Origin of the sequence: Thermus brockianus (assembly GCF_001880325.1) — a bacterium.
In the GTDB taxonomy this organism is placed as follows: domain Bacteria; phylum Deinococcota; class Deinococci; order Deinococcales; family Thermaceae; genus Thermus; species Thermus brockianus.
In genome coordinates this window covers 1950830-2004928 of record NZ_CP016312.1, presented here as the reverse complement: position 1 = coordinate 2004928, position 54099 = coordinate 1950830, and the positions used below count along the sequence as shown (strand labels likewise).

Sequence of the window (54099 nt, the reverse complement as noted above, 5' to 3'; positions counted from 1 at the left end):
CTAAGGCTCTTTGGGGAGGGCCTCGAGGGCCTGGGGGAAGGGGTGATGGAAAGGCTTCCCCTTTACCGGGAAGAAACGGTGGAAGGGGCCCGCTACCTCCTGGAGGAGGTCTTCCTGCCCGAGGTCCTGGGCAAGGTCTTCCCGAACCCCGAATCCCTCGGGCAAGCCCTCTCCCCCTTCCGGGGAAACCCCATGGCCAAGGCGGTATTGGAGATGGCCTTTTACGACCTCTATGCCAAGGGCCTCTCCAAGCCCCTTTACCAGGTCCTGGGCGGGGTGCGGGAATGGGTGGAGGTGGGGGTTTCCCTGGGCATCCAACCCACGGTGGCGGACACGCTGAAGGCGGTGGAAAGGCACCTGGACCAGGGCTACCGCCGCATCAAGCTCAAGATCAAGCCGGGCTGGGACTACGAGGTCCTGAAGGCGGTGCGCCAGGCCTTCCCCGAGGCCACCCTCACCGCCGACGCCAACTCCGCCTACCGCCTCGCCGACTTCGCCCGCCTGAAGCGCCTGGACGAGCTGGCGCTGGACTACATTGAACAGCCCCTGGGCTACGACGACATCCTGGACCACGCCAAGCTCCAACGGGAGCTCGCCACCCCCATCTGCCTGGACGAAAGCCTCACCTCCAAGGAGAAGGCCAGGAAGGCCATTGAGCTTGGGGCGGGGCGGGTCTTCAACATCAAGCCCGCCCGGCTTGGGGGGCATACGGAAAGCCTCAAGGTCCACGCCCTGGCCGAGGCCGCCGGCATCCCCTTGTGGATGGGGGGGATGCTGGAGGCGGGGGTGGGGCGGGCCCACAACCTGCACCTGGCGAGCCTGCCCGGTTTCACCAAGCCGGGGGACGTGAGCTCGGCGAGCCGCTACTGGGAGGAGGACATCGTGGAGGAGGCCCTTGAGGCCCAAGGGGGCCTCATGCCCGTGCCCCAGGGGCCGGGGATTGGGGTGCACCTGAAGCTTCCCTTCGTGGAGCGGATCACCCTATGGAAACGGTACTTGTCCGCGAGCTAAAGGGCTGGGAGGAGCTGGAAGGGGTGGTGGCCCTCCAGGAGGCCATCTGGGGGCGGGACGCCCGGGACCTGGTGCCCCGGGGCCTCCTCATCGCCAGCCAGGACGAGGGGGGGCTGGTGGCTGGGGCCTTTGTGGAGGGGCGGATGGTGGGCTTCGTCTTCGGCTTCCCCACCGCCGACCCCACCCGGCACCACTCCCACATGCTAGGGGTCCTGGAGGCCTACCGGGGCACGGGGGCGGCCCTGCTCCTCAAGCGCTTCCAGCGGGACTGGTGCCTGGCCCGGGGCGTGCGCCAGGTGGTCTGGACCTTTGACCCCCTAAGGGGGGTGAACGCCAACTTCAACCTCAGGAAGCTCGGGGCCACCGCCAGGACCTACCTCCCGGATCACTACGGCCCCATGACCGGCATCAACGCCGGGGCCCCTTCGGACCGGCTTCTGGCCGAGTGGGACCTGCTTGCCCCAAGGGTCTACGCCCGCATCTACGCCCCGCCCTCCCCGCCCAAGGCGGAGCGCCTTCCCCAAGCGAACCGGGTGGAAGAGGAGGTACCCCTAGAAGCCCGCCTGGACCTGGAGGCCCCGCGGCTTCTCTTCCAGATCCCCGAGGACTGGGGGAGGATCCTTCGGGAAGACCCCGCCCTGGCCCTGAGGTGGCGGGAGCATAGCCGCCAGGTCCTCGGCCACTACTTCACCCGAGGCTACGTGGCGGTGGACTTCCTGCGCCACCCAAACCGCTATGTTCTGGCTAAAGACGGAGCTCTGGACCGCTGAGGTGGTCTACGCCGGCTTCGGCACCCCCATGCTCCGGGGAGCCTTGGCGGTGCAGGGGGGGCACGTGGTGGGGGTGGGAAGCCTCGAGGCGCTCCAGGCCCGCTTCCCCGGGGCGCCCGTGGTGGCGAAGGGGAAAGCCCTCCTTCCCCCGCCCGTGAACGCCCACACCCACCTGGACCTAAGCCTCCTGCCCCTTTACCAAGGGCCTTTTGCCGGCTTTCTCCCCCACGTGGTGGCCCACCGGGAGAAGCGGGGGCTTTTGGGGGCGAGGCGGGGGCTAGAGGAGCTTCTGACAAGCGGGGTAGGCGCCTTCGCCGACATCGTCTTTAAGGACGAGGTGATGGACTTCCTCCTCCTGGAAAGCCCGCTTCCGGGCGTGGCCTTCTACGAGGTCTTCGCCCCGGACCCCAAGGAGGCCGAGGAGGTCTTCGCCCGGGTGAAGGCCAAGGTGGAGGGGTGGCGGAGGCGGGAAGGAAGGGTAAAGGTGGGGCTTTCCCCCCACGCCCCCTACTCCGTAAGCCCATCCCTCCTTAAGCGGCTTGCCCAGTACGCCCAGGCCGAGGGCATCCCCCTGATGGTCCACGTGGCGGAAAGCCCGGAGGAGGTGGCCTTCCTCCGGGAGGGAAAGGGGCCCTTAGCGGAGGTATACCGCCGCTTTAGCCCAACCCCCTTCACGCCCCCGGGCCTCACCCCCGTGCGCCACCTCCACGCCCTGGGAGTCCTGGGCCCCCATACCCTCCTGGTGCACGGGGTGCAGGTGGACGAGGAGGAGGTGGCCCTCCTGGCCGAAACCGGGACCAAGGTGGTGCTTTGTCCCCGTTCCAACCAGAACCTGGAGGTAGGGGAAGCCCCCATCCCCCTCTACGCCCGGTACGGGGTGGAGCTCGCCCTGGGCACGGACTCCCGGGCCAGCAGCCCCGACCTGGACGTGCGCCAGGAGGCCCTTTTCCTCTGGGGCAAGGTGGACCCCCGCCTCCTGGTGCGGGCCCTCACCCGAGGGGGGTACAGGGCCTTGGGCCTCGCCACGCCCCGGATCACCCGGGGAACGCCCGTTTCTCTGGTACACTCCCTCTGATGCGCCCTTCGGGCCGCGGCCCCCACCTTTCCCTGCCCCCCTTCTGGGACGAGGAGGTGCGCCAGACGGGGCCCCTCATCCTCTACAGCGCCTTCACCGGGGCTCTGGCGGGGCTCTCGGTAGCCCTGCTGAACCTGGCCCTCCGGGCCCTGGCCGAAGGGGTGGGTGGCCTTTTCGGCTACCTGGCCCCTGAGCCCCCGGGGGAAGGGGGGCTTCTCCAGGCCTTCACGGGGCCGGGCCTCTGGCCCCTGGCCTTCCTCCTTCCGCCCCTTTACGCCCTCACGAGCTACCTGGGCACGGGGCAGGGGCTTGCCGCCCTCCTGCGCCGGGTGCGGGAAGGGACCCCAGCCCCCTGGCTCACCCACCCCCGGGCGGTGCTGGGCGGAACGTTGCAGATCGCCCTCTACTCCCCCATGGGCCGGGAGGGGCCTTTTGGGGTTTTAGGCCTTTGGCTTGGCCTCCTCCTGGACCGCCGCTTTCCCCGCCTGGGCGGGGGACTGGCCTTTGCGGGGCTGGCCGCTGGGCTTGGGACCGCTTTCCACGCCCCGGTGGCGGGGGCTCTCCTGGCCACGGAAATCCTTTACCGCTCGCTCCTCCTCGAGGCCCGCGCCCTCACCCCCGCCCTCATCGGGGCCCTTTCGGGCTTTGCCGTCTACGGGGCCTTCTTCGGCTACGAGCCCCTTCTCCCCTTTCCCGTGAGCCTGGACGTGGCAAGCCTCCCTGCGGGCCTTCTCCTCGGGGTTCTGGCCGCCGCCTTGGCCACCTTGTGGACCGAAGGGGGAAAGGCGGTTTCCGCCTGGCTCAAACCCCTCCCCTTCCCCCTCCGCCACGCCCTTTTGGGCCTTGCCCTCGCCCTCGCCCTCCTCTTCCTCCCAGAGGCCTTGGGAAACGGCCTCGGCTGGGTGGCGGTGGCCACCACGCCCCTTCTCGCCCCTTGGGCGCTCCTTTACCTCCTTCTCGCCAAACTCCTCCTCCTCATCCTCGCCGTGGGCGTGCGGGCCTATGGGGGGCCCTTCACCCCAGCCCTGGTCCTGGGAGGGCTTTTGGGGGCGCTCCTCTCCCGCCTGGCCGGCCCCTTTGACCTGCCGGCCGAGGCCCTGGCCCTGGCGGGCGGGGTGGCGGTCCTGGCAGGGGTAGCCCGGGCCCCCTTCGCCAGCCTGGCCCTGGCGGCGGAGTGGGGCGGGTACGCAAGCCTGCCGTTGGCGCTACCCGCCGTCTTCCTGGCCTACGCCCTTACCCCCGCCCACGACCCGGAGGAGGGCCTTAAGGAAGCGCCGGCCACGCCGGAGGGCTCTCCGTCTGAAACGCCTCCGCAAAGCGAACGCCCGCCTCGAGGCCCAGAAGCCGCCGCCGGGCCCGAAACTCCTCCAGGCTGAAGGGCCAACGGTAAAACTCCCGGTAGAAGGCAAAGACCGCCTCCGCCACCTCCTGCGTGGGGGTGGTGTCCACGTAGACCAAGGGGCGGGCCAGCTCCTTCCTGGGGTAATGGTAGAGCCTCACGGGCTTCCGGTGGGCTTCCCCCACCAGCTTGGGGATACGGCAGAGCTTTAGGGCGGAAAGCACCGCCTGGTGGGTGGCCCGGTGGTCGGGGTGCACGTCCAAGGGGTCCCAGGTGAGGACGGCGTCGGGGCGGAACTCCGCCATGATGCGGGCTAAGGCCAAAGCCTCCTCCCTCCCCCCGGTGAGGAGGGTGTCGCCAAAGGGCAAGAAGCGGTACACGGCGCCGATGAGCCCCGCCACATGGGCCCCGTGCCCCTCCCGCACCCGCGCCACCTCCTCAGGGGGGGCGTCGCCGAACTGGCTCGCAAGCTCCCCCCTGGTCATCCAGACCAGCATCACCTGGTCGCCCCTTCGGGCGTGGAGGGCCAGGGTCCCCGCCGCACCGATCTCGTCATCGGGATGGGCGAACACGGCGAGTAGGTTCATGGGCTAGAGTCTACCCGCCTTGCCCGGGAAGGGGGAACCCCTTAGGATGGGGCCTAATATGGTACGGGGTATACGGGGCGCCATCACCGTGGAGGAGGACACGCCCGAGGCCATTCACCAAGCCACGCGGGAACTCCTCCTGAGGATGCTGGAGGCCAACGGCATCCGAAGCCACGAGGAGCTCGCCGCCATCATCTTCACCGTGACGGAGGACCTCACCTCCGCCTTCCCAGCGGAGGCCGCCCGGCAGATCGGCATGCACCGGGTGCCCCTCCTCTCCGCCCGGGAGGTGCCGGTGCCGGGAAGCCTGCCCCGGGTCATCCGGGTCCTGGCCCTTTGGAACACCGACACCCCCCAGGACCGGGTACGCCACGTCTACCTGCGGGAAGCGGTGAGGCTCCGCCCCGACCTGGAAAGCGCCCAGTAACCTAGAATCCAAGCACCTGGGCCCATGGGGTGGGCTCCTTGGGGCTCACGTAGCCCGTGTCCATCTGGGCGAGCTGGAGCCGGCCCGAATACTCTTCGTTCACCGCATGCCAGTAGGTGTACTCCTCAATCACCCAGATGCCCGACTCCCGGGCCCCGTTGCCGCTCGCCTTCACCCCGCCAAAGGGGAGGTGGGCCTCGGCCCCCACGGTGGCGTTGTTGATGCTGGTCATGCCCGCCCGGATGCCCACCTTGAAGAGGTAGGCCCAGTGGCGGTGGTTGGTGTAGATGGCGCTAGAAAGGCCGTAGGGCGTGGCGTTGGCCACCCGGATGGCCTCCTCAATCCCGTCCACCTTTACCAGGTTGATGGTGGGGCCGAAGATCTCCTCCTGGAACTGGCGCATGCCGGGGGCTGCCTCCCAAACCGTGGGCCAGCCATAAAGCCCCGCCTCGGGGTCCCCTAGGAACCGGGGGTAGGGGTTGTCCCGGGTAATGCGCCCCCGGCCGAAAAGGAGCGTGGCCCCGTCTTCCCTACCCCTGGCGTAGTGCTCCTCCCAGCGGCGGAAAAGCCTTTCGTTGAGGAAGGGCCCGTAGGTGACCTCGGGGTGGAGGAGGGGGTTGCCCACCACCGTGGCCTCGGTGCGCTCTAGAAAACGCTTTTTAAAGGCTTCGTAAATGGGGGCGTCCACCAGGATGTTCCCGGCGCTGGTGCACCGTTGCCCTCCCGTGGCGAAGGCGCTCCACCAAGCCCCCTCCACCGCCAGGTCCAGGTCGGCGTCCCGCATGACCACCAGGGGGTTCTTGCCGCCAAGCTCCAGGGTGGGCCGGATGAGGTTCCGCCCCGCCACCTCCCCGATCCAGCGCCCCACCTGGGTGCTCCCCGTGAAAGCGAACTTGTTCAATAGCCCCTCGTCCATAAGCTCCACCAACCACTGCCCGGTGGAGCCCTTACCCCCGCCGAAGACCACGTTGATGACCCCAGGCGGCAGGCCCGCCTCCTCAAAGAGCTTGACGAAGACATAGGAGAGGGTGGGGGAGTCGTCCGAGGGCTTCCACACCACGGTGTTTCCCGTGAGGACCGCCGGGATGAGCTTCCAGCTGGGCACGGCGATGGGGAAGTTGCCGGCGGTAATCATGCCCACCACCCCCAGGGGCCTGCGGAAGGTGAAAAGCTCCTTGTCCCGCATCTCGCTGGGCACGGTCTGGCCGTACAGCCTACGCCCCTCGGAGGCGAAGAAGAGGGCGGTGTCTATGGCCTCCTGCACGTCCCCGCCCGCCTCCTTGAAGGTCTTCCCCACCTCCCGCACCATGAGGCGGGTTAGGGTGGGCTTTTCCCGCTCCAGGATCTTCGCCAGGTTGAAAAGCACCTGGCCCCGCACCGGGGCCGGGGTACGGCTCCAGACCTCAAAGGCCTCCCGGGCCTTAAGGGCCGCCTTGCGCAGGGTATCCTTGGTGCCCTCGGGGAAGCGGGCCACCAGGTCTTCCCGGTCCGAGGGGTTGGGGCGCTCCAAGGCTTCCCCTTCCCAAACCTCCTCGCCCCCGATGAGGTGGCCGAACTCCAGGGTGTTCCCGTACTTGGCGGAAAACGCCTTCATGCTGACCTCCAAGGGGATTTTAGCGGATACTGGGCGCATGCCGCCCCACCGCGACCCCTTGGTCTACCTGCCCCCCTTCCTTTGGGCGCTCAACGTGGTGGCCTCCCGCTTGGCCATGGGCGAGGTGGGCCCAGCATGGGGCTCCTTTTTGCGCTTTGCCCTCGCCCTGCCCTTCTTCCTCCTCACCCTGCGCCGCCTACCCTCCCTCCAGCCCCTAGGCCAGACCCTTTTCCTGGCCTTAAGCGGGGTGGCGGTGTTCAACCTGGTCTTTTTCTCCGGGGTGCGGCTCGCCCCGGCCTCGGATGCGGCGGCGGTGGCCGCCCTTTATCCCCTCTCCACCGCCTTCGCCTATAACCTTTACTTCCCCCCCCTTTCGGATATTCAATGCATACCCCCTTGACAAGCCAAAGGAAAAGGGGGCGCTTGGTGAGCTGTGGAAGCACACCAGACGCCCCCTTCCATCCTACCCCTGCCCCTGGAGGAACTGGTCCCCCTGCTCCAGGCATGGCTCCAAGCCCGCTTGCCAGAAGGGGAGAGAAAACCCGGCAGGCCCAGGACCTTCTCCGACCTCAGCCTCTTTCTCTTCCACCTGGTCCGCGCCCTCCTGGGCTTCTCCAGCGAACGCATGCGCCGGGAACTGGCCCGCAACCCTAGGCTCCGCAAGCGCCTCGGTCTAGAGCGCGTTCCCTCCTCTGCCACCCTCAGCGAGCGGAGCCGGAAGCTACCCTGGCCCCTCCTGCGGGGAGGGAAGCGGGTGGGCCGGGGGAGGCGGGTGCTGGCCATGGACGCCACCCTTCTCCCCGCCCAGAGGTCGGATGGGGAGGCGGCTTGGGGCGTGGGCTCGGATGGGGGCTGGGTTTATGGGTACAAGCTCCACCTCCTCGTGGACCTGGACACGGGGGAGGTGCTGGCCCTACGGGTGACCCCGGCCTCATGGCACGACTCCCCGGTGGGGCGGGGGATGCTCTGGGGGGTGGAGAGGTTTCCTGGGGAGAAGCCCCCCGTGGTGGTGGCGGACGCGGCCTACGAGGGGGAAGCCAACTTTCGGTTGACGAGGAGGCGAGGGATGCTTCTGGTGACGGGGCATAACCGGAGACGGGGAAGGCCAAAGGGGAGGGGGCGGCTTTTGAACCTGCGGCGGCGGGGGAGAGGTGCGTACCGGAGGCTTTTGGGGCGGCGGTGGGAGCTGGAGACGGTCTTTGGTCTGCTGAAGGGGCCGATGGGGCTGGTGGGGGCGGTGGGGAGGGTACGGGGGCTGAAGGCGGTGGCCCTGCAAGTGGAAGCTTGGGTGATGGCCTGGAGCGTGGTGGCCCAGCTTCTTGGGCAGGCGGGTCTGCCCATCACCCGGGTGTTGCGGGCGGTGGCGTGAGGTGAGTACGCAGGTGAATATCCGAAAAGGGGGCTTTACTTCCGCAAGCCCTTTTCCTCCAAACTCCTTCTCGGGCTTCTCCTTTCGGGAAGCGGGGTCGTCCTCTTGGCCTTGGGCCACGCCGCAGGCGGGGGTAAAGACCGGCTTCTCGGGGACCTCCTCCTGGTTTTGGCTGCCCTCCTTTGGGGCATCTACAGCGTGGGGGTCACCCTGGCAGTTAGGGGGCGGGAACCCCTGGAGGTCACGGCGGCCAGCATGCTCCTAGGAAGCCTCCTCCTCTTTCCCGTGGCCCTCTTTTCCCCGTTCGGAGCGGCAAGCCTGAAAGGGTGGGCCGCCCTCCTCTATACCGCCTTGGGCGGCGCTTTCCTCGCCTTCACCCTTTGGGGAAGGGTGCTCCAGCGCCACCCCGCAAGCCTGGTGGCGCCCTTCATGAACCTGACCCCTGCGCTCGCCCTCCTCCTGAGCCTCCTCCTCCTGGGGGAAGCCCCCAAGGGGATGGACCTCCCGGGGCTTCTCCTCATCGGCCTCGGGGTCTACCTTACCCAACGGCGTTAGCCAAACTTGGCCTTTAGGGCCCGGAGGGTGGCGGGGGGCACCAGCTTGGAAACATCCCCCCCGTAGCGGGCGATTTCCTTCACCATGGTGCTGGAGACAAAGGAGTAGCGGGTAGCGGCCAGAATGAAAAGGGTTTCCAGCCCCGGCAGGAGCTGGCGGTTGAGGTGGGCCATCTGGAGCTCATACTCGTAGTCGGAAACCGCCCTGAGGCCCTTCACGATGGCCTGGGCCCCCATCCGCTTCACGAAGTCCACCAGGAGGCCGGAGAAGGTGTGGGCCTCCACGTTCTGCAGGTGGGCGGTGGCCTCCCGGATGATGCTGAGGCGCTCCTCGGCGGTGAAGAGGTACTGGCCCCGCTTGTTGGGGTTTTCCAAGACGGCCACGGTCACCTTGTCAAAGAGGCGGCTCGCCCGCTGGATCACGTCCAGGTGGCCGTTGGTGAGGGGGTCAAAGCTTCCGGGATAGACCACGTGCATTCATACCTCCACGAAGGTAAGGGCGTTTTCCCCGTAGGCCCGCCGCTCCCCTAGGGGAAGCCGGAGGTCCTTGGGATGCTGCAGAATGTAAAGTCCGCCTTCCTCCACCAGACCGCTTTCCAAAAGGGCCTGGAAGGCCGCCACCAGGTCCAAGGGATAGGGCGGGGCCATGAAGGCCACGGTGTAGCGCTCCCCCTTGGCCCTCGCCTCGGGCAGGAAGACCTCCACGGGCAAGGGCACGATGCGCACGGGAAGCCCCGTGCGCCGGGCGTTCTCCTTGAGGAGGCGGACGGCCTCCGGGTCCTTTTCCACCAAGGTGGCCTGCCAGCCCTCGCTGGCGGCCTCGAGGCCCACCGCCCCGCTCCCCGCATAGAGGTCCAAAAAGCGCCCCTTGCCGGGGTAGCGAAGGCGCAGGTAGTCAAAGAGGGCCTTCCTTAGCCGCACCGGGGAGGGCCGTGCCGAGGCGGGCACCTTGAGGGGCACCCCCTTGGCCTTGCCGCCCAGAATCCTCACCACGCCCCTTAGCTTAAAGCTCCAGGACCAGGCGGCAAAGCCTTTCCACCCCGCCCCCAAGCTCCTCCAGGGTGATGAGGAGGTCCAGGTGGGCCAAGGTGGTGGCCCGGCTCTCCGGCCTTCCCCCCTCGAGGCGGGCGAGGTGGGCCCGGCGCAAGCGGTCCAAAAAGGCCTCCAAGGCGGGGGCCTGCCGCAAGACCTCTTCCGCCAGGGCCTTTTCCCCCGCGCCCAAGGCGGCCGCCAGGAGCTCAAGCCGCTTTAGGACCTCCCTTAAGGCCTCCAAGAGGTCCTCCCGCCCCTCGGGGCTAAAGGTGAGCCCTTGTGCCCAAAGCCTTTCCGCCTGGCGCACAATCCGCCGCACCAAATCCCCCAGGTGCTCTAGCTCCGAGGCCATGACGAAAAAGCGCACCGCCCGCTCGTCCCTTGTCCGGGTGGAAAGTTCCGCCGTATAAAGGACCACCTCCCGGGTGAGGCGGTCCACCTTTTCCTCCAAGGGGACCAGGTCCGCCTCGCCCCCCTCCTCCTGGGCCAGGACCCTGACCGCCTGGGCCAGCATCCCCCGCACCGCATCCGCCACCCGGGCAAGCTCCCTTTGCACCAGGGCGAAGGCGAGGCCCGGCGTTTCCAGGGCCTCCTGGGAGAGGTACTTGGGGACGACGCCCCGCTTGGGGAAAACCCGCTCCGCTAAAGCGGCGTAGCGCCCCCCCAAGGGCAAGAAGCCCAAGGCGAAGGCGAGGTGGGCGAGGGCGTGAAACCCCACCACCCCCAAGGGGCTAAGCCACGGGAGGAGGAACCCAAGGGGCAAGGAAAGGAGGAAGCGGTGGGCGAGGAGCACCCCCCCAAGGGGCAAGGCCTCCCGCCTGCCCGCAAGGTAAGCCCAAAAGAGGGCCCCGGAAACCCCCACCCCCGCCCCCAGGACCAAGGCCATGGCCCCCTCCTGGCCCAGGGCCGGGGAAAGGGCCAAGGCCAAGGCCGCCACCCCGTTGGCCGTGGCGAGCAGAAAGGACAGGAGGAAGCCCAAAAGGTATAGGCCCAAGGGGCCTGGGTCCAACAGGACCAAAAAGGGCCTTAGGCCCTCCACCCCCTCTCCCATGCGCAAAAACCCTAAGAAAAGGAGCCCGACCCCGAGGAAAAAGAAGGCCACCCGGCGAAGGCCAGGCCATAGGAGAAAAGGGAGCCCGAGGACCAAGAAAGCCTCCGCCAACTCCCTCTGGGCCAAGGACACCACCCCCACCCAAAAGGCCGCCCCCGCCGTGGCGGCCAAGGAAAGGAGGGCGGCCTGCCCAAGGCCCAGCACCCCGCTTTCCACAAGCCCGAGGGCCAGGAGGGAAAACCCCGTGCCGCTTCCCGAAAGGAGCCCCAAGAAAAACCCGGCCCCCAGAACGCCCAAGGGATGGCCCATGGCCCGGGCCAGGAGGTGGCGCCTGGCCTTCAGGCCCGCAAGCCCCTCCCCCACCAAGTGGAGCCCCAGCAAAAGTAGGGCAAGCCCCGCCCAGAAGCCCACGCCCGGAGTATACGGAAAAGCCGGCCCTGAGGCCGGCCTTTCTGGTCGGGGAGACTGGATTTGAACCAGCGACCCCCTCGTCCCGAACGAGGTGCGCTACCGGGCTGCGCTACTCCCCGTAGCGGAAGCCAGTATAGGCCATGGAGGGGAAAAGGTCAAAGGGGTTGACGGGGGAGGCGGTTTTTCCTACACTGGCTCCTAACCGCGCCGGGGCGCGGCGAAAACCAGCCCGTTCTCTTATCCAGAGCGGTGGAGGGTACGGCCCTGTGAAGCCGCGGCAACCTCCTGCCCCTTCCGTTCCATAGCCGGAAACGGGCGGGGTTGGTGCCAACGCCGGCCCGGGCGGGGGAAACGCCCGGGGACGATAAGAGAGGGGGGTAAGCGCCACGCCCAACCCCTTCTTGGCGAGAGAACGGTCTTGCCGGGAAGGGGCTTTTTATGGCCCCTTCCAAGCGCCCCAGGCCGGGTCTTGGAAAGGAGGCCGAGGATGCGTTTTGAGACCCTGCAGCTCCACGCCGGTTACGAGCCGGAACCCACCACGCAAAGCCGCCAGGTTCCCATCTACCCCACCGCGAGCTACGTCTTCCAAAGCCCCGAGCACGCCGCCGATCTCTTCGCCTTGCGGGCCTTTGGCAACATCTACTCCCGCATCATGAACCCCACGGTGGACGTGCTGGAAAAGCGCCTCGCCGCCCTAGAAGGGGGAAAGGCGGCCTTGGCCACAAGCAGCGGCCACGCCGCCCAGTTCCTCACCCTCACCACCCTGGCCCAGGCGGGGGACAACATCGTCTCCACGCCGAACCTCTACGGGGGCACCTTCAACCAGTTCAAGGTGACCCTAAAGCGCCTGGGGATTGAGGTGCGCTTCACCTCCCGCAAGGAGCAGCCCGAGGAGTTCCTGGCCCTCACCGACGAAAGGACGCGGGCCTGGTGGGTGGAGTCCATCGGCAACCCCGCCCTGAACATCCCCGACCTCGAGGCCCTGGCCCAGGCGGCCCGGGAAGCCGGGGTGGCCCTCATCGTGGACAACACCTTCGGCATGGGGGGCTACCTCCTGAGGCCCCTGGAATGGGGGGCTGCCCTCGTCACCCACTCCCTCACCAAGTGGGTGGGGGGGCACGGGGCGGTGATCGCCGGGGCCTTGGTGGACGGGGGGGACTTCCCTTGGGACAACGGCCGCTATCCCCTCCTCACCGAACCCCAGCCGGGCTACCACGGCCTAAGGCTCACGGAGGCCTTTGGCGAGCTCGCCTTTATCGTCAAGGCCCGGGTGGACGGCCTCCGGGACCAGGGGCAGGCCCTGGGCCCCTTTGAGGCCTGGGTGGTCCTCCTGGGGATGGAAACCCTCTCCCTAAGGGCCGAGCGCCACGTGGAAAACACCTTGCACCTCGCCCACTGGCTCAAGGAACACCCCAAGGTGGCCTGGGTGAACTACCCGGGCCTCGAGGACCACCCCCACCACCCCAGGGCGGAGAAATACTTCCGGGGCAAACCCGGGGCGGTCCTCACCTTCGGCCACAAGGAGGGGTACGAGGGGGCAAAGCGCTTCATCTCCCGGCTAAAGCTCATCTCCCACCTGGCCAACGTGGGGGATACCCGCACCCTGGCCATCCACCCCGCCTCCACCACCCACTCCCAGCTCTCCCCCGAGGAGCAGGCCTTGGCGGGGGTTTCCCCGGAGATGGTGCGGCTCAGCGTGGGCCTGGAGCACGTGGAGGACCTCAAGGCCGAGCTAGAGGAGGCCCTGGCATGAGCGAGATCACCCTCGAGGCCTGGGGGGACCACGAGGCCCTCCTCCTCAAGCCGCCCCGCTCCCCCCTCTCCATCCCCCCACCCAAGCCCCGCACCGCCGTCCTCTTCCCCAGGCGGGAGGGGTTTTACACGGAGCTTGGGGGTTTCCTGCCCGAGGTGCGCCTACGGTTTGAAACTTACGGGAAGCTTTCCCGCAGGCGGGACAACGCCGTCCTCGTCTTCCACGCCCTCACGGGCAGCGCCCACCTGGCGGGCACGTACGAGGAGGCCACCTTCCAAAGCCTCTCCCCCCTGGAGCAGGCCTTCGGCCGCGAGGGCTGGTGGGATAGCCTCGTCGGCCCAGGCCGCATCCTGGACCCCGCCCTCTACTACGTGGTCTCCGCCAACCACCTGGGAAGCTGCTACGGCTCCACCGGCCCCCTCTCCCTGGACCCCCGCACGGGGAAGCCCTACGGCAAGGACTTCCCGCCCCTCACCATCCGCGACCTGGCCCGGGCCCAGGCCAGGCTTCTGGACCACCTGGGGGTGGAGCGGGCCACGGTGATTGGGGGAAGCCTCGGGGGGATGGTGGCCCTGGAGTTCGCCCTCATGTACCCCGAGCGGGTGAGGAAACTCGTGGTCCTGGCGGCGCCTGCCCGGCATGGCCCCTGGGCCCGGGCCTTCAACCACCTCGCCCGCCAGGCCATCCTCCAAGATCCCGAGTACCAGAAGGGCCACCCCGCCCCCAAGGGCATGGCCCTGGCCCGGGGCATCGCCATGATGAGCTACCGGGCCCCCGAGGGGTTTGAGGCCCGCTGGGGGGCTGAGCCCGAGCTTGGGGAAACCTACCTGGACTACCAGGGGGAGAAGTTCCTAAAGCGCTTCCACGCCGAAAGCTACCTGGTCCTCTCCCGGGCCATGGACACCCACGACGTGGGCCGGGGCCGGGGCGGGGTGGAGGAGGCCCTGAAGCGCCTCCGGTCCATCCCCTCCCTCTTCGTGGGGATTGACACGGACCTCCTCTACCCCGCCTGGGAGGTGCGGCAGCTCGCCCGCCTAGCCGGGGGGCGCTACCGGGAAATCAAAAGCCCCCACGGGCACGATGCCTTCCTCATTGAAACGGACCAGGTGGAGGAGATTTTGGAGGGCTTCCTGCCCTAGCTACTTGCCCACGCAGAAGTTCTGGAAAACCCGGGCCACCACCGCCTCCGCCACCTCGCCCCGGCCGCGGAGGGCGCTTAGGGCTTCCAGGGCCTCCTGTAGGGCAAGGCCCATGAGGTCCTGGGGCAGGGAGAGGGCCTCAAGAAGCCGCTCCCGCACCCGGTGAAGGGCCTCCACCTGCCTTTCGGTGAGGAGGAACTCCCCGCCCCCCTCCCCGAGGAGGGCCCAGTGGATGGCCTCCTTGAGCCGGTCCATCCCCTCCCCCGTGCGGCTGGAAACGGGGAGGAAGCCCGGGTCCTCCCAGAGGGGGGGCAGGTCCGCCTTGGTGGCCACCTTCAGGGTGCGCCCCCAGGGCAAAGGGGGCGGGGCAGGCTTGGGGGCAGAGCGGTCCACCACGTAGAGGATGAGGTCCGCCTCCTCGGCAATCCTCAGGGCCCGCTCCACCCCGGCCCGCTCCAAAGGGTCCTCCGTGTCCCGCACCCCGGCGGTGTCCACCGCCACCAGGGGGACGCCGAAAAGCTCCAGGGGGCCTCGAGGTAGTCCCGGGTGGTGCCGGGGATGGGGGAAACGAGGGCCCGCTCGTAGCCCAAAAGGGCGTTCAGGAGGCTACTCTTGCCGGCGTTGGGGGCCCCGATGAGGGCAAGGCGGGCCCCTTTCTGCGCCAACCGGGAGGCCCGGGCCTGGGCGAGGAGGCCCTCCACCTCCGCCGAGACCTCCCGGATGGTCCTTTCCGCCTCCAAGGGCTCCACCCCCTCCTCGGGGTAGTCCAAAAGGGCTTGGATGTGGGCGAGGAGGTCCAGAAGCCGGTTTTCCAGGGCCTCTATCCGGCGGGAAAAGGCCCCCTCCAGGGCCCTAAGGGCCTGCCTGCGGGCCAGGTCCCCTTCCGCCTCCACCAAGGCCAAGACCGCCTCCGCCTGGGCCAGGTCCAGCTTGCCGTTGAGGTAGGCGCGCAAGGTGAACTCCCCAGGCCCCGCCGGCCTCGCCCCCGCCCGGTAGAGGGCCTCGAGGACCCTCCGGAGCACCGCCGGGGAGCCGTGGGTGTGGAACTCCAAGGCGTCCTCCCCCGTGTAGGACCGGGGGGCGCGGAAGACGAGGAGAAGGGCCTGGTCCAGCACCTCCCCCGTCCCGGGGTCCACCACCTCCCCCAGGGTGAAGCGCCCCCCCTTTAGCCGCCTCGGGTCCTTCCCCCGCCACACCTTCGCCGCCACCTCCAAGGCCCCTTCCCCGGAGAGGCGCACCACCCCGATGGCCCCCTTCCCGGGCGGGGTGGCGATGGCGCAGATGGGGTCTCTGAGCCGCATCACAGGGCCTTTTCCACCGCCTCCAGGGTCTTCTCCACGTCCTCCTCCGTGTGCGCCAGGGAGAGGAAGGCCGCCTCAAAGTTGGAGGGCGGCCAGTAGACCCCCCGGTCCAGGAGGCTGTGGAAGAAGCGCTTGAAGAGCTCGGTGTCCGTGCGCTTGGCGTCCTGGAAGGTGACCACGGGGCCTTCGGTGAAGAACACGGTGAGCATGGAGCCCATGCGGTTCACGGCGTGGGGAATCCCCTTGGCGGAGAGGACCTGCTTTAGGCCCGCCTCCAGCCTGGCCCCAAGGGCCTCCAAGTAGGCGTAGGCGCCGGGGTTGCCCTCCAGAATCTCCAGGGTGGCGAGCCCCGCCGCCATGGCCAGGGGGTTCCCGGAAAGCGTTCCCGCCTGGTAGACGGGCCCCAAGGGGGCCACCTTCTCCAGGATCTCCCGCCTCCCGGCATAGGCGGCGGCGGGAAGCCCCCCGCCCAGGATCTTCCCCAGGGTGATGAGGTCGGGCTTTAGGCCGAGCCGTTCCGTGGCCCCACCGAAGGCCAGGCGGAAGCCCGTCATCACCTCGTCGGCGATGAGGAGAACGCCATGGCTTTGGGCCTCATGGAGGGCCTTGAGAAACTCCTCCGTGGGGACGAGGACCCCGGCGTTCCCCACCACAGGCTCAAAGATGATGGCGGCGATCTCCTCGCCTCGAGCCCTGAGGAGCTCCCTTAGCCCCTCGGGGTCGTTGTACTCCAGGACCAGGGTGAGCCTGGCGTACTCCTCGGGAACCCCGGCGCTGGAGGGCACGCCGAAGGTGAGGGCCCCCGAGCCCGCCTCCACCAAAAGGCCGTCGGCGTGGCCATGGTAGTTGCCCCGGAACTTCACCACGTACTTCCTGCCCGTGTACCCCCGGGCGAGGCGGATAGCGGACATGGTGGCCTCGGTCCCCGTGCTCACAAACCGCACCAGATCCACCCCCGGGTAGGCCCGCTTCACCGCCTGGGCCAGGGCCACCTCCAAGGGGTGCGGCGCCCCAAAGGTGAGCCCCTTCTCCGCCACCTCCTTCACCCGGGCCACCACCTCGGGGTGGGCATGGCCCAGGATGAGGGGGCCCCAGCTCATCACGTAGTCCAGGTAGCGGTTGCCGTCCGCATCAAAGACATACGCCCCCTCCCCCTTCACGAGGAAGACCGGGGTCCCCCCCACGGCCCTAAAGGCCCGCACGGGGCTGGATACGCCGCCAGGGATGTGGTTTTGCGCCTCGGCAAAAAGCCTTTGGGAAACGGAACGTTCCATCTCCCTTACTCTAGCGCTTCCCTCTGGAGAAAACCGGGTCCTAGGGCCAAAGCAGATGCAGGCCCGAGGCGAGAAAGTGCTGCCGCAAGGGTCTTGTGTCCAGGGCTCCCACCTGGAGGAGAAGCCTGAACCCAAGCCCTCCTGCCTCCGGATAGACGCGTAGGCCCACCAGGGGGGTGCGGGTGGCCCTCAAAGCCCGGAGAACGGCCGCAATCCCCTCCAGGTCAGGCACCAGGAGCTCCAGGCGGCTTGCCGGTGCTTGGGGGCGGAGGAAGGCCGCAAGACCCCGCAGGAGGTCATAGGCGGTAACCATGCCCCGAAGACGCCCCTCCTCCACCACCGGCATGCCCCCGATGCGGGCGCTCTCCATGCGAAAGGCCACCTCCTCCGGAGGCTCGTCAGGATGGGCCACGGGAAAGGTCTGGAGGAAGCGGCCTACCGGAGCCTGCGGATCCGCCCGTAAGTGCTTGGGAGCCCAAGGGGCCAGGAGCCAGCGGAGCTGGCGCTCCCCCAAAAGCCCCAAATAGCGCTTTCCCTCCACCACAGGCAGGTAGCGCACCCCCGTCTGCGCCATAAGGCGGTGGGCCTCCTCCAGGGACATCTGGGGCCCGGCCACCACCAGCTCGGTCCGCATCAGATCCTTAAGGAGCGGAGCGCTTACCGGCCCCCAATTCATGGCTTGATGATGGAATAGCGTTGGCCATATGTCAAGATACATCCTTACATTTAGCCATCACTATCTGTTCTTATAGCCAAACTTATGCGCAACATGGGCCTTTGCGCACACAAGAACAGTCGGGGAAGGCATTCATGCCTCCCTGGGGTTACGCCGAGCCTAGTGGGTGATCACCCGGCGCAAGGCTGCGAGAACCCTTTTAGCGTTGGGGCGGTAGAGGTGCTCAATGGCGCTAAAGGGCGGGTAAGGGGCGTCGTACCCCGCCACCCGCACCACGGGGGCCTCCAGGTAATCTATGGCCCCCTCGGCGATGCGGGCGGCGATCTCCGCCCCGAAGCCCCCGGTGCGCATGGCCTCGTAGACCACAACGGCCCGGCCCGTTTCCTTCACCGCCGAAAGGAGGGTGTCCTCGTCCAGGGGCACCAGGGTTTCCAGGTCCACCACCATGACCTCTACCCCTTCCCGCTTCGCCACCTCCGCCGCCTCCAACATCACCTCCACCATGCCCCCGTAGCCGATGAGGGTGGCGGCCTTTCCCTCCTTCAGGATGCGGGCCTTTCCCAAGGGAAGGGTGTAGTAGCCCTCCGGCACCTCGGCCCTAGAACCCCGGTACAGCTTGATGGCCTCGAGGAAAAACACGGGGTCCGGGTCCTCAATGGCGGCGAGGAGAAGCCCTTTCGCCCGTTCGGGGCTAGAGGGGATGACCACCTTCACCCCCGGGGTGTGGCAGAGGATGGCCTCCGGGGAGTCGGCGTGTTGCTCGGGGGTGTGCACGCCCCCGCCGTAGGGGGCCCGCACCACGAGGGGCAACCCCACCCGGCCCCGGCTGCGGTGCCGCCAACGCCCCAGATGGGAGAGGATCTGGTCCAAGGCGGGGTAGAGGAAGCCGGCGAACTGGATCTCCGCCACGGGGCGCATCCCGCCCATGGCCAGGCCGATGGCCATGCCCAGGATGCCGCTTTCCGCTAAGGGGGTGTCAAAGACCCGGTTTTCCCCGTACTTTTCCTGCAAACCCTCGGTGACGCGGAAAACCCCCCCAAGCCGCCCTACGTCCTCCCCGAAGACCAAAACCCGCTCGTCCCGGGCGAGGGCCAGGTCCAAGGCCTCGTTGATGGCCTGGACCAGGTTGAGGACGCGCGTCTTTTCCCTCACCATACCTCCTCCGCGTGCAGGCCGCGGCGCAAGGCCTCCCAGGCCCGTTTTTGGTCAGGCCCCATCTCGGCGTAGACGTGCTCCACGATCTCCTCGGGCCGGGGCTCGGGGACGCTATCCGCCAGGGCGAGCTCCCTTTGGAACTCCTCCTCCAATTCTTGGAGGAGCACCCCCTCCTTCTCCGCGTCCCATAGCCCCCTTTCCTCCAAAGCTTTCCGCAGGCGCAAAACGGGGTCTTTCCGCCGCCAGGCCTCCTCCTCCTCCTTGGAGCGGTAGCGGGAGGGGTCATCGGAGGTGGTGTGGGGGGCAAGGCGGTAGGTGAGGGCCTCGAGGAGGGTAGGCCCCTCCCCTCTCCGCGCCCGCTCCACCGCCTTCTTGGCCTCCAGGTAGACGGCCAGGGCGTCGTTCCCGTCCACCACCACCCCGGGCATCCCGTAGCCCTCGGCCCTTTGGGCGATGTACTCCACCCGCATCTGGCGGGCTTTAGGGACGCTGATGGCGTAGCCGTTGTTCTGCACCAGGAAGACCACCGGGGCCCGGAAGACGGCGGCGAAGTTGAGCCCCTCGTGGAAGTCCCCCTCGCTCGTCCCCCCGTCCCCGATGCTCGTGGCCACCACCCAGTTCTCCCCCCGGTAGCGGCCCGCCAGGGCGAGGCCCACCGCCTGCGGGATCTGGGTGGCGATGGGGATGTAGGGGTTCACCGCCCGCACCCCTTCAGGGAAACGCCAACCGGCGGGGTGCGCCCGCCAGTAGAGGATGAGGGTGTGGATGGGAAGCCCCCGGGTGAGGAGCAGGGCGCTTTCCCGGTAACTGGGCACCACCCAGTCCCCCTCCCCCAGGGCCAAGCCCACCCCCACCTGGGCCGCCTCCTGCCCCATGAAGGGAGGGTAGACCCCAAGCCGCCCCTGGCGTTGCAGAGTTAGGGCCTTCTCGTCAAAAAACCGGGCCCGCCGCATGGCCCGGTAGAGGGCGAGGGCCTCCTCCGCCCCCACGGGGAACTCCCCCTTCTCCAGGTACTGGACCACTTTAAGTTTCACGGGGGGAGTTTACCACACGGGAAAGGCGGTCCAGGGCCAGGGAAAGCTCCTCTTCCGTCTTGCAGAAGGCGAAGCGGAAGAGGTCCTTGGGGGGGTCCTGGAGGTAGAAGGCGGCGGCGGGGATAAGGGCCACCCGTGCCTCCCGCACGAGCCAGAAAGCGTCCAGACCGGGAAGCTCGGCCATGAGGAAATAGGTCCCCTCGGGGAGGAAAACCCTAAGCCCCAAGGCCTTGAGGCCCTCCGCCAAGAGGTCCCGCCGCCTTTTATAACTTTGCCGCAAGGCCTCGTAGTACCCCTCCCCCCGGGCCACCCTCAAGGCCTCCGCCACCCCCGCCTGCAAGGGGGTGGGGGCGGAAAAGCTCGTCCACTGGCGCATTCCCGCCAGGGTGGGCATGAACTCGGGCGGCCCCACAATCCAGCCCACCCGGTAGCCCGTGGCCTCGAGGCGCTTCCCCGCACTTCCCACGGTGAAGGTGCGCTCGGGGGCAAACTCCCTAAGCCGCCTGGGCCGCTCCCCGAAGTAGAGCTCGTCGTAGACCTCGTCGGAGATGAGGAAGAGCCCGTGCCTCCGGGCCAGTTCCGCCACCGCCCTGAGCTCCTCCTCCCGGAAAACCAGGCCCGTGGGGTTCATGGGGGCGTTGAGGAGGAGGGCCCGGGTCCTTGGGGTAAGGGCCCTTTCCAGGGCGGCGAGGTCCAAACGGAAGCCCTCCGGGGTGAGGTGGAGGCGCACGAGCCGCGCCTCGCCCCCCGCCAGGAAGGCGTCGGGCAGGTAGACGTCAAAAAAGGGCTCCAGGACCACCACCTCCTCCCCAGGCCCCACCAGGCTTTGGAGGAGGACATAGAGGGCCTCCGTGGCCCCCGAGGTCACCACCACCGCCTCCGGCACCACCCCAAACTCCTCCGCCAAGGCCTCCCGCAAAGGGGGAAACCCCGCCGGGGGGGCGTACTGGTCGTACCGCCCCAAGGCCCGCCCCACCGCCTCGAGGAGGAAGGGGGGCGGGGGGTTGGTGGGGAAGCCTTGTCCTAGGTTCACCGCCCCGAGCTCCCTCGCCAGGGCGCTCATCTTGGGGAAGATGCTCTCCTTGGCCGCTTGGGTCCGGGGGTGGAGCCGCATAAATATGAGTTTAGCCCGCCAGGCGCAGGAGGGCGAGGAAACTCTCCAACTCCAGGCTCGCCCCGCCCACCAACCCCCCGTCCACGTTGGGCATGGAGAGGAGCTGGGCGAAGTTCGTGGGGTTCACGCTCCCCCCGTAGAGGATGCGCACCCGCATGGCGAACCCTTCCCCGTAGCGCTCCGCCAGGGCCTGGCGGATGGCCCGGTGCATGGCCTCGGCGTCCTCGGGGGTGGCGTTCTTCCCGGTGCCGATGGCCCAGACGGGCTCATAGGCGATGACCAGGGCGTCTGGGGAAGGGGGTTCCACCCCTTCCAGGCTTCCCTGGAGCTGGGCCAGGGTATAGGGCACCGCCTCCCCCTTTTCCCGCACCGCCAGAGGCTCCCCCACGCAGAGGATGGGGGTGAGGCCTTCCTCCAAAAGCCTCCTCGCCTTTTCCGCCACCAGGGCGTCCGTCTCCCCGTGGTAGCGCCGCCTTTCCGAGTGGCCCACGATGGCGTAGCGGCACCCCAGATCGGCGAGCATCCGGGCCGAGACCTCCCCCGTGTAAGCCCCCTCCCGGTGGGCGGAAACGTCCTGGGCCCCGTAGGCCACCTGGCTCCCCGAAAAGACCTCCTTGGCGGCGGGGAGCATGGGGTAGGCGGGGAGGAGGGCTACCTCCGACTGCAAGGGGGGAAGGAGCCGCTTGAGCTCGGCGAACCATACCCGGGCCTCCGAAGGGACCTTGTGCATCTTCCAGTTGCCCGCCACCAGTACCCGGCGCATGGGGCCATCATAACGAAAACCCCGCCCCCTTTAGAGGGGGCGGGGTGGTGGCCAACCTACTCCAGGACCTCAATCCCGGGGAGCGTGCCCTTTTCCAAGTACTCCAGGCTGGCCCCGCCCCCGGTGGACACGTGGCCAAACCGCTCCTTAAGGCCCAAGCGGTTCACCGCCGCCACGGAGTCGCCCCCGCCCACCACGGTGAAGGCGCCCTCGAGGGCGGCGATGGCCCGGCCCACGCCCAAGGTCCCCTGGTCAAAGGGGGGCACCTCAAAGACCCCCATGGGCCCGTTCCAGAAGACTGTGCGCATCCCCTTTAGGGCCTCGGCGAAGGCCTCCTGGGTCTTGGGGCCGATGTCCAAGCCCATGTAGGGCACGGGGATGGCGTCCGCAGGGAAAACCCGGGTCTCCACCCCGGCCGCTATCTCCGTGGCCGCCACCACGTCCTGGGGAAGGTAAACCCGGACGCCCAAGCCCTCCGCCCGCTTGAGGAGGTCGCGGGCCAGGTCCAGCCGGTCCTCCTCCACCAGGCTCTTCCCCACCTCGCCCCCTAAGGCCTTGAGAAAGGTAAAGGCCATGGCCCCACCGATGAGAAGCCGGTCAATGCGGGGAAGGAGGCTTTCAATGACCCCGATCTTGTCGGAAACCTTGGCCCCGCCCAAGACCACGGCGTAGGGCCGCTCGGGCTCGTGGAGGAGGCGGGAGAGGGCCCGCACCTCCTTCTCCATGAGGAAGCCGGCGTAGGCGGGCAGAAGCCGCGCCACCCCCACCACGCTGGCGTGGGCCCGGTGGGCGCTCCCGAAGGCGTCCAGGACAAAGGCGTCCCCAAGCCGGGCGTAGCGGGCGGCGAGCTCAGGGTCGTTCTTCTCCTCCCCCGGCTCAAAGCGGACGTTTTCCAGGAGGGCCACTTCCCCTGGCCCCAAGGACCGCACCGCCTGGTAGGCCTCCTCCGAGCCCGGGCTATGGGGCACGAAGCGCGCCCCCGGGAGGTGGCGGGCCAGGGCCTCGGCCACCGGGGCCAGGGAGTACTTGGGGTCAGGCCCCTTGGGCCGGCCCAGGTGGGAGAGGAGGACCAAGGAAGCCCCCCCTGCGAGGAGGTGGCGCAGGGTGGGGAGGCTTTCTTGGATGCGGGTTTCGTCCTGGACCACCCCGTTTTCGATGGGCACGTTGTAGTCCACCCGCACCAAGACCCGCTTCCCCTTGGGGTCCAACTGGCGCAGGGTGCGCATCTAGACCCCCTTCTTCAGGACGAGCTCCACCAGGTCCGCCACCCGGTTGGCGTAGCCCCACTCGTTGTCGTACCAGGCGAAGACCTTCACCAGGTTGCCGATGGCCTTGGTGAGCTTGCCGTCCACGATGGAGGAGTGGGGGTCCATGACGATGTCCTGGAGGACGATCTCGTCCTCCGTGTAGGCGAGGATGCCCTTCAAGGGCCCTTCCGCCGCGGCCTTGAGGGCGGCGTTCACCTCCTCCACCGTCACCTCCCGCTTGAGGAGGGCGGTGATATCGGAAATGCTCCCCGTGGCCGTGGGCACCCTTAGGGCGGTGCCGTCAAACCGCCCCTTGAGGGAGGGCAGGACCAAGGCGGTGGCCTTGGCCGCCCCCGTGGTGGTGGGGATGATGTTAATGGCGGCGGCCCGCGCCCGCCGCAGGTCCTTGTGGGGCAGGTCCAAAAGCCTTTGGTCGTTAGTGTAGGAGTGGACCGTGGTCATGAGGGCCTTCTCCACGCCAAAAGCCTCCTCCAGGACCTTCATCACGGGGGCCAAGGAGTTGGTGGTGCAGGAGGCGTTGGAGAGGATGTGGTGCTTGGCGGGGTCGTAGGCCTCGTGGTTTACCCCCATGACGATGGTGATGTCCTCTCCCTTGGCGGGGGCGGTGATGATGACCTTCTTGGCGCCGGCCTCGAGGTGGGCCTTCGCCTTGTCAGCATCGGTGAACACGCCGGTGGACTCCACCACCACGTCCACCCCCACCGCCTTCCAGGGGATTTCCCTGGGGTCCTTGAGGGCGGTGGCCCGGATGGCCTTGCCGTCCACGTAAAGGTTTTCCTCGTCGTAGCCCACCTCGCCCGGGAAGCGGTGGTAGACGGAATCGTACTTCAAAAGGTGCGCCAGGGTGCGGTTATCGGTAAGGTCGTTGATCAGGGCCACCTCCACGCCCCGGGTGTGCAGGATGCGGAAGACCTGGCGCCCGATGCGGCCGAACCCGTTAATCCCTACCTTCATGGTTCACCTCCTATATGGAAGCCCTTCCACCCTCACCACCCCACCGCAAGCGGCGTGGGAGGCCAAGGGGAAGAAGGCACGGCTCCAGTATACCCCTAGATCCTTAAGCCTCCCGGCCCGCACCTTTAAGGCCTTGACATGTAAACCACGGGAGCGTAGTTTGGTTGACGACTATGAAGACGGAAGCCCTAAGCTACACCCCTCTGGCCAAAACCCTCTGGCCCAAGCGCACCCTGGCCCGCGACCTAAGCCTGGTCCTGGCGGGAAGCCTCTTCGTGGCCCTCACCGCCCAGGTGGCCATCCCCCTCCCCTTCACCCCGGTGCCCCTCACCCTCCAGACCCTGGGCATCCTCCTGGTGGGGGCAACCCTGGGGAGCCGGCTCGGCTTCCTGGCCCTCTTGGCCTACCTCCTGGAGGGGGCCATGGGGCTTCCCGTCTTCGCCGGGGGTACGGGGGGGCTCGCCCGAATCCTCGGGCCCACGGGAGGGTTCCTTCTCGCCTTCCCCCTGGCGGCGGGTCTTGTGGGGCTTTTGGTGGAGCGGTTCGGCCTGGACCGGAGCTTCCTCGGCACCCTTCTCGCCATGCTCGCGGGCAATGCCCTCCTCTACCTGGTGGGCCTTCCCTGGCTTGGCGCCTGGCTTCTGGGCGCGGGCAAGTTCACGGGGTTGGGAGGGGTCTTGGCCATGGGGCTTTTCCCCTTCATCCCCGGCGACCTGGTGAAGGCAGTGCTCGCCGCCCTGCTCCTGCCCACAGCCTGGCGCTTCCTGGGCCGGCGGTAGATGCGCCTCGCCCTGGCCCACCTTTCCAAGCGGGATAGCCCGAAGGAGCTCCTTAAGGCCCTCCACCCCCTGGCCCGGGAGGCGCGGGCCGAGGGGGCGGGGCTTTTGCTCCTTCCCGAGCTCATCCTGGGCAAGCGGGAAGCGCCCGGGCTCCCCCAAGCCCTCGAGGACCTGGCGGGGGAGGTGGGCCTAAGGGTGGCGGTAGGCCTCCTCCTAGAAGGGCAAAACCGCCTCCAGGTCTTCCCCCAAGGCCCCGCTTACGCCAAGGTCCACCTCTACCTGACGCCGGAGGAGGAGGGGGACGAGGGGCTCCGCCCAGGGGATGGTCCCGTGCCCCTGGCGCACGAGGGGCGCGCCTTCGGCCTCGCCCTCTGCTACGATCTGGACTTCCCCGAACTCTTCCGGGCCTACGCCCTCGGGGGCGCCCAGGCCTTTCTGGTGGGGGCTGCCTGGCCCGGGGCCTACGCCGACCTCATGGAGGTCCTGGCCCGGGCCCGGGCGGCGGAGAACCAGGCCTACCTCTTCTTGGCGAGCCGGGCGGACACGGGAAGCCCAAGCCTCTTCGTGGGCCCCGACGGCCGGGTCCTCGGGCGGAGGGAGGAGGAAGGCCTCCTCCTCGCCGAGCCCGATTGGGGTTTCCTCGAGGCCTACCGGGCCCGCTATCCCCTCCTCAGGCACCGCCGGGAAGGGGCCTACCGCCTCTGGTAAGATAGCCCCTGTGCTGGAGAACCGCCGGGCGCGGCACGACTACGAGATCCTGGAGACCTACGAGGCGGGCCTGGTCCTCAAGGGAACGGAGGTGAAGTCCCTAAGGGCGGGAAAGGTGGACTTCACCGGGAGCTTTGCCAAGTTTGAGGATGGGGAGCTTTACCTGGAAAACCTCTACATCGCTCCCTACGAAAAGGGCTCCTACACCAACGTGGATCCCCGCCGCAAGCGCAAGCTCCTCCTCCACCGCCACGAGCTCAACCGCCTGCGGGGCAAGGTGGAGCAGAAGGGGCTTACCCTGGTTCCCCTGAAGATCTACTTCAACGAGCGGGGCTACGCCAAGGTTCTCCTGGGCCTCGCCCGGGGCAAGAAGGCCTACCAGAAGAAGGAAGACGACAAAAAGAAGGCGGTGCGCCGCGCCTTGGAGGAGCTATGAGGCTTTGGGCCTTGGCCCTCTTCGCCGCCTTGGCCTTCGCCCAGGCGCCCAAGCCCCTCAAGGCGGGAAGCCTCACGGGGGAGGCCCTTTACCCCGGGGGGCGGGGGGTGGCCTACGGCCCCGCCCGCCTGGTGGCCCAGGGCCTAGGGCTTGCCCTTTGGCAAGGGGAGGGCCGCCTGGCCTTAGGCCTCGGAAGCCGGCAGAAGACCTTCCCCATCCTGGACCAGGAGGCCCAGGCCGCTTCCCGGATGGCCGCCTGGCGGCGGGGAAGGGAGGTCTACGTGCCCCTCCGCCCCCTGGCCGAGGCCCTCGGCCTCACCTACCGGGCCCAGGAGGGCATTCTCCTGGAACTTCCCTGGGCGGACCTCCTGGGCGTGGAGCGGGAGAATAGCCGGCTCATCCTCCGCTTCTCCCGGGAGGTGAACGCCCTAAGGCGGGAGGGCGGGGTGCTCTTCCTCTGGGCGAGAGGCGCTTCGGGGGGCCTGCGCCAAGAGGCCTTGGGCCTCTTCCTCCCCCTGGACACCCCCCCTGGCCGCCTCTACTACCCCGGGGGAGGCCAGGTGGCCCTGGAGTGGGGCCCCTTACCCAAGGCCAAGCCCCTGGTCCTCCTGGACCCCGGGCACGGGGGCGAGGACCGAGGGGTGGACCTCGGAGGGCTCTGGGAAAAGGACCTCACCCTGGACCTGGCCCGCCGTGTGGCCGCCCGGCTCCCGGGTAGCCGCCTGACCCGCACCAAAGACGAGACCCTTCCCCTCCAGGCCCGCCTAGCCCAGGCCCAGGGCGCCGCCGTGCTCGTCTCCCTTCACGCCACCCGGGGAAACGTTTTAAACCTTTACCTCCCCAAGGACCGCACCCTACCCGTGGCGCAAAACGCCGAGCACCTCCTGGCCACCGCCCCCACGGAGCAAGCCTTCCTGCTAAAGGCCTTTGCCGGTGATCCCCGCCGCCTCACCCGGGCCCTGGAAAGCGCCTTTTCCAGCCTAGGCCTGGTCCTGGCGCGGGCGGAAGGGCCCTATGCCCTCACGGACCTACCGGGGGCAGCGGTCCTCTTGGAAGTCGGCGTAGACCGCCTCAAAAACCCGCAAGACCGTGAGGCCCTGGCCGAGGCCATCGCCCGGGGCATCCAAGCCTACCTGGAGGAGTGAGCGTGCGTGGGTTCTTGACCTTCTGGAACGTGCTCGGGCTCCTCGCCTTCTCCCTGGGGGCCTTCGTTTACTGGAAAAGCACCGGGAAAGAGACCACGGGGGCCTTGCCCCTGCCCTCGGAAAGCGAGGCAAGGGCCAACACCCTTACCCTGGTCCTCCACCGCCCCGACCCACCCCAAGGCTTCGTGAAGGAAGCGGAAACGCTCAGCCTCGCCCCCGGGGAAAGCCCGGAAGGCCGGGCCCTCGCCGCCTGGGCCGAGGCTACCCAGTCCCCTAGGCCGAGGGCCCTCTTCCGCTTAGGCCAGGCGTTGGTGGTGGACCTGCCCGGCAATTTTGCCCAAGGGCTAGACGCCACCGGGGAGGTTTTCCGGCTCTACAGCCTGGCCTACACCCTTCTCGCCACCTTCCCCGAGGCGGAAGAGGTGCGCTTCCTGGTGGAGGGGAAGCCCACCCCCGGCCTGGCCCACCTGGACCTGCAAAAGCCCATCCGCCTGCCATGACCGAAGCCTGGCGCATAGACCGCTTGACCCTCCAAGGGTTTAAGTCCTTCGCCGAGCGCACTACCCTGGACTTCCCCGACCCCGTCACGGGCATCATCGGCCCCAACGGCTCGGGCAAAAGCAACCTGGTGGAAGCCCTGCGCTTCGTCACCGGAGCCCGGGCCCAGGAGCTCAGGGGCCAGGAGCTCGCCGCTTTCCTCTTCCACGGGGCGGAGGGCCGCCCGCCTTTGGGGTTTGCCGAGGTGCGGCTGGAGCTTTCCCGGGGGAAGGAGCGGCTGGTGGTGGAAAGGCGCTTGGAAGGCGACCGCACCTTCCTCAAGGTGAACGGCCGCCCGGCCAGCGCCAAGGCCTTGGCCCTCGCCCTCGCGGGCACCGGCCTAGGCCGGGGCGGGTACGCCATCGTGGGCCAAGGGGAGATCGGGGCGCTGTTGGAAGCCCCCGAGGAGGTGCTCCTCGCCCACCTGGAGGAGGCCGCCGGGCTTAAGCCCGTGGCCGAGGCGGCCAAGGCGGCGGAGGAGCGGCTTAAGGAGGCCTCGGCCCTCCTGGAAGAGCGGGAGGCAGGCTTGGAGCGCCTAAAAGCGGAGGTAAGCCGGCTCCAAGGGGAAGCGGAGCGGGCGGCCCGGGCCCGCGCCTTGGACCTGGAGGCCCTGAGGCTTCGGCGCAGCGTCCTCCTGGCCCGCATGGAGGAGGCCAGGGCGGAGATGGCCAAGGCCGAGGCCCGCCTGGAGGAGCTGGCGAAGGAGGAAGCCCTCCTGAAGGAGGCGCAAAGAGGGCTTAAGGAACGCCAAGAAGCCGTCCACGCCGAGGAGGAGGCCTTACGGCGCCGGCTTGAGGAGGTACGCCTCCTCCTCAAGGAGCGGGAGGGGCTTCAGGCGGAAGAACGGGAGCTTTCCCGGATCCTCAAGGCCCTGGACCGGCCGCCCCCGGAAGACCCTGGCCCCCCCGTGCCCGCCCCGCCCCTAAGCGCCAAGGAGGTCCGGGCCCGCCTGGCCCGCCTCAAGGCGGAGGAGGAGCGGCTCTTAGGGGAAAAACGCCGCTTAGAGGAGGCTTGGCGCCGCCACGAGGCCGAGGCCGCCCGCTATGAGGAGCGCCTACGGCAACACCAGGAAGCCCTGGCGGAGCGGGAGCGGCTCCAAGCGGAGCTTGCGGAAAGGGAGGAAGCCCTGGCCCAGCTAAAGGAAGCCTGGGAAAAGCGTAGGGCGCTGGAGGCCCAGTTGGAGGAGGCCAAGGCCCAGCTCCGGGCCGCCTCCCGGGAGCGGGAACGCCTAAGCCGCCTCCTGGAAGCGGGGGTGGACCTGCACGAGGGCCCCAAGCGGGTGCGGGGGCTAAGGGGAATCCTTGGGGTGGTGGCGGACCTGGTGCGGCCCGAGCCCGGGCTGGAAGTGGCCTTGGAGGTGGCCCTAGGTCCGAGGCTCCAGTGGGTCTTGGCCCAGGACGAGGAGGCGGCCAAAGCGGCCATCGCCCTCCTCAAGCGGGAAGGGGGTAGGGCCACCTTCCTGCCCCTTACCCTCCTCAACCCACCCCCCGCCCCCAACCCCAAGCCCGTCCCCGGGCTCCTCGGCCCCGCCTACCGCCTGGCCTCCTTGCGCGCCCCTGGGCTTCCCGCCGAGGCCATCCTCCTCGCCCTTCTGGGGGATACCCTGGTCTTCGCCGACCTGGAGGCCGCTTTGGCCTACCGCCGCGCCGGGGGCCGGGAGCGGCTCGTGACGCGGGAGGGCGAGGTGCTGGAGCGCCTGGGAGCCCTCACCGGGGGGCGGGTCAAGGGAGGTGGGGAAACCCTCCTCTTGCGCCGCCGCCTCGAGGACCTGGCCGAGGAGGAGACCCGGCTCCGGGAGCGCATAAACGCCCTGGAGGAGGCCCTGAAGCCCCTTCCCTCCGGCCAGGCCCTCGCCGAAGCCCAGGCCAGGGTGGCGGCCCTCCAGGCAAGGCTCAAGGCCCCCCTTCCCCCCGCCCCCAAGCCCCCCACCCCCCCGAGGCCACCTGGGACGAGGGGAGGCTCAAGGCCCTGGCAGAGGAGCGGCAGGCCCTGGAGGGGCTCCTGGCCCAGGCGGAAGCCCACGAGCGCTGGCGCCTCCTGGCCGAGGCCCACGCCGCATGGCAGAAGGCGGCGGCGGAGGCAGCCCGGGTCAGAGAACGCCTCGCCGAGCTAAAGGGGCGCCTTCAGGCCACCCTGCCCCTCTTGGAGGAAGCCAAGGCCCTGGAAGCTCAACGGGCCAAGCTCAGGCAGGAGCACCAAGCCCTTCAGGAAAAGGAGGCCCGCACCCTCACCCAGGCCAACCGCCTCCTGGCCGAACGGGAAAACCTCCGCCTCCTCCTCGCCAGGCGGGAGGCCACCCTGGAGGAGCTCGCCCGGGAACTCGCCGCCCTGCCGGAAGCGGAGAGGATACCGGGCTCCCCAAGAGCGCTCCAGGCCCGCCTGGCCCAGGTCCTAAGGGAGCGGGAAAGCCTGGGTCCCGTGAACGCGCTGGCCGAGCGGGAGCTAGCGCCCCTTAGGGAGGAGCTCGCCCGCCGCGAACGGGAGGTGGTGGAGGCCAAGGAAGCCCTCTTGCGCCTAGAGGGGGAAACAAGGGCGGTGGAAAAGGCCTACGCCGAGCGCCTAAAGGAAAGCTTCCTCCGCTTCCAGGAGGCCTTCCGCACCCAGGCCCTGGCCCTCCTGGGGGCCCAGACGGAGGTGAGGCGGGAAGGGCGGGGGCTAAGGCTCCTCCTGGTGCCCCAGGGCAAGCGCACCCAGGACCTCCGCCTCCTTTCCCTGGGGGAGAAGACCCTAGGCGCCCTAGCCTTTCTCTTCGCCCTAGGGGAGCTCCAAGGGGGGCTTCCCCTGGCGGTGCTGGACGAGGTGGACGCTGCCCTGGACGAGGCCAACCTGCTCCGCTTCGCCCGGTTTTTGGCCTCGGGGCGCCAGTTCATCCTCGTCACCCACCAAAAGCGCACCATGGAGGCCTGCCACGCCCTCTACGGCGTCACTGCCGAGAGGGGCGTGAGCCGGGTGTACGCCATCCGCAAGGAGGTGGCCCATGACCCTTGACGCCTACCAGGAAGAGGCCAAGAAGACCGCCCTCTACCCCGAGGCCTACCGCCTCCTCTACCCCACCCTGGGCCTGGCGGGGGAGGCGGGGGAACTGGCCAACAAGGTGAAAAAGGTCCTCCGCGACCACGGGGGAACCCTTACCCCAGAGACCCGGGAAGCCCTCCTACAGGAACTTGGGGACGTGCTCTGGTACGTGGCCCAGGTGGCCACGGACCTGGGGGTGAGCCTCGAGGCGGTGGCCCAGGCCAACCTGGAAAAACTCCGCTCCCGCCAGGCGCGGGGGAAGCTTTCCGGGTCAGGGGATAACCGCTAGGGAAAACCCCTCCAGCCCAAGGGTTCCCCAAGCCCCCTCGGGGGCCACCCCGGCTTTCCGACCCTCAAAGGGAAGGAGGTGGGCCTCTTCCGCTACCCTTTGCGTGCACCCCGACACCCCTGGGCATCTGGGTAAGCCTGGCCTCTTCAACCCCCTCGCCACCCGCTGCGAGCTAAGGGCGGAGGAGGCCCCAAGGGATGCGCACGCCACCCCCCACCGTACCTGCGGGGCGGAGAAAAGGGAAAACCCCTGGGCATGCACCTTCCCAGGGGGCTTCTCCCTAGTCAAAGAGGTCAAAGAACTCCAGGAAACCCTTCTTCTTTTTGTAGGGCTTCCCTTCCTTGCGGTAGTAGGCCTCCCGCTCCTCCTCGTAGGCCCTCTCCACCGCCCGGGCCTCGGCGAGGAGCTTCTCCAGCTCCCCCCGGTCCAGCCACACCCCCCCGCACTGGGGGCAGACGTCTATGAGCACCCCCCGGCGCTCCACCTCCTTCATGCCCACGCCGCACTGGGGGCAGAGGAGAAGGGGCATCTACTCCTCCCTCCGCCCCATGAGGAGGCTGGCGTAGTAGAGGATGGTGGCCAAGGAGCTGGCCAAGGCCGCCACGTAGGTCAGGGCCGCCCAGGTGAGCACCTGCCGCGCCGGGCCCATCTCCCGGGCGTCCAGGAACCCCATGCGCCTTAGGAAGTCCAGGGCCCTCCGGGACGCATCAAACTCCACGGGCAGGGTGATGAGCTGGAAGAGGGCCACCGCCAGGTAGAGGTAAAGCCCAAGCTTGGCCAAGCCTAGGGCCCCCACCATGAGGCCGAGCACCACCAGGATGGGCCCCAGGTTGCTCCCCAGGCTCGCCGCCGGCCAGAGGCTCGCCCGCACCCTGAGCCAGGCGTAGCCCTGGGCGTCCTGCACCGCATGCCCCACCTCGTGGGCCGCCACCGCCAGGGCAGCAAGGCTTGGGGAAGCGTAGTTGGGCTCGGACAGCCGCACCGCCTTGGCACGGGGGTCATAGTGGTCCGTCAAGGCCCCGGGCACGGGCTCCACCCGCACGTGGGTGAGCCCGTGGGCATCCAGGATGGCCCGGGCCACCTGGGCCCCGGTCAGCCCCCGGCTGTTGGCCACCCGGGCAAAACGGGCAAAGGTGGCCTGCAAGCCCCCTTGAATGGCTAAGCTAGCCACGAAGACCAACGCCATGAGCGCGATTGCCAGTAGGTCCATGCCTTACCTCCTTGCGGGGTGTAGCAAAAACCGAGGCCACCTTTTAGGTGGTCTCGCCATGCGCCCAAAGCGCCCCAGCCGACCGGGGAAACCTCCCGTACTGACGACCGGCTGGCCCCCGACTAGGGGCGGCTACTCCCCGCAGGTACCTTTATACCAAACCCCGCCTCGGGAAACAAGGAGATTGCGGAAATTGTGTCCCCCGTTCTTTACCTTCAGACGCTCAAGGGTATATTGGGGGCGGGAGGTGCCTATGGGATACGCGCATCCGGAAGTTCTGGTCAGCACCGAATGGGTGCAGGCGCACCTGGAAGACCCTAACGTGCGGATCCTCGAGGTGGACGAGGACATCCTCCTCTACGACACGGGCCACATCCCGGGGGCGCAGAAGATTGACTGGCAAAGGGACTTCTGGGACCCGGTGGTGCGGGACTTCATCGGCGAGGAGGCGTTCGCCCGGCTCATGGAGCGGCTCGGCATCTCCAACGACACCACCGTGGTCCTCTACGGCGACAAGAACAACTGGTGGGCCGCCTACGCCTTCTGGTTTTTCAAGTACAACGGGCACAAGGACGTGCGCCTCATGAACGGGGGGCGGCAGAAGTGGGTGGAGGAGGGCCGGCCCCTCACCACCGAGGTGCCGAGCTTCCCCCCGGGCCGCTACGAGGTGCCCTACCGGGACGAGTCTATCCGCGCCTACCGGGACGACGTGCTGGAGCATATCCTCAAGGTCAAGGAGGGGAAGGGGGCATTGGTGGACGTGCGGAGCCCGGAGGAGTACCGGGGGGAGCTCACCCACATGCCCAACTACCCGCAGGAGGGCGCCCTGCGCGCCGGGCATATCCCCGGGGCCAAGAACATCCCCTGGGCCAAGGCGGTGAACCCTGACGGCACCTTTAAGAGCGCCGAGGAGCTAAGGGCCCTCTACGAGCCCTTGGGCGTAAGCAAGGATAAGGACGTGGTGGTCTACTGCCGCATCGCCGAGCGCTCCAGCCACTCCTGGTTTGTTCTCAAGTACCTTCTGGGCTACCCCCGTGTGCGGAACTACGACGGCTCCTGGACAGAGTGGGGCAACCTGGTGGGGGTGCCCATCGCCAAGGGCGAGGAGTAAAGGGAGGCCCCGGGGTACCCCGGGGCCCTTTCAGTCCACGCTGAAGTAGCGGGCCTCGGGGTGGTGGACCACCAGGGCGCTGGTGGCGTGCTCGGGGTCCAGTTGGAAGTTCTCCGTAAGCTGCACGCCGATGCGGGCAAAGCCCATGAGCCGGTCCAGCTTGGCCTGGTCCGCAAGGTCGGGGCAGGCAGGGTAGCCGAAGGAGTAGCGGGCCCCCTGGTAGCCCTGTTGGAAGAGCTTGGGGATCTCCGTGGCGTCCTGGCCGGCGATACCCCACATCTGCCGCATGCGCTTGTGCCAGTACTCCGCCAAGGCCTCCGTCATCTCCACGGCGAAGCCGTGGACGAAGAGGTAGTCCTGGTACGCCCCGCTCTCAAAGAGGGCCCGCGCCTTCTTCCCCGGCTCCTCCCCCATGGTCACGAGCTGCACCCCAAGCACATCCCGGGCCCCTTCCTCAAAAGCGGGAAGCCACGCCTCCTCGTCGCCTAAAGGTGGGGCATGGCGGGGGCGGAAGTAGTCCACTAGGCTCAGCCCCCCACCCCGTTGCCGGGGAAAGCGGAAGCGCTCCAGGACCTCCCCCGTCTCGGGCGAATAGACCCAAAGCTCCTCCCCCTCGCGGGCCACGGGGAAGAAGCCATAGAGGACACGGGGCCGAAGCCACCCCTCCTCCCTCGCCTCCTTGAGGAGGCGGCGGAAGACGGGCTCCGCCTCCCGCTCCACCAGGGCCTGCCACTCCTCCCGGCCCATGCCCTTGCGGCTATACCCCCACTGCCCCCGGTAAAGGGCGAGCTTGTTCACGTAGTGGGCGATGGTGGCCAGGTCCAGGTTCTCCTCCACCCGCACGCCGAAGAAGGGGGGGCGGGGGATGGCAGGGGGGTCGCCCACGGGCTTGGGGCGGGCCTCCACCCGGGGCGCCTCCCGCTTGGGCCGGGTAGGCGCCTTCCGGGTGAGCTCTGGAGAGGCGTGGCCCGTGAGCTCCTCCATGAGCCTTAGGCCTTCAAAGGCGTCCTCGGCGTAGTAGACCTTGGGGTAGATGGCCCGAAGCTCCTCCTCCACGAAGCTCCGGGTGAGGGCCGCCCCGCCCAGGATGACGGGGAGGGTGTAGCCCCTGTCCCGCATGTACTCCAGGTTCTCCTTCATCACCTGGGTGCTCTTTACCAAAAGACCCGACATGCCCACGGCGTGGGGCTTGTGCTCCTCCACCGCCCTTAGGATCTCCTCAATGGGCACCTTGATGCCCAGGTTGATCACCTGGTAGCCGTTGTTGGTGAGGATGATGTCCACCAGGTTCTTGCCGATGTCGTGCACGTCCCCCTTCACCGTGGCCAGGATCATCCGGCCCTTGCCCGCACCCCGCTTTTCCATGTGGGGTTCCAGGTGGGCCACGGCCCTTTTCATCACCTCGGCGGCCTGGAGGACAAAGGGAAGCTGCATCTTCCCCGCCCCAAAGAGCTCCCCCACCTCCTTCATGCCCGCAAGGAGGGGGCCGTTGATGAGGTCTAGGGGCTTATGCCCCTCCCTCAGGGCCTCCTCCAGGTCCGCCTCGAGGCCCACCTTCCTCCCCTCCACCACCCGCCGCTTGAGCCTCTCCAGGAGGGGCAGGGCCTGGAAAGCGTCCTCCTTTTGGGCCAGGTCCTCTTGGTGGGCCTCAAAATAGGCGATGAAGGCCATGAGGGGGTCATAGCCTTCCCGCCTGCGGTCATGGATGAGGTCCAGGGCCAAGGCGTAGGCCTCCTCGGGGATCTGGGCGATGGGGAGGATCTTCCCCGCATCCACGATGGCGGCGGTGAGGCCCCGCTTCCTGGCCTCGTCCAGGAAGACGGAGTTGAGGACCCGCCGGGCCCTGGGCTTCAAGCCGAAGGAGACGTTGGACACGCCCAGGATGAACCCCACGCCGGGAAGCCTCTCCCGTAGCTCTTCCAGGGCCAGAAGGGTTTCCTTGGCCAAAGGGCGGCTTTCCTCGTCCCCTTGGGTGATGGGGAAGGTGAGGAGGTCAAAGAGGAGGTCCTCCGGGCGGAGGCCGTGGTGCTCCGTGAGCCGCTCGTACATGCGCAAGGCCACCCGGACCTTCTCCTCCCGGGTCTTGGCCATGCCCTTCTCATCAATGGCCAGGACCACCAGGGCCGCCCCGTGGGCCTTGGCCAAGGAGGCCACCCGGTCAAACCGCTCCAGGCCGTCCTCCAGGTTGGCGGAGTTCAGGAGGACCCGGCCCGGCAGGTACTTGAGGGCAAGCTCCATGGCCTCGGGGGAGGTGGAGTCCACCATAACGGGCACGGTGGCGGCGGTGGCGAGGCCGGGGAGGAGCCACTTTAGGTCCTCAAGCTCGTCCCGGCCCGTCCAGGCCACGGAGAGGTCCAGGGCGTGGGCCCCCTCCGCCACCTGCTCCTGCGCCAGGGCCAGGATGCCCTCGAGGTCCTTCGCAAAGAGCATCTCCCGGAAGCGCTTGCTCCCCGTGGCGTTCAGCCTCTCGCCCACCAGGAAAAGGCTCGTCTCCTGCCGAAGAGGCACCGCTTGGTAGAGGGAAGCCACCTGGGGCGGGAAGGCCTTGGGCCGCTCCCTAACGGGGAACCCCTTGACCGCCTCCGCCACCTTGCGGATGTGCTCGGGCCCCGTGCCGCAACACCCCCCCACGGCGTTCACCCCGTACTCCAGGACGAACTTGCGGTGCCAGCGGGCAAGCTCCTCGGGGGTGAGGTCGTAGGCCACCTTCCCCCCCTCGTTCCGCGGCAGGCCGGCGTTGGGCAGGCAGGCCACGAACCGGGTACTGTGCTCCGCGAAGTAGCGCACCTTGCTGTCCATGAGGTCGGGGCCCGTGGCGCAGTTCATGCCCACCACGTCCACGGGCAGGCTCTCCAAAGCGGCCAAGGCCGCCTGCTCGTCCGTGCCCACGAGGAGGGTCCCCGTGGCCTCAAAGGTCACCTGGACCTGCAAGGGCACCTCCCGGCGCAGCTCGGCCATGGCCTCCCGCGCCGCCAAAACGGCGCAGCGCACCTGGAGGATGTCCTGGGCCGTTTCCAAAAGAATCAGGTCCACCCCGCCCCGAAGCAACCCCCGCACCGCTTCCTTGTAGGCGGCGAAGAGCTCGTCCCAGGAGATCTGGCCCAAGGAGATGAGCTTGGTCCCCGGGCCCAGGGCCCCCGCCACAAAGGCCCCACAGGGCTCCGCCACCTCCTTGGCAAGCCTAGCCCCCAGGTAGGCGAGCGCCTCCGCCTCCTCCCCTAGCCCGTACTCCGCCAGCACGTGCCGCAAGGCGCCAAAAGTGTTGGTTTCAATCACCTCGGCCCCGGCCTCGAGGTAGGACCGGTGGATTTCCCGCACCACCTCGGGCCGGGTGCGGTTGAGCACCTCGGGGCAGCCGAAGTAGGCCTCCCCCCCGTAGTCCTCGGGGGCGAGGTCCCTCTTTTGCAGCTCGGTGCCCATGGCCCCGTCAAAGACCACGGGGCGCTCCAGGAGGGCCCTTAGGTAGGGGAACTTCTTGGCCCGGGCCTCCTTGTTGTAGCCCAGGCGCACCAAGGGCGCATCCCCCCACCCTGCCCCCCCCAGGTGGTGGCGGCAACCAGGACTGCAGGCGTGGACCTCCACCATATCCCGCTAGTGTAGCCAAAATGGAGGGGCTATGCTAGGCCCATGGACCCCTTCGGCATCCTCTACACCGACCTCTACCAGCTCACCATGGGCCAGGTCTACTTCCGCCTGGGGCTTCACGAAAGGGAGGCCCTCTTTGAGGCCTTCTACCGGAAAAACCCGGACTACGGGGCCCACCAGGCGGGCTACACCGTCTTCGCCGGCCTGGACCCCCTCCTTTCCTGGATGGAAACCGCCCGCTTCGGGAACGAGGAGCTGGAGGCCCTCGGAGCCCTCAAGGGCCGTTCGGGCAAGCCCCTTTTCGCCGAGGACTACCTCCGCTACCTAAAGGACGTGGGCGGCTTCTCCGGCCTCACGGTGCGGGCGCTCCCCGAGGGCCGGGTGGCCCACCCCCAGGTGCCCCTCCTCAGCGTGGAAGGCCCCCTCCTCCAGGCGCAACTTTTGGAAACCGCCCTCCTCAACCGCATCAACTACGAAACCCTCATCGCCACCAAGGCGAGCCGGGTGCGGGAGGCGGCGGGGGAGGAGGCGGTGGTCCTGGAGTTCGGCCTACGCCGGGCCCCGGGCAAGGGAGGGGAAAGCGCCACCCGGGCAAGCCTCATCGGCGGGGCCAACCGCTCCAGCGCCGTAAGCCTCTCCCACCTCCTGGGCCTCCCCTCCTCCGGCACCCACGCCCATAGCCTGGTCCAAGCCTTCTTGGCCCTGGGCTACACCGAGGAGGATGCCTTCCAGGCCTTCGCCGAGGTCTTCCCCGACGACACCATCCTCCTCCTGGACACCGTGGACACCCTCCACTCCGGCCTGCCCCACGCCCTCAAGGTCTTTGAGAGGCTAAGGCGCAAGGGGCACCGGCCCGTGGGGGTGCGGATTGACTCCGGGGACCTGGCCTACCTGGCCATCCAGGTGGCCAAGGAACTGGACAAGGCGGGCTTTGCCGACACCCTCATCGTGCTCTCCGGCGACCTGGACGAGCTCGTCATCTGGCAGATCAAGAGCCAGATCCTGGAAGAAGCCCCCCGGTACGGGGTGGAACCGGAAAAGCTCCTGAAGCGCCTGGTCTACGGGGTGGGGACGCGCATGGTGGTCTCCTGGGGGTACCCAGCCCTCGGGGGGGTGTACAAGCTGGTGGCCATCCGGGAAAACGGCACCTGGGCTCCCGCCATCAAGATCTCGGACTCCTTGGAAAAGGTGCTCAACCCCGGGCACAAGAAGGTCTACCGCGTCTACGACGGGCGGGGCCTGGCCACGGCGGACCTCCTCGCCACCTTTGACGAGGAGGTGCGGGAAGACACCCCCCTCCACCTCCGCCACCCCACCGACCCCACCAAAAGGCGCACCCTAAGGCCCGGGGAATTCACCCTGGAACCCCTCCTGGAAGAAGCCTTCCGGGGCAGGCGCCTCTTCCCGCCCGTACCCCTCGAGGCCTTACGGGAACGGCGGCAAAGGGACGTGGCCCGGCTGGACCCTGGGGTGCGCCGCCTGGTGAACCCCCACATCTACCACGTTTCGCTCACCGAGCGGCTTTTCGCCCTCAAGGAAGCCCTGGTGGCCCAGCTTTCCGGCTAGGCTTAAGAAGCCTGCCGGAGCCGGGCCTCCTCCAGGGCCTTTAGGGGATTGTCCAGGTGGGGGAGGTCTATGACGAGCTCCTTCACCCCGCTCCCCGGGGCCTCAAACATCAGGTCCACCATGGTCTTCTCCAGGATGGCCCTTAGCCCCCGGGCCCCCGTGCCCCGCTTGAGGGCCCTACGGGCCACCTCCTTGAGGGCGGCAGGGGTGAAGCGGAGGTCTATCCCCTCCATGCGGAAAAGCTCCTGGTACTGCCGCACCAGGGCGTTCTTGGGTTCGGTGAGGATGCGCACCAGGTCCTCCTCCGTGAGGGGGTGGAGCTGGACGATGAGGGGAGCCCGGCCCACGAACTCGGGGATCATGCCGAACTTCACCAGGTCCTCGGGGATGACCTCCAGGGGCTCTTCCCGCTTCTCCTTGTCCCCGGTGAAGCCGATGGCGGTGCGGCCTACCCGGGCCTTGACGATGTTCTCCAAGCCCTCAAAGGCCCCGCCCAGGATGAAAAGGATGTTCTTGGTGTTCACCGGGATGAACTCCTGGTGGGGGTGCTTCCTGCCCCCTTGCGGGGGCACGTTGGCGATGGTGCCCTCAATAATCTTCAAGAGGGCTTGCTGCACCCCTTCGCCGGAGACATCCCGGGTGAGGGAGGGGTTTTCCGACTTGCGGGCGATCTTGTCAATCTCGTCAATGTAGACGATGCCCATCTCCGCCCGCTCCACGTCAAAGTCGGCGTTCTGGAGAAGGCGGAGGATGACGTTCTCCACGTCCTCCCCCACATACCCCGCCTCGGTCAAGGTGGTGGCGTCGGCGATGGCGAAGGGCACCTCCAAGAAGCGGGCGAGGGTCTCGGCCAGGAGGGTTTTTCCCGTGCCCGTGGGGCCGATGAGGAGGATGTTGGCCTTACCGATCTCCGCCTCGGGATGGAGAAGGCGCTTGTAGTGGTTGTAAACCGCCACGCTTAAGGCCCTTTTCGCCGCCTCCTGGCCCACCACGTACTGGTCCAGGTGGGCCTTGATCTCCTGGGGTTTGGGCAGGCGGCTTGGGCCTTTGGGCCGGTGGCTTTCCCCGCGCAGGACCTCCTGGGCCCGGGCCACGCAGTCTTCGCAGATGAAGACGTCCTCCAGGGGGCTTTCCAGAAGCCTTCCCGTGTCCGGAGGGCGAAGGCCGCAGAAGCTGCAGTGGGGTCTAGGCTTCCTCACGGGTCACCACCTGGTCAATGAGGCCGTACGCCAAAGCTTCCTGCGCCGAGAGGTAGTAGTCCCGGTCCGTGTCCTTCTCCACCTTTTCCAGGGGCTGGCCCGTGTGCTTGGCCAGGATCTCGTTCAGAAGCTTCTTGGCCTTGAGGATTTCCTGGGCCTGGATGGCGATGTCGCTGGCCGTGCCCCGGGCCCCGCCCCAGGGCTGGTGGATCATCACCTTGGAGTGGGGCAGGGCGTAGCGGCGGCCCTTCTCCCCGGCGGCCAGGATCACCGCCGCCATGCTGGCCGCAAGCCCGATGACGATGGTGGAAACCGGGGCCCGCACGAACTGCATGGTGTCGTAGATGGCAAGCCCGGCGTCCACCTCCCCCCCAGGGGAGTTGATGTAGAGCTTGATTTCCTGGTTGGGGTTTTGCGCATCCAGGAAGAGGAGCTGGGCCACCACGGTGTTGGCCACCTGGGCGTCTATGGGGGTGCCCAGGAAGATGATCCGGTCCTTGAGGAGACGGGAGTAGATGTCGTAGACCCGCTCGCCGCGGGCGGTCTGCTCTATGACGTAGGGTATGACCATACCGTTTCCCATTCTACGGGGAAGCCCAGGGGAAAATCCCCCCTGGGCCACCAAGCCCCCCTTAGGCCAGTTCCGCCAGGGCCTGGCGCACCGCCTTGTCCTGGAGGTAAGCGGCCCTAAGCCGGGCCAGGCCCCGCTCGCCGAACTGCCGCTTGAGTTCTTGGACAGCGACGCCGTAGGAGCGGGCCACCGCCTGCAGGTAGGCCTGCCACTCCTCCTCCGTGAGTTCGGGCTTGAGCTCCTCGGCAAGCCGCTCCTTAGCCAAAGAGCGGCGCACCCGCTTAAGGGCTTCCTGCCGCAGGTCCTCCTTGAACTTTTCCAGCTCGCCCCGCTCCTCCAGGGCCTTGAGGTAGGCCTCTAGAGCGATCCCCTGGCGGTAGAGGTCCTCCGCCAGGTGCTCCAAGAGGTGGCGCTCCTCCGCCTCCAGCATGGAGGGCGGGATGTCCGCCTCCATCCCCTCGGCGAGCTTCTCCAAAAAGGCCCGCTCCCGGGCCTCCTGGTAGGCCGCTTCCGCCTGGCGCTCAAGGCTTTCCCGCACCTTGGCCTTGAGGTCCTCGAGGCTTTCCGCCTCCAGGGTCTTGGCGAACTCCTCGTCCAGCTCGGGGAGCTCCAGGGTCTTGACCTCCAGGACCTCGGTGCGCACCTCCCGCACCTTTTCGCCCTGCTCGTTCAGGACGGGGACCATGACCACATTTCCCGCCCGCTTGCCCAAAAGGGCCTCCTTTACGTGAGGCAGGGCCTTGGAGAGGTCAATGGGGAACTCCGCCCCCTCCTCCGTGCGCACGAAGACGTGGTCCCCCTCCTGGGCCTCCCGGTCCACGGGAACGAGTTCGGCGTAGCGGAAGCGAAGCTCCTCCAGGGCCTTTTCCACCATCTCCTCCGTGACCTGAGGCGAGGGTACCTCCAGGGCGAAGGCCCTCCAGTCGGGGAGCTTCACCTCGGGGTAGTTCTCCACCTCCGCCACGTAGCGGAAGCCCTCCCCTTCCCTAAGCTCCTCCTCCACCACCCGGGCGGCCACCGGGGTTAGGCCCAGCTCCCGCACCGCCTGGGGGTAGGTTTCCTCCACCAGGCGCTCCTTAAGGTCGGCAAGAAGCTCCTCGCGGCCCAAACGGGCCTCCACCACCTTCAGGGGGGCCTTGCCCGGACGGAAACCCGGGATCCTCACCCGCTTGGCCAGGTCCTTCAGGAGGGCCTGGTAGCTCTCCTCCACCTTCTCCGCCGGGACCTCCACCCGAACCCTTACCCGATAGCCGGAACGCTCCAGGATCTCCGCCACGCCACACCTCGCACAAGAAGGGGCCCCGCCCGGTTGGTGCGAGGAGCGGGACTTGAACCCGCACGGGTTGCCCCACCGGATCCTAAGTCCGGCGCGTCTACCGGTTCCGCCATCCTCGCATGGGGGCGAGGCCCCCCTTTAAAATACCACCCCGCGCGGGGTGGTGGTTTTGGGGTGAGCGATGGGACTTGAACCCACGACCCCCGGATCCACAGTCCGGTGCTCTAACCAGCTGAGCTACGCTCACCACGCTCAGCATCCGCCATTCTACGGGGCTATTTGGGCTCCGTCAAGGCCTGAAGCCCGCCCTCCAGGCTCATGGCCTCGTACCCCTCCGCCTCCAGGTAAAGGGCCGCCACCTGGCTCAATAGCCCCTTCTCGCACACCAAAAGGAGGGGGACTTTGGGGAGGCTATGCTCTCCCTTTTGGATTTTCTCTAGGGGCACCCACTCGGCGGGGAAGGGCAAGGGGGTGGTCCTCCGGTCAGCGGGGCGCACGTCCACCACCTTGACCCCCTGGGCCAGGAGGGCTTTGAGCTCCTCGGGGCGCACCTTGCGCATGGCTTGAGTATAGCGGGCGGGGGCGCCGAGGGCCTGGTGGTAAGTCTATGCATTTAGACCCGCTCCTTTTGCATAGACTTAGCACCAACCCTTGGCCAAATCCCCGGCCTGTGGTAAGCTCTTCCACCGGGTACGCGATGCCGCCGAGAAGAGACCTCAAGAAAATCCTCATCATCGGTTCGGGACCCATCACCATCGGACAGGCCGCCGAGTTTGACTACTCCGGCACCCAAGCGGTGAAGGCCTTAAGGGGGGCGGGGTACGAGGCCATCCTGGTGAACTCCAACCCCGCCACCATCATGACCGATCCCGAGCTGGCCGAGCGCACCTACGTGGAGCCCCTAACCCTGGAGTATCTGGAAAGGGTTCTGGCCAAGGAGCGCCCCGATGCCCTCCTCCCCACCCTGGGGGGCCAGACCGCCTTGAACCTCTCCATGGCCCTATATGAAGAGGGCATCCTGGAGCGCTACGGGGTGGAACTCATCGGGGCCAAGGCGGAGGCCATTAAGAAGGGGGAGGACCGGGAGGAGTTCCAGAAGGCCATGCGGAAGATCGGCCTCGAGGTGCCCCGGGGCCTCATGGTGGGGAGCGTGGAGGAAGGGCTCCACTTCGCCCGGGAGGTGGGCTACCCCGTGGTGGTGCGCCCCTCCTTCACCCTGGGGGGTACGGGGGGCGGCATCGCCAGGAACGAGAAGGAGCTCGTGGAGGTCCTGGGGCGGGGCCTCACCCTCTCCCCCGTGCACACCGCCTTGGTGGAGGAGTCGGTCTTGGGGTGGAAGGAGTTTGAGCTGGAGGTGATGCGGGACCACGCCGACACCGTGGTCATCATCACCAGCATCGAGAACCTGGACCCCATGGGGGTCCACACGGGGGACTCCATCACCGTGGCCCCGGCCCAAACCCTCTCCGACGCCGAGTACCAGAGGATGCGGGACGCCGCCAAGGCGGTGATAAGGGAGATCGGGGTGGACACGGGGGGGTCCAACATCCAGTTCGCCGTGGACCCCAAGACGGGCCGCCAGGTGGTCATTGAGATGAACCCCCGGGTCTCCCGCTCCTCGGCCCTGGCCTCCAAGGCCACGGGCTTCCCCATCGCCAAGATCGCCGCCCTTCTGGCGGTGGGCTACCGCCTGGACGAGCTTCCCAACGACATCACCCGCAAAACCCCCGCCTCCTTTGAGCCCACCATTGACTACGTGGTGGTGAAGATTCCCCGCTTCGCCTTTGAGAAGTTCCAGGACCTCCCCAACACCCTGGGGGGGCTTAAGGACGAGCTCGGCACGCAGATGAAGTCCGTGGGGGAGGTGATGGCCATGGGCCGCACCTTCAAGGAGGCGCTTCTTAAGGCCCTCCGGGGGCTGGAGCGGGACGTGCGGGCCTTGGCGGGGGTGCGCACGGAGGACCTGGAGAAGAAGCTCTATCCCAACCCCGACCGCATCTACGCCGTGCTGGAGCTTTTGAGGCGGGGCATGCCCGTGGAGGAGCTCTACGAGGCCACCAAGATTGACCCCTGGTTCCTCCACCAGATGAAGGAGATCGCCCAGGCGGAGGCCTGGCTTAAGGAGCATCCCCCCAAGGACCGGGAGGACTGGCGCTTCTACAAGGCCCTAGGCCTCCCCGACCGGCGCATAGGGGAGCTTCTGGGCAAGGGGGAGGCGGAGGTGCGCGCCGAGCGCAAGGCCCAGGGCGTGGTTCCCGTCTACAAGACCGTGGACACCTGCGCCGCCGAGTTTGAGGCCTACACCCCCTACCACTACTCCACCTATGAGGAGGAGGACGAGGTCTGGCCCTCAGCGAAGCCCAAGGTGGTGATCCTGGGCTCGGGGCCCATCCGCATCGGGCAAGGGGTGGAGTTTGACTACGCCACGGTGCACGCCGTCTGGGCCCTAAGGGAGGCGGGGTACGAGACCCTCATGGTGAACTCCAACCCGGAGACGGTCTCCACGGACTACGACACCGCAGACCGCCTCTACTTTGAGCCCTTGACCCTCGAGGACGTCCTCAACCTGGTGGAGCACGAAAAGCCCCTCGGGGTCATCGCCACCCTGGGGGGGCAGACGCCCCTTAAGCTCGCCCAGGGCCTGGAGGCCCACGGGGTGAGGCTCCTCGGCACCCCCTACGCCGCCATCCACAAGGCGGAGGACCGGGAGGCGTTCCACGCCCTCTGCCAGGCCTTGGGCATCCCCCAGCCCGAGGGACGGGTGGCGGCCACCCCGGAGGAGGCCTTAAGGCTTGCCCAGGAGCTCGGCTTCCCCCTCCTCGCCCGGCCCAGCTACGTCCTGGGGGGGCGGGCCATGCGGGTCCTTTGGAGCGAGGAGGAACTCCACCGCTACCTGGAGGAGGTCTATGCGCCCCTGGAGGAAAAACCCTCCATCCTCCTGGACCGCTACCTGGAAGGGGCCTTGGAGCTGGACGTGGACGCCCTTTCCGACGGGGAGGCGGTGATGATCGCCGGGGTGATGGAGCACGTGGAACGGGCCGGGGTCCACTCGGGGGACTCGGCCACGGTCCTCCCCCCCGTGCACCTCTCCCCCGAGGCCTTGGCCAAGGTAAAGGACTACACCCGCCGCCTGGCCTTGGCCCTGGGGGTGAAGGGGCTATTGAATGTCCAGTACGCCGTCTTGGGGGAGGAGGTGTACGTCCTCGAGGCCAACCCCCGGGCGAGCCGCACCGTGCCCTTCGTCTCCAAGGCCATCGGCGTTCCCCTGGCCAAGCTCGCCGCCCTCATCGCTGTGGGGAAGACCCTGAAGGAGCTTGGGGTCAAGGACCCGGAACCCGTGCCCCCCTACTACGCCGTGAAGGAGGTGGTGATCCCCTGGCTCAAGTTCCCCGGGGTCATCCCTGTCCTGGGACCGGAAATGCGCTCCACGGGGGAAAGCATGGGGATTGACGAGGACCCCTACCTGGCCTACTACAAGGCGGAACTGGGCGCCGGGCAGAGGCTGCCCCTGGAGGGCCGGGTCCGCTTCATCGGCGAAGGGCTCCGGCCGGAGGCGCGGGAACGCCTGGAAGCCCTCCAAAAGGCCTACCAGGAGGCGGGGTTTAGCCTGAGCGATGGGGAATACGATCTCCTCATCAGCCCCGTTCCCCACCCCGAGCTGAGGCGCGCCGTGGAAAAGGGGCTTCCCTTCATCACCACCCTGGAAGGGGCCTGGTGGAGCCTCAAGGCCATCCTCAAGGCCCGGGAGAAGGCCCTAGAGGTGAAAAGCCTCCAGGAGTGGCACGGCCACCTAAGGGTGGGTGTACAATAGGCGGCAATGAAGCTCATCATCGCCATCGTGCAGGACACGGACGCCCCCGGCCTCACCAAGGCCCTGTTGGAGCGGGGCCTCCAGTCCACCAAGCTGGCCTCCACGGGAGGCTTCCTGCGGGAGGGGAACACCACCCTCTTGATCGGGGTGGAGGACGGGCGGGTGGAGGAGGTCTTGGACCTCATCCGGGAGAAGTGCCGCACCCGCACCCGGCTGGTAACCCGGGGGCTTCCCCTCTCCGAGGCCCCCGACCCCTTCCTCGCCCAGCCCGTGGAGGTGCAGGTGGGAGGGGCTGTGGTCTTCGTCCTGCCGGTGGAAGGCTTCTTCAAGGTATGAGGAGGCTTGGGGCCCTCCTTGGCCTCCTTGGGGGCTTGGCTCTAGCCCAGATCGCCAGGCCCCCGGAAGGCTTTCCAAAGGCCCTGGGCCCCCTTCCCCCGGGCGCCCAGGTAGAGGTGGAAACCCAAAACAACCGCCTCCTCGCCGTGCGCTACCAGGGTCCCGAAAACGCCGCCTTCCTGGGACGGCTTCTGGACCGGGCCACAGGCCTTCCCTTCTCGGAAGCCTTCCTCACCTGGTACAAGGAAAACGCCCCCGGCCTTAAGGGGCGCACCCTTACCCTGAACCTGGAAGGGGCCTTCCTCTTGGAACTGGCCTTTTCGGAGCCCTTCCGCGCCCGGCTCGCCCCCAGGAGGGTGGAAGCCCTCGCCTTGAACCAAGACCGCCTCGTCCTGGGGGAAAAGGGGCCGATGTTGCGGATCTTCTCCGACTTCCAGTGCCCCTACTGCCAGCGCCTGGCCCGGGAGGTGCTACCCTCTCTCAAGGCCCGGGCGGCGCAGGGGGAACTTCGGATAAGCTACCGCCACTTCCCCCTCACGGAAATCCACCCCGAGGCCCTGCCCGCCGCCCTAGCCAGCGACCACGGTCCTGGCCGGACCCTACCTGGTGCCCAACCCCTTTGACCTCACCCAGGTACTGGACTACCTGGAACTCGCCCGCTAAAGTGGGCGGGGTGGAAGGCGAGCTTTTTCTCCTCAAAGACTCCAAGGGCCGCGCCTTCCTGGTGCGCCTGAGGCCTGGGGGGGTGTTCCACCACCATAAGGGAAGCGTCTCCCACGAGGCCATCCTCCGGGCGGGGCCTGGGGGGGTGGTGGAAACCCACCTGGGGGAACCCCTCTCCGTCCACCGGCCCACCCTGGAGGAGTACGTCCTCCACATGCGGCGGAGCGCCACCCCCACCTACCCCAAGGACGCCAGCGCCATGGTGGCCCTCCTGGACCTGGCCCCGGGGATGCGGGTCCTCGAGGCGGGCACGGGCTCGGGGGGCCTCACCCTTTTCCTGGCCCGGGCGGTGGGCAAGGAGGGCCTGGTGGAAAGCTACGAGAAGCGCCCCCACCACCTAAAACAGGCGGAGGAAAACGTTAGGGCCTTCTGGCAGGTGGAAAACGTGCGCTTCCACGCCCAGGGCTTGGAGGAGGCCGCGCTTGCCCCGGAAAGCTTCCACGGGGTGGCCCTGGACCTCATGGAGCCCTGGAAGGTCCTCCCTAAGGCGGCGGAAGCCCTGATGCCGGACCGGTTTTTGGTGGCCTACCTCCCCAACATCACCCAGGTCCTGGAAACCGTGCGGGCGGCGGAGGGGCTTCCCCTGCGGTTGGAGAGGGTCTTGGAGGTGGGCTGGCGGGAGTGGGAAATCCGGCTTCCCGTGGCCCATCCCCGCTTCCAGCAGGTGGGGCACACCGCCTTTTTGGTGGCGTTTCGCAGATGGAAGGCCTCCTGATCCACGCCCTTTTGCGGGGGCTTCTCCCGGAGCTTCCCGCCCTGAACCTGGGCCTCGCCTTCCCCAACGAGGGCACCCTGGCCGTGCTCCTGAAGGGCCAGTCGGGACGGATTTTCAACCTGGTCCTCCACTACCGCCCCCCAAACCCCAGCCTGGTCCTGGAGGAAGGGACCCTCCTGGGGGAGCCCAAGACCCCCTTCCAGCGGCAGCTATCCGCCCGGGTCAAGGGGCCTTTGGTGGCAGCGGAGCAGCTGAAGCTGGACCGGGTGGTCTTCCTGCACTTCGCCGGGGAAAAGGGCTTCGTGGACACCCCGCCCTCCGTCCTGGTCTTTGAGGCCACGGGGCGGAACGCCAACCTCCTCCTTCTGGACGAGAAGGGCATCCTCCTGGGGGTGGACCGGGTCATCACCCAGGAGGTGAACCGCTACCGGGAACTCAAGCCCGGCCTCCCCTACACCCCCCACCCCCTACGCCAAGCTGGACCCGAGAACCCTCACGGAGGAAGACCTAAGGGTCCTCCTGGGGAAGCCCCTCAAGGAGGTGGTGCGCCACGTGGATGGGGTGGGCCTGGAGCTTATGCGGGAGCTGGCCCGCCGGGCGGGCCTCACGCCGGAAAGCCCCCTAGGGGAGGCCGGGCTCGCCCTCCTCCACCGGGCCCTCAAGGGCCTTGTGGAGGACCCCTCCCTGCGCACGGCGCTTTCTGAGGAGCTCCGGGCCAGGTGGCAGGAGGAGGAGAAGGAGGCCCTGAGGAAGCCCCTTCTCGATGCCCTGGCCCGGGAGGTGCGCACCCTCAGGGCCCGGCTCGCCGACTACGAAAAGGCCCTCGCCCGCCTGGAGGAGGCCGAGGCCCTTCGGCAAAAGGCCGACCTCCTCCTCGCCCGCCTCAAGGAGGTACCCAAGGGGCAAGCCAAGGTGGTCCTAAAGGGGTTTGACGGCCACCCCGTGGAAATCCCCCTAGACCCTGCCCTCCCCCCCAGGAAAACGCCAAGAAGCTCTATGAAAGGGCCCGGCGCCTGGAGGAGCTGGCGGAAAGGGCTTTGGACCTCATCCCCAAGACGGAGGCCCGGATAGCGGAGCTGGAAGGGGAGATGGCCCGCATCGCCCAGGCGGACCTAACGGAACTCCTCGCCCTCACCCGGAAGCCCAAGGGGGAAAAGGGCCCCAGGCTTGGCCTCCGCTACACCTCCCCTTCGGGCTTTCCCGTCCTCGTGGGGCGGAACGCCAAGGAAAACGACCTCCTCACCCGCACGGCCCACTCCGAGGACCTCTGGTTCCACGCCCAAGGGGTACCGGGAAGCCACGTGATCCTCAAGGTAGAAGGGAAAAACCCACCCCTGGAGGACCTCCTCTTCGCCGCTAGGCTTGCCGCCTACCACTCCAAGGCCCGGGGCGAACGGCAGGTGCCCGTGGACTACACCCGCAAGAAGCACGTCTGGCGGCCCCGCAAAGCCCCTCCCGGCCAGGTGCTCTACACCCAGGCCAAGACCCTTTTCGTGGAGGGGGCGCTTCCCGAGGGCCTCGAGGCGGGATAAACTTAGACCCCGTGAAGAGGGTGATGTTCCACGCCAAAATCCACCGGGCCACCGTGACCCAGGCCGACCTCCACTACGTGGGCTCGGTGACCGTGGACCAAGACCTCCTGGACGCCGCCGGCATCCTGCCCTACGAGCAGGTGGACATCTACGACATCACCAACGGGGCCCGCCTTACCACCTATGCCCTGCCGGGCCCAAGGGGCTCGGGGGTGGTCCAGATCAACGGGGCCGCCGCCCACCTGGTGAAGCCCGGCGACCTGGTAATCCTCGTGGCCTACGGGATCTTTGACGAGGAGGAGGCCCGGAGCCTCAAGCCCACGGTGGTCCTGGTGGATGGGCAAAACCGCATCCTGGAGGTTCGGAAGGGGTGAACCGCCTCAGGCTCTACCTGGAGCTGGTGCGCTTTGAGCACACCCTGTTCGCCCTCCCCTTCGCCTACGCCGGGATGCTCCTGGCGGCGGGGGGCTGGCCGGGTTGGCGCACCTTCCTCCTCGTCACCCTGGCCATGGTGGGGGCGAGGACCATGGCCATGGCCCTCAACCGGCTCATAGACTGGCGGATCGACGCCCTAAACCCCCGCACGCAGAACCGCCACCTGCCCAAGGGGCTCGTCAAGCCTTGGGAAACCCTCGTCCTCGCCCTGGTGGGCCTCGCCCTTTTGGTCTACGCCGGGCTCGCCTTGAACCCCCTCACGGCCAGGCTCCTGCCCGTGGCCGTCTTCTTCCTCACCGCCTACAGCTACACCAAGCGCTTCACCTGGCTCTGCCACTACGTCCTCGGCCTCACCATCGGGGCCGCCGCCCCTGGGGGGTGGATCGCCGTCACGGGGAGCTTCGCCCCCACCGCCTACTGGCTTTGGGCAGGGGTGGGGCTTTGGATCGCCGGCTTTGACATCCTCTACGCCACCCAGGACTACGCCTTTGACCGGGCCCATGGGGTGAAGAGCATCCCGGCCCGCTTCGGCATCCCCAAGGCCCTCCTCGTGGCCCGGGCCACCCACCTCCTCGCCTGGCTCGCCTTCCTGATGGCGGGGCTTAGCTACGGGGCGGGGTGGGCCTACCACCTGGGGCTTCTCCTGGTGGGGGGGCTCCTCCTTTGGGAGCACCGCCTGGTAACCCCCAAGGACCTTTCCCGGGTGGAGGTGGCCTTCTTCCAGGCCAACGTGGGGGTGAGCCTGGGAATGTTCCTCTTCATCCTCCTGGACCTCCTCACGCTAGGCTAGGCTTAAGGCATGGAAGGCCTGAAGCGGCAGGCGGAGGCGGCCATCCGGGAATTTTTGGAGCTTTTCCCCATGCCTAGGGGAAGCCTCTTCGTCCTCGGGGGGTCCACCAGCGAGGTCTTGGGGGAAAGGGTGGGCACAAGGCCGAGCCTCGAGGCCGCCGAGGCCATCCTGGAGGGGCTTCTGCCGCCCCTCTTGGAGCGGGGCGTTCACGTGGCCGTCCAGGGGTGCGAGCACCTGAACCGCGCCCTGGTGGTGGAAAAGGAAACGGCCCGGGCCTACGGCCTGGAGGAGGTCACCGTCTTCCCCCATCCCAAGGCCGGGGGGGCCTTGGCCACGGCGGCCTTCCTCCGCTTCCAAGACCCGGTGATGGTGGAGTCCCTCAAGGCCCAGGCCCACGGGGGGATGGACATCGGCGGGGTGCTCATCGGCATGCACCTAAGGCCCGTGGCCGTGCCCCTGCGCCTTTCCGTGCGCAAGCTGGGCGAGGCGGTCCTCATCGCCGCCAAGACCCGGCCCAAGCTCATCGGGGGCGCCCGGGCGGTCTACACCCGGGAAGAGATGCTCAAGAGGGTGGAAGAATATCGGCCAAGGCTTCCCTGAAGAGGGCCGCCACCCCCAAGGCCTCGTACCGGTCGTAGGCCCCCATGAGGGAGAGGCGGAAGATCCTGCCCTTTAGGGGCCCCTGCCCCCCGGCGATCACCGCGTTCCGCCGGGCGAAGGCCTCCTTCACCGCCCCGTAGGACACCCCCTCGGGCAGGTAGAAGGCGGCCACGGCGGGGCTTTTCACCTCGGGGACGGGCCTTAGCCCAAGCGCCTCCCCCACCTGGTAGAGGAGGGCGTTTTGCCACGCCTTCAAGGCGAGGTGCGCTTCCAGGTGGGGCATCACCGCCTCCAGCACCGCCTTGACCGCCCCCACCAGGTTGATGGCCGGGGTCCAAGCGCTTTCCCCTTCCCGCTGGGCCTTGAGCTCCCGGGCGAGGTCTAGGTAGTAACACCTAGGCTTTAGACGCTCCAGGGCCCTTGGGGAGAGGGCCACGAAGCCGAGGCCCGGGGGGCACATGAGGCCCTTTTGGCTTCCCGAAACGGCGGCGTCCACCCCGTAAGCCTCCAGGGCCACCTCCCGCACGAGCAGGCTCGTCACCATGTCCGCCCCCACCAGGCCCTCGGGGTTCGCCTCCTTAAAGGCCCGGGCCAGGGCGGGAAGGTCCACCAAGGCCCCGGTGGAGGTCTCGGAGTGGACGAGGAGAAGCCCTTGAAACCCCCTTTGGGCCACGTCCTCGGGGCGGGGCACCCGGCCATAGGGAAGGTCCAAGCGCTCCGCCCTAAGCCCCGCCGCCAGGGCGATCTCGTAAAAGCGCTCGGAGAACTTGCCGTAAACGGGGACCAAGACCCGCTCCCCGGGGGCGAAGAGGTTCTGCGCCAAGGCCTCCATGGCCAGGGTGCCGCTTCCCGTGAGGAGGAGGACCTCCCCTTCCGTGCCGAAAGCCCGCTTGAGAAGGGAACGGGCCTCCAAAAAGAGGGCCCGGGCGGGCTCGGTGCGGTGGTGGAGCTGGGGCCGGGATAGGGCCTCCAGGGCCTTGGGGTGGAGCCGCACGGGACCAGGGGTCAGGAGCCACTCCATGGGAAAAGTGTATCGTAGACCCGTGGACCTGGCCCTCCGCTTCCTCCCCCACGCCCCGGGCGAGTACCTCCTGCCCCTCCCCCAAAGCCTTCCCGGGCAGGAGGTGGCCGGGGTCTTCCTCTCGCAAAAGCCCCTCGAGGCCTACGAGGCCCGGGGCACCCTCTGGGCCCGCTTCGCCCTGAGGGAGGGGGAGGCCCTGGAGCTGAGGTTCCGGCTCAAGTCCTACCCCGTGCGGGAAACCCCCCCTTGGCGCAGGGCCCTCCTCCAAGAACCCCCGGAGGCCTGGCCGGGGATTCTGGCCCACCGGGGGCACAAGGTGGAAAGGGCCTTGGGCTTCCTCCTTTCGGGAAGGCCCCACACCTGGTTCCTGGTGGACGGCGCCCCATTGGACCCCCTCCTCCACCAAACCCTCCGGGAAAACCCCGCCCACCTCCTCCCCTTGGGCGTGGTCCCCGACCCGGGGGTCTACCTGGGAGGGCACGAGGGAAAGCGCCTTCTCCTCCTCAAAGCTCCCTGGCCCGGGGAGGAAAGCCTCCTTTGGCAAGAGCTCCGCGCCCTAAGGCCCGACCCCTTGCCCCCCTTAAGGGCCTTGGCCTTCGCCTCCTTGGGGCTTTCCGCCTTGGGCCTCCCCACGGGGCCCTGGCCCTACCTCCCCTACCTCGCCCTTTTGGCCTTCCGGCAGGGCCCCGCCCTCAAGGACCTCCTCCGCCGAAGCCCCCGCCACGCCCTAGAAAGCCTCCTCTTCCACGCCTTCGCCCTTTCCGTAAGCCTTAACCCAAGGCCGGAGCTCGGCCTCGGGTACCTGGCCCTATTTTTCTGGAACCGGCTTAGGCCTTCTTCCGCAACTCCTCCAAAATCTCCCGAAGAAGCCTGACCTCCTCCGGGGGCTCGGGCGGGGCCGCCGGCGCTTCCTCCTTCTTCAGGCGCCTTTGCACCGCCTGCATGGGCACCACCACCACGAAGTAGATGGCCGCCGCCACCACCACGAAGTTCAAGAGGGCGTTGATAAACTTGCCGAGGGCGATGGGGCCAAGCTTGAGGGCGGAGAAGTCCGGCACACCCCCCAAAGCCCCGACCAGGGGGGTGAGGACGTCCGCCACCAAGGAGTTCACCACCTGGCCAAAGGCGCCGCCGATGACGACCGCCACCGCCAAATCCACCACATTGCCCCGCATGAGGAAGTTCTTAAACCCTTGCAGCATAGGCACCTCCATTAATCCCTTGTGGCTGGCGCCACGATCCCTCTTTACCTTGCCCCTGTGAAAGGCCTGCTAAAATGGCGGCGAACCCCCGATGGGCCAAAGGGCTCAAAGCGCGGGGCCAAGGAGGTTAGGATGGCCAAGGTCAAGCTGGAGCACGTTTGGAAGCGCTTCGGCAAGGTGGTGGCGGTCAAGGACTTCAACCTGGAAACGGAGGACGGGGAGTTCGTGGTCTTCGTGGGGCCTTCGGGTTGCGGCAAGACCACCACGTTGCGCATGATCGCGGGCCTCGAGGAGGTTTCCGAGGGCAAGATTTACATCGGCGACCGCCTGGTGAACGATGTCCCCCCCAAGGACCGGGACATCGCCATGGTCTTCCAGAACTACGCCCTTTACCCCCACATGAACGTGTACGAGAACATGGCCTTTGGGTTGCGCCTACGGCGCTACCCCAAGGACGAGATTGACCGCAGGGTAAAGGAGGCGGCCCGCATCCTGAAGATTGAGCACCTCCTAAACCGCAAGCCCCGGGAGCTCTCGGGCGGCCAGAGGCAGCGGGTGGCCATGGGTAGGGCCATTGTCCGGGAGCCCAAGGTCTTCCTCATGGACGAGCCCCTTTCCAACCTGGACGCCAAGCTGAGGGTGGAGATGCGGGCCGAGATCGCCAAGCTGCAAAGGCGGCTTGGGGTCACCACCATCTACGTGACCCACGACCAGGTGGAGGCCATGACCCTGGGCCACCGCATCGTGGTGATGAAGGACGGGGAGGTCCAGCAGGTGGACACCCCCTTAAACCTCTACGACTTCCCCGCCAACCGCTTCGTGGCGGGCTTCATCGGGAGCCCCTCCATGAACTTCATCCGCGCCCGGGTGGAGGCGCAAGGGGAAAAGGTCTACCTCGGGGCCCCGGGCTTCCGTATCCGCACCAACGCCATCCTGGGTCAAGCCCTTCGCCCCTACGCCGGCAAGGAGGTCTGGATGGGGATCCGGCCCGAGCACCTGGGCCTTAAGGGCTACACGGTGATTCCCGAGGAGGAAAACGTCATCCGGGGCGAGGTGGAGGTGGCCGAGCCCCTGGGGGCCGAGACGGAAATCCACGTGAGCGTGGACGGCACCGTCCTGGTGGCCAAGGTGGACGGCCACGCCCCCGTGAAGCCCGGGGACAAGGTGGAGCTTTTGGCGGACACCTCCCGCCTGCACGCCTTTGACGTGGAGACCGAGAGGACCATCGGCCACGCCCAGGAGAAGGCGGCGGTGGCCCGGTAGGCGGTGGGGGCCCAGGCGGGGGGATCTCCCCCCGCCTTTATGATGGAGGGGTGGTGGGTTTGACCAAGCCCTTTGTCATCGGAATCGCTGGGGGAACCGCCAGCGGCAAGACCACCCTGGCCCGGTCCCTGGCGGAAGCCTTAGGGGAACGGGTGGCCCTCCTGCCCATGGACCACTACTACAAAGACCTCTCCCACCTGCCCTTCCCCGAAAGGCTTTCCTTAAACTACGACCACCCCGAGGCCTTTGACCTCCCCCTTTACCTGGCCCACGCCCAGGCCCTCTTGACGGGGAAAGGGGTGGAGCGGCCCACGTACGACTTCAAGGCCTACACCCGGGGGGCCCACACGGCGTGGGTCGCCCCCGCCCCGGTGGTGATCCTGGAAGGCATCCTGGTCCTACACTTTGCCGAACTTCGCGCCCTCATGGACCTCAAGGTCTTCGTGGACGCCGACGCCGATGAGCGCTTCATCCGCCGCCTGGAAAGGGACGTGCGGGAAAGGGGGCGGAGCCTGGAAAGCGTAGTGGCCCAGTACCTGGAGAAGGTGAAACCCATGCACCTGGCCTTCGTGGAACCCAGCAAGCGCCATGCG

At 67.9% G+C, this 54099-nt stretch carries 55 protein-coding genes, 3 tRNA genes, 1 pseudogene and 1 riboswitch (2 of these 60 only partly in view); of the genes and pseudogenes, 33 read left to right on the top strand and 26 right to left on the bottom strand.

Going from position 1 to position 54099, the window contains the following annotated elements; translation table 11 throughout:
- The 4 genes in view from menC to A0O31_RS10810 are tightly spaced (each overlapping or abutting the next) and all read left to right on the top strand, a layout consistent with a single transcriptional unit that may run on beyond the window.
- On the top strand, nucleotides 1–1011 hold the 3' portion of the coding sequence (menC, locus tag A0O31_RS10825) for an o-succinylbenzoate synthase (RefSeq protein WP_071677847.1). Its footprint begins 99 nt before the window's first position; the window shows 1011 of its 1110 coding nt (coding positions 100–1110); its start codon lies off the left edge, out of view; its stop codon occupies nucleotides 1009–1011.
- Nucleotides 984–1781 carry a GNAT family N-acetyltransferase gene (locus tag A0O31_RS10820; RefSeq protein WP_071677846.1) on the top strand — a complete coding sequence of 266 codons (798 nt, stop codon included), beginning with the start codon at nucleotides 984–986 and terminating at the stop codon, nucleotides 1779–1781. Before menC ends, A0O31_RS10820 begins: the two co-directional genes overlap by 28 nt.
- On the top strand, nucleotides 1747–2856 hold the full coding sequence (locus A0O31_RS10815; protein ID WP_071677845.1) for an amidohydrolase family protein: 1110 nt from the start codon (nucleotides 1747–1749) through the stop codon (nucleotides 2854–2856). Before A0O31_RS10820 ends, A0O31_RS10815 begins: the two co-directional genes overlap by 35 nt.
- On the top strand, nucleotides 2856–4232 hold the full coding sequence (locus A0O31_RS10810) for a chloride channel protein (RefSeq protein WP_084720329.1): 1377 nt from the start codon (nucleotides 2856–2858) through the stop codon (nucleotides 4230–4232). Before A0O31_RS10815 ends, A0O31_RS10810 begins: the two co-directional genes overlap by 1 nt.
- On the opposite strand, the gene A0O31_RS10805 is transcribed toward A0O31_RS10810, so the two are convergent.
- Nucleotides 4120–4782, bottom strand: a complete 663-nt coding sequence (locus A0O31_RS10805; protein ID WP_071677844.1) for a PIG-L deacetylase family protein — start codon at nucleotides 4780–4782, stop codon at nucleotides 4120–4122. The genes A0O31_RS10810 and A0O31_RS10805 overlap by 113 nt on opposite strands.
- Before the next feature lie 58 nt (nucleotides 4783–4840).
- Between A0O31_RS10805 and aroH the strand changes: the two genes are divergently transcribed.
- Nucleotides 4841–5209, top strand: a complete 369-nt coding sequence (gene aroH / locus A0O31_RS10800; protein ID WP_071677843.1) for a chorismate mutase — start codon at nucleotides 4841–4843, stop codon at nucleotides 5207–5209.
- 1 nt (nucleotide 5210) lies between these two features.
- On the opposite strand, the gene A0O31_RS10795 is transcribed toward aroH, so the two are convergent.
- Complete coding sequence (locus A0O31_RS10795) at nucleotides 5211–6803, bottom strand: aldehyde dehydrogenase family protein (protein ID WP_071677842.1); 1593 nt, start codon at nucleotides 6801–6803, stop codon at nucleotides 5211–5213.
- Between the two features lie 37 nt (nucleotides 6804–6840).
- Between A0O31_RS10795 and A0O31_RS10790 the strand changes: the two genes are divergently transcribed.
- From A0O31_RS10790 to A0O31_RS10780, 3 genes are all read left to right on the top strand, one after another.
- Nucleotides 6841–7203 (top strand): EamA family transporter, encoded by a 363-nt coding sequence (locus A0O31_RS10790; protein ID WP_084720341.1) that lies wholly within the window; start codon nucleotides 6841–6843, stop codon nucleotides 7201–7203.
- Between the two features lie 33 nt (nucleotides 7204–7236).
- A complete protein-coding gene (locus A0O31_RS10785; RefSeq protein ID WP_038032168.1) occupies nucleotides 7237–8172 on the top strand; it encodes a transposase in 936 nt (311 codons plus the stop codon).
- Nucleotides 8173–8277: 105 nt separating this feature from the next.
- Nucleotides 8278–8727, top strand: coding sequence for a DMT family transporter (locus A0O31_RS10780; protein WP_084720328.1), 450 nt, complete (start codon nucleotides 8278–8280; stop codon nucleotides 8725–8727).
- Here the strand turns inward: A0O31_RS10780 and coaD are convergent.
- The 4 genes from coaD to A0O31_RS10760 form a co-directional block, all read right to left on the bottom strand.
- Nucleotides 8724–9203, bottom strand: coding sequence for a pantetheine-phosphate adenylyltransferase (gene coaD / locus A0O31_RS10775; RefSeq protein ID WP_071677841.1), 480 nt, complete (start codon nucleotides 9201–9203; stop codon nucleotides 8724–8726). The genes A0O31_RS10780 and coaD overlap by 4 nt on opposite strands.
- Nucleotides 9204–9719, bottom strand: a complete 516-nt coding sequence (locus A0O31_RS10770; protein WP_071677983.1) for an RsmD family RNA methyltransferase — start codon at nucleotides 9717–9719, stop codon at nucleotides 9204–9206.
- A gap of 10 nt (nucleotides 9720–9729) precedes the next feature.
- A complete protein-coding gene (locus A0O31_RS10765; RefSeq protein WP_071677840.1) occupies nucleotides 9730–11220 on the bottom strand; it encodes a PhoU domain-containing protein in 1491 nt (496 codons plus the stop codon).
- 42 nt (nucleotides 11221–11262) lie between these two features.
- Nucleotides 11263–11339, bottom strand: a tRNA-Pro gene (locus A0O31_RS10760).
- 115 nt (nucleotides 11340–11454) lie between these two features.
- A riboswitch (SAM riboswitch) is annotated at nucleotides 11455–11591 on the top strand.
- 116 nt (nucleotides 11592–11707) lie between these two features.
- On the opposite strand from A0O31_RS10760, the gene A0O31_RS10755 reads away from it, so the two are divergent.
- Both A0O31_RS10755 and metX read left to right on the top strand, forming a co-directional pair.
- Nucleotides 11708–12973, top strand: coding sequence for an O-acetylhomoserine aminocarboxypropyltransferase/cysteine synthase family protein (locus A0O31_RS10755; protein ID WP_071677839.1), 1266 nt, complete (start codon nucleotides 11708–11710; stop codon nucleotides 12971–12973).
- Nucleotides 12970–14112: a homoserine O-acetyltransferase MetX gene (gene metX, locus A0O31_RS10750; RefSeq protein ID WP_071677838.1), complete on the top strand. Its 1143-nt coding sequence runs from the start codon at nucleotides 12970–12972 to the stop codon at nucleotides 14110–14112. The genes A0O31_RS10755 and metX overlap by 4 nt, the downstream gene beginning before the upstream one ends.
- On the opposite strand, the pseudogene mnmE reads toward metX, so the two are convergent.
- The 9 genes and pseudogenes from mnmE to gap all read right to left on the bottom strand — a co-directional run bounded on the left by mnmE (nucleotide 14113) and on the right by gap (nucleotide 23651).
- A pseudogene (mnmE, locus tag A0O31_RS10745) lies at nucleotides 14113–15413 on the bottom strand (tRNA uridine-5-carboxymethylaminomethyl(34) synthesis GTPase MnmE).
- A complete protein-coding gene (gene hemL, locus A0O31_RS10740) occupies nucleotides 15413–16687 on the bottom strand; it encodes a glutamate-1-semialdehyde 2,1-aminomutase (RefSeq protein WP_071677837.1) in 1275 nt (424 codons plus the stop codon). Before hemL ends, mnmE begins: the two are co-directional and overlap by 1 nt.
- A 40-nt stretch (nucleotides 16688–16727) precedes the next feature.
- Complete coding sequence (locus tag A0O31_RS10735) at nucleotides 16728–17321, bottom strand: CBS domain-containing protein (RefSeq protein WP_084720327.1); 594 nt, start codon at nucleotides 17319–17321, stop codon at nucleotides 16728–16730.
- Nucleotides 17322–17522: 201 nt separating this feature from the next.
- Nucleotides 17523–18518: an alpha-ketoacid dehydrogenase subunit beta gene (locus A0O31_RS10730; RefSeq protein ID WP_071677835.1), complete on the bottom strand. Its 996-nt coding sequence runs from the start codon at nucleotides 18516–18518 to the stop codon at nucleotides 17523–17525.
- Entirely contained in the window at nucleotides 18512–19552 is a 1041-nt protein-coding gene (pdhA, locus tag A0O31_RS10725) for a pyruvate dehydrogenase (acetyl-transferring) E1 component subunit alpha (protein WP_071677834.1), read from the bottom strand. The genes A0O31_RS10730 and pdhA overlap by 7 nt, the downstream gene beginning before the upstream one ends.
- Entirely contained in the window at nucleotides 19542–20666 is a 1125-nt protein-coding gene (locus A0O31_RS10720) for a pyridoxal phosphate-dependent aminotransferase (protein ID WP_071677833.1), read from the bottom strand. Before A0O31_RS10720 ends, pdhA begins: the two co-directional genes overlap by 11 nt.
- 10 nt (nucleotides 20667–20676) lie before the next feature.
- Entirely contained in the window at nucleotides 20677–21429 is a 753-nt protein-coding gene (gene tpiA, locus A0O31_RS10715; protein ID WP_071677832.1) for a triose-phosphate isomerase, read from the bottom strand.
- Nucleotides 21430–21485: 56 nt separating this feature from the next.
- Complete coding sequence (locus A0O31_RS10710; protein WP_071677831.1) at nucleotides 21486–22655, bottom strand: phosphoglycerate kinase; 1170 nt, start codon at nucleotides 22653–22655, stop codon at nucleotides 21486–21488.
- Nucleotides 22656–23651, bottom strand: coding sequence for a type I glyceraldehyde-3-phosphate dehydrogenase (gap, locus tag A0O31_RS10705; protein ID WP_071677830.1), 996 nt, complete (start codon nucleotides 23649–23651; stop codon nucleotides 22656–22658).
- 173 nt (nucleotides 23652–23824) lie between these two features.
- On the opposite strand from gap, the gene A0O31_RS10700 reads away from it, so the two are divergent.
- From A0O31_RS10700 to A0O31_RS10670, 8 genes are read left to right on the top strand one after another with little or no spacing between them, the layout of a single operon-like run.
- On the top strand, nucleotides 23825–24430 hold the full coding sequence (locus A0O31_RS10700; protein WP_071677829.1) for a biotin transporter BioY: 606 nt from the start codon (nucleotides 23825–23827) through the stop codon (nucleotides 24428–24430).
- Nucleotides 24431–25138, top strand: coding sequence for a carbon-nitrogen hydrolase family protein (locus tag A0O31_RS10695; protein WP_071677828.1), 708 nt, complete (start codon nucleotides 24431–24433; stop codon nucleotides 25136–25138). It abuts the gene before it with no gap.
- Nucleotide 25139: 1 nt separating this feature from the next.
- Nucleotides 25140–25574: an SsrA-binding protein SmpB gene (smpB, locus tag A0O31_RS10690; protein WP_071677982.1), complete on the top strand. Its 435-nt coding sequence runs from the start codon at nucleotides 25140–25142 to the stop codon at nucleotides 25572–25574.
- The gene (locus tag A0O31_RS10685; RefSeq protein ID WP_071677827.1) at nucleotides 25571–26719 is read left to right on the top strand and encodes an N-acetylmuramoyl-L-alanine amidase family protein; all 1149 of its coding nucleotides are present in this window, start codon (nucleotides 25571–25573) and stop codon (nucleotides 26717–26719) included. Before smpB ends, A0O31_RS10685 begins: the two co-directional genes overlap by 4 nt.
- A gap of 2 nt (nucleotides 26720–26721) precedes the next feature.
- Nucleotides 26722–27219: a GerMN domain-containing protein gene (locus A0O31_RS10680; protein WP_071677826.1), complete on the top strand. Its 498-nt coding sequence runs from the start codon at nucleotides 26722–26724 to the stop codon at nucleotides 27217–27219.
- On the top strand, nucleotides 27216–29369 hold the full coding sequence (locus A0O31_RS10675; RefSeq protein ID WP_237259007.1) for an AAA family ATPase: 2154 nt from the start codon (nucleotides 27216–27218) through the stop codon (nucleotides 29367–29369). Before A0O31_RS10680 ends, A0O31_RS10675 begins: the two co-directional genes overlap by 4 nt.
- 29 nt (nucleotides 29370–29398) lie before the next feature.
- A complete protein-coding gene (locus A0O31_RS13240) occupies nucleotides 29399–30244 on the top strand; it encodes an AAA family ATPase (protein WP_237259006.1) in 846 nt (281 codons plus the stop codon).
- Nucleotides 30234–30560, top strand: coding sequence for a nucleoside triphosphate pyrophosphohydrolase family protein (locus A0O31_RS10670; protein ID WP_071677825.1), 327 nt, complete (start codon nucleotides 30234–30236; stop codon nucleotides 30558–30560). The genes A0O31_RS13240 and A0O31_RS10670 overlap by 11 nt, the downstream gene beginning before the upstream one ends.
- 280 nt (nucleotides 30561–30840) lie before the next feature.
- On the opposite strand, the gene A0O31_RS10665 is transcribed toward A0O31_RS10670, so the two are convergent.
- Both A0O31_RS10665 and A0O31_RS10660 read right to left on the bottom strand, forming a co-directional pair.
- Nucleotides 30841–31089: a TFIIB-type zinc ribbon-containing protein gene (locus A0O31_RS10665; protein WP_071677824.1), complete on the bottom strand. Its 249-nt coding sequence runs from the start codon at nucleotides 31087–31089 to the stop codon at nucleotides 30841–30843.
- The gene (locus A0O31_RS10660; protein WP_071677823.1) at nucleotides 31090–31770 is read right to left on the bottom strand and encodes a zinc metallopeptidase; all 681 of its coding nucleotides are present in this window, start codon (nucleotides 31768–31770) and stop codon (nucleotides 31090–31092) included.
- A 253-nt stretch (nucleotides 31771–32023) separates the two neighbouring features.
- Here A0O31_RS10660 and A0O31_RS10655 point away from each other — a divergent pair, with 253 nt between their 5' ends.
- Entirely contained in the window at nucleotides 32024–32881 is an 858-nt protein-coding gene (locus A0O31_RS10655) for a sulfurtransferase (protein ID WP_071677822.1), read from the top strand.
- A gap of 30 nt (nucleotides 32882–32911) precedes the next feature.
- Here the strand turns inward: A0O31_RS10655 and metH are convergent, their stop codons facing one another.
- The gene (gene metH / locus A0O31_RS10650) at nucleotides 32912–36466 is read right to left on the bottom strand and encodes a methionine synthase (protein ID WP_071677821.1); all 3555 of its coding nucleotides are present in this window, start codon (nucleotides 36464–36466) and stop codon (nucleotides 32912–32914) included.
- A 42-nt stretch (nucleotides 36467–36508) separates the two neighbouring features.
- Here metH and A0O31_RS10645 point away from each other — a divergent pair, with 42 nt between their 5' ends.
- On the top strand, nucleotides 36509–38032 hold the full coding sequence (locus A0O31_RS10645) for a nicotinate phosphoribosyltransferase (protein ID WP_071677820.1): 1524 nt from the start codon (nucleotides 36509–36511) through the stop codon (nucleotides 38030–38032).
- Nucleotides 38033–38034: 2 nt separating this feature from the next.
- On the opposite strand, the gene clpX is transcribed toward A0O31_RS10645, so the two are convergent.
- The 6 genes from clpX to A0O31_RS10615 all read right to left on the bottom strand — a co-directional run bounded on the left by clpX (nucleotide 38035) and on the right by A0O31_RS10615 (nucleotide 41638).
- Nucleotides 38035–39231 (bottom strand): ATP-dependent Clp protease ATP-binding subunit ClpX, encoded by a 1197-nt coding sequence (clpX, locus tag A0O31_RS10640; protein WP_071677819.1) that lies wholly within the window; start codon nucleotides 39229–39231, stop codon nucleotides 38035–38037.
- Nucleotides 39218–39802, bottom strand: a complete 585-nt coding sequence (clpP, locus tag A0O31_RS10635) for an ATP-dependent Clp endopeptidase proteolytic subunit ClpP (RefSeq protein WP_071677818.1) — start codon at nucleotides 39800–39802, stop codon at nucleotides 39218–39220. The genes clpX and clpP overlap by 14 nt, the downstream gene beginning before the upstream one ends.
- Nucleotides 39803–39863: 61 nt before the next feature.
- Entirely contained in the window at nucleotides 39864–41078 is a 1215-nt protein-coding gene (gene tig, locus A0O31_RS10630) for a trigger factor (RefSeq protein ID WP_071677817.1), read from the bottom strand.
- Nucleotides 41079–41112: 34 nt separating this feature from the next.
- Nucleotides 41113–41197 (bottom strand) — tRNA-Leu (locus tag A0O31_RS10625).
- 51 nt (nucleotides 41198–41248) lie between these two features.
- A tRNA-His gene (locus A0O31_RS10620) sits at nucleotides 41249–41325 on the bottom strand.
- A gap of 28 nt (nucleotides 41326–41353) precedes the next feature.
- Entirely contained in the window at nucleotides 41354–41638 is a 285-nt protein-coding gene (locus A0O31_RS10615; protein ID WP_071677816.1) for a rhodanese-like domain-containing protein, read from the bottom strand.
- Between the two features lie 137 nt (nucleotides 41639–41775).
- Here A0O31_RS10615 and carB point away from each other — a divergent pair, with 137 nt between their 5' ends.
- Genes carB through A0O31_RS10575 form a run of 10 tightly spaced genes read left to right on the top strand, consistent with a single transcriptional unit; the run spans nucleotide 41776 to nucleotide 50020 of the window.
- Entirely contained in the window at nucleotides 41776–44889 is a 3114-nt protein-coding gene (gene carB / locus A0O31_RS10610) for a carbamoyl-phosphate synthase large subunit (RefSeq protein ID WP_071677815.1), read from the top strand.
- Between the two features lie 6 nt (nucleotides 44890–44895).
- Nucleotides 44896–45225 (top strand): cyclic-di-AMP receptor, encoded by a 330-nt coding sequence (locus A0O31_RS10605; RefSeq protein WP_071677814.1) that lies wholly within the window; start codon nucleotides 44896–44898, stop codon nucleotides 45223–45225.
- Entirely contained in the window at nucleotides 45222–45848 is a 627-nt protein-coding gene (locus A0O31_RS10600; RefSeq protein WP_237259005.1) for a DsbA family protein, read from the top strand. Before A0O31_RS10605 ends, A0O31_RS10600 begins: the two co-directional genes overlap by 4 nt.
- 50 nt (nucleotides 45849–45898) lie before the next feature.
- A complete protein-coding gene (locus A0O31_RS10595; RefSeq protein WP_084720340.1) occupies nucleotides 45899–46663 on the top strand; it encodes a tRNA (adenine-N1)-methyltransferase in 765 nt (254 codons plus the stop codon).
- The gene (locus A0O31_RS13470) at nucleotides 46648–47367 is read left to right on the top strand and encodes an NFACT family protein (RefSeq protein ID WP_257786035.1); all 720 of its coding nucleotides are present in this window, start codon (nucleotides 46648–46650) and stop codon (nucleotides 47365–47367) included. Before A0O31_RS10595 ends, A0O31_RS13470 begins: the two co-directional genes overlap by 16 nt.
- Nucleotides 47333–47734 carry an NFACT family protein gene (locus tag A0O31_RS13465; RefSeq protein ID WP_257786034.1) on the top strand — a complete coding sequence of 134 codons (402 nt, stop codon included), beginning with the start codon at nucleotides 47333–47335 and terminating at the stop codon, nucleotides 47732–47734. The genes A0O31_RS13470 and A0O31_RS13465 overlap by 35 nt, the downstream gene beginning before the upstream one ends.
- On the top strand, nucleotides 47701–48195 hold the full coding sequence (locus A0O31_RS13460; protein WP_257786033.1) for an NFACT RNA binding domain-containing protein: 495 nt from the start codon (nucleotides 47701–47703) through the stop codon (nucleotides 48193–48195). Before A0O31_RS13465 ends, A0O31_RS13460 begins: the two co-directional genes overlap by 34 nt.
- Before the next feature lie 23 nt (nucleotides 48196–48218).
- Nucleotides 48219–48569, top strand: coding sequence for an aspartate 1-decarboxylase (gene panD, locus A0O31_RS10585; RefSeq protein ID WP_071677812.1), 351 nt, complete (start codon nucleotides 48219–48221; stop codon nucleotides 48567–48569).
- Nucleotides 48566–49420, top strand: a complete 855-nt coding sequence (gene mqnP, locus A0O31_RS10580) for a menaquinone biosynthesis prenyltransferase MqnP (RefSeq protein WP_071677811.1) — start codon at nucleotides 48566–48568, stop codon at nucleotides 49418–49420. The genes panD and mqnP overlap by 4 nt, the downstream gene beginning before the upstream one ends.
- A 9-nt stretch (nucleotides 49421–49429) precedes the next feature.
- Entirely contained in the window at nucleotides 49430–50020 is a 591-nt protein-coding gene (locus A0O31_RS10575; protein ID WP_071677810.1) for a TIGR01440 family protein, read from the top strand.
- On the opposite strand, the gene A0O31_RS10570 is transcribed toward A0O31_RS10575, so the two are convergent.
- Entirely contained in the window at nucleotides 49983–51041 is a 1059-nt protein-coding gene (locus A0O31_RS10570) for a pyridoxal-phosphate-dependent aminotransferase family protein (RefSeq protein WP_071677809.1), read from the bottom strand. The genes A0O31_RS10575 and A0O31_RS10570 overlap by 38 nt on opposite strands.
- A gap of 22 nt (nucleotides 51042–51063) precedes the next feature.
- On the opposite strand from A0O31_RS10570, the gene A0O31_RS10565 reads away from it, so the two are divergent.
- Nucleotides 51064–51915: a hypothetical protein gene (locus A0O31_RS10565; protein ID WP_152024439.1), complete on the top strand. Its 852-nt coding sequence runs from the start codon at nucleotides 51064–51066 to the stop codon at nucleotides 51913–51915.
- On the opposite strand, the gene mscL is transcribed toward A0O31_RS10565, so the two are convergent.
- The gene (gene mscL, locus A0O31_RS10560) at nucleotides 51869–52243 is read right to left on the bottom strand and encodes a large conductance mechanosensitive channel protein MscL (protein WP_071677807.1); all 375 of its coding nucleotides are present in this window, start codon (nucleotides 52241–52243) and stop codon (nucleotides 51869–51871) included. The genes A0O31_RS10565 and mscL overlap by 47 nt on opposite strands.
- A gap of 132 nt (nucleotides 52244–52375) precedes the next feature.
- On the opposite strand from mscL, the gene A0O31_RS10555 reads away from it, so the two are divergent.
- Nucleotides 52376–53506 (top strand): ABC transporter ATP-binding protein, encoded by a 1131-nt coding sequence (locus A0O31_RS10555; protein WP_071677806.1) that lies wholly within the window; start codon nucleotides 52376–52378, stop codon nucleotides 53504–53506.
- A gap of 53 nt (nucleotides 53507–53559) precedes the next feature.
- A protein-coding gene (udk, locus tag A0O31_RS10550; RefSeq protein ID WP_152024467.1) for a uridine kinase crosses the window boundary here: on the top strand, nucleotides 53560–54099 show its 5' portion. The gene runs 96 nt beyond the window's last position; 540 of the gene's 636 nt are visible here — the first part of the coding sequence; its start codon is at nucleotides 53560–53562; its stop codon lies beyond the right edge, outside the window.

Bases quoted from the DNA above. Each gene is read 5' to 3' on its own strand.
- A0O31_RS10820 (WP_071677846.1), top strand. From the start codon at position 984: ATGGAAACGGTACTTGTCCGCGAGCTAAAGGGCTGGGAGGAGCTGGAA.
- A0O31_RS10815 (WP_071677845.1), top strand. From the start codon at position 1,747: ATGTTCTGGCTAAAGACGGAGCTCTGGACCGCTGAGGTGGTCTACGCC.
- A0O31_RS10810 (WP_084720329.1), top strand. From the start codon at position 2,856: ATGCGCCCTTCGGGCCGCGGCCCCCACCTTTCCCTGCCCCCCTTCTGG.
- A0O31_RS10805 (WP_071677844.1), bottom strand. From the start codon at position 4,782: ATGAACCTACTCGCCGTGTTCGCCCATCCCGATGACGAGATCGGTGCG.
- aroH (WP_071677843.1), top strand. From the start codon at position 4,841: ATGGTACGGGGTATACGGGGCGCCATCACCGTGGAGGAGGACACGCCC.
- A0O31_RS10795 (WP_071677842.1), bottom strand. From the start codon at position 6,803: ATGAAGGCGTTTTCCGCCAAGTACGGGAACACCCTGGAGTTCGGCCAC.
- A0O31_RS10790 (WP_084720341.1), top strand. From the start codon at position 6,841: ATGCCGCCCCACCGCGACCCCTTGGTCTACCTGCCCCCCTTCCTTTGG.
- coaD (WP_071677841.1), bottom strand. From the start codon at position 9,203: ATGCACGTGGTCTATCCCGGAAGCTTTGACCCCCTCACCAACGGCCAC.
- A0O31_RS10755 (WP_071677839.1), top strand. From the start codon at position 11,708: ATGCGTTTTGAGACCCTGCAGCTCCACGCCGGTTACGAGCCGGAACCC.
- metX (WP_071677838.1), top strand. From the start codon at position 12,970: ATGAGCGAGATCACCCTCGAGGCCTGGGGGGACCACGAGGCCCTCCTC.
- hemL (WP_071677837.1), bottom strand. From the start codon at position 16,687: ATGGAACGTTCCGTTTCCCAAAGGCTTTTTGCCGAGGCGCAAAACCAC.
- A0O31_RS10735 (WP_084720327.1), bottom strand. From the start codon at position 17,321: ATGCGGACCGAGCTGGTGGTGGCCGGGCCCCAGATGTCCCTGGAGGAG.
- A0O31_RS10730 (WP_071677835.1), bottom strand. From the start codon at position 18,518: ATGGTGAGGGAAAAGACGCGCGTCCTCAACCTGGTCCAGGCCATCAAC.
- A0O31_RS10720 (WP_071677833.1), bottom strand. From the start codon at position 20,666: ATGCGGCTCCACCCCCGGACCCAAGCGGCCAAGGAGAGCATCTTCCCC.
- tpiA (WP_071677832.1), bottom strand. From the start codon at position 21,429: ATGCGCCGGGTACTGGTGGCGGGCAACTGGAAGATGCACAAGGTCCCT.
- A0O31_RS10710 (WP_071677831.1), bottom strand. From the start codon at position 22,655: ATGCGCACCCTGCGCCAGTTGGACCCCAAGGGGAAGCGGGTCTTGGTG.
- gap (WP_071677830.1), bottom strand. From the start codon at position 23,651: ATGAAGGTAGGGATTAACGGGTTCGGCCGCATCGGGCGCCAGGTCTTC.
- A0O31_RS10700 (WP_071677829.1), top strand. From the start codon at position 23,825: ATGAAGACGGAAGCCCTAAGCTACACCCCTCTGGCCAAAACCCTCTGG.
- A0O31_RS10695 (WP_071677828.1), top strand. From the start codon at position 24,431: ATGCGCCTCGCCCTGGCCCACCTTTCCAAGCGGGATAGCCCGAAGGAG.
- A0O31_RS10685 (WP_071677827.1), top strand. From the start codon at position 25,571: ATGAGGCTTTGGGCCTTGGCCCTCTTCGCCGCCTTGGCCTTCGCCCAG.
- A0O31_RS10675 (WP_237259007.1), top strand. From the start codon at position 27,216: ATGACCGAAGCCTGGCGCATAGACCGCTTGACCCTCCAAGGGTTTAAG.
- A0O31_RS10670 (WP_071677825.1), top strand. From the start codon at position 30,234: ATGACCCTTGACGCCTACCAGGAAGAGGCCAAGAAGACCGCCCTCTAC.
- A0O31_RS10665 (WP_071677824.1), bottom strand. From the start codon at position 31,089: ATGCCCCTTCTCCTCTGCCCCCAGTGCGGCGTGGGCATGAAGGAGGTG.
- A0O31_RS10660 (WP_071677823.1), bottom strand. From the start codon at position 31,770: ATGGACCTACTGGCAATCGCGCTCATGGCGTTGGTCTTCGTGGCTAGC.
- A0O31_RS10655 (WP_071677822.1), top strand. From the start codon at position 32,024: ATGGGATACGCGCATCCGGAAGTTCTGGTCAGCACCGAATGGGTGCAG.
- metH (WP_071677821.1), bottom strand. From the start codon at position 36,466: ATGGTGGAGGTCCACGCCTGCAGTCCTGGTTGCCGCCACCACCTGGGG.
- A0O31_RS10645 (WP_071677820.1), top strand. From the start codon at position 36,509: ATGGACCCCTTCGGCATCCTCTACACCGACCTCTACCAGCTCACCATG.
- clpP (WP_071677818.1), bottom strand. From the start codon at position 39,802: ATGGTCATACCCTACGTCATAGAGCAGACCGCCCGCGGCGAGCGGGTC.
- A0O31_RS10615 (WP_071677816.1), bottom strand. From the start codon at position 41,638: ATGCGCAAGGTGCGCCCCGAGGAGCTCAAAGCCCTCCTGGCCCAGGGG.
- carB (WP_071677815.1), top strand. From the start codon at position 41,776: ATGCCGCCGAGAAGAGACCTCAAGAAAATCCTCATCATCGGTTCGGGA.
- A0O31_RS10605 (WP_071677814.1), top strand. From the start codon at position 44,896: ATGAAGCTCATCATCGCCATCGTGCAGGACACGGACGCCCCCGGCCTC.
- A0O31_RS10600 (WP_237259005.1), top strand. From the start codon at position 45,222: ATGAGGAGGCTTGGGGCCCTCCTTGGCCTCCTTGGGGGCTTGGCTCTA.
- A0O31_RS13470 (WP_257786035.1), top strand. From the start codon at position 46,648: ATGGAAGGCCTCCTGATCCACGCCCTTTTGCGGGGGCTTCTCCCGGAG.
- panD (WP_071677812.1), top strand. From the start codon at position 48,219: ATGTTCCACGCCAAAATCCACCGGGCCACCGTGACCCAGGCCGACCTC.
- A0O31_RS10575 (WP_071677810.1), top strand. From the start codon at position 49,430: ATGGAAGGCCTGAAGCGGCAGGCGGAGGCGGCCATCCGGGAATTTTTG.
- A0O31_RS10570 (WP_071677809.1), bottom strand. From the start codon at position 51,041: ATGGAGTGGCTCCTGACCCCTGGTCCCGTGCGGCTCCACCCCAAGGCC.
- mscL (WP_071677807.1), bottom strand. From the start codon at position 52,243: ATGCTGCAAGGGTTTAAGAACTTCCTCATGCGGGGCAATGTGGTGGAT.
- A0O31_RS10555 (WP_071677806.1), top strand. From the start codon at position 52,376: ATGGCCAAGGTCAAGCTGGAGCACGTTTGGAAGCGCTTCGGCAAGGTG.